We start from the raw sequence: 57,671 nt of genomic DNA, 5'->3' as shown, positions 1-57,671 counted from the left end.
GGCCGGCGGCGCGCCGCCGGACGCCGTCGTATTCGTGGATGCGGATTGCCGGGTCGCGCCCGGCGCGATCGCGCGCCTTGCCGCGCTGGCCTGCGCGAGCGGGCGGCCCGTCCAGGCGAAATACCTGCTGCGCGCACCGGCGGGGGCCGGGCTCGGGACGCGGTTCTCCGAATTCGCGGTGCGCCTGAAGAACGATATCCGGCCGCGCGGCGGCCGGCATCTCGGCGCGCCGTGCCAGCTCGCCGGAAGCGGCATGGCGCTGCCGTGGCCGCTCGTTGCTTCGGTTACGCTCGGCACCGCGAACCTCGTGGAGGATCTCGCGCTGGGCATCGACCTGACGCTGGCCGGCCGCCCCCCCGTCTATTGTGGCGAAGCGCTCGTCACGAGCGAACTGCCGACGGCGGCATCGAGCCACCGCGTGCAGCGTCAGCGCTGGGAGCAGGGGCATCTGCGGATGATCGGCCACATGGCGCCGCGGCTCCTGCTGGCCGCCGTCCGTCTCCGGTCGTGGGCGTGCCTCGCGGCGGCGCTCGACCTGCTGGTATTGCCGCTGACGCTGCTCGTGTTCTGCCAGGTACTGTTGGTGGCGGTGTGTGCGGTCGCGTACCGGATGGGCGCGAGCGGCGTGCCGCTGCTGATCCAGTCGGCCGCGGCGGGCATGGTGGCGAGCGCGGTGGCGCTGGCGTGGCTGACAGGCGGCAGGGATCTGATCGGCTGGCGCGACTGGCTCCACGTCGGGTTCTACATGGTGCGCAAGGTGCCGATGTACGTCGGCATGGCGCTCGGGCGGCGCACCGGCTGGATCCGGACCGACCGCGAGTAAGCGGGAACGATTGCGAACGAATGCGGATGCGCGCGGCGAGCCGAGCCGCCGCGTCTATTCGGTGGCAGCGAGTTCCCGCCTGAGCCGGTTCGACGCGGCCACCCGAATCGTATAGGCGGCAAAGCGCGCGCCGCCGAGCAGGTAGCGGCGCCACAGGCGACGCGGTTCGAGGATCAGGCGAAACAGCCATTCGATGCGCAACTGCCGCCACAGCCGTGGCGCGCGCGGGAAACGCCTGGCCATGAAGTCGAGGATCGCGCCGCCGTTGAGTATCACGCACGGCGTGTCGAGCGCGTCGCGCAGCATCATGGCGACGCGCTCCTGCTTCGGCATCCCCATTCCGAGAATCACGAGGTCCGCACGCGTCGCGGTGGCGCATTGCACGTACGCATGCGGTTCCTGGAATCCGTCCAGCGTCGCCACGACGCGCCCGCCGAGCTGCGCGACCGCGTCCGCTGCGCGGGACAGGTACGGCTCGGACGTGCCGAACAGGGCAATCGATTTGCCGTCGAACCAGCGAACGATCTGCGGAATCAGGTCGGTGCCGTTCATGTTTGCGCCGGGGTTCGCTCCGATCATTTTCAGCAGGACGGACACGCCGACACCGTCACGCAGGATCAGGTCCGAGCCGTGCAGGTCGTCGAGGAACGACGGCGCGGACTTCGCCGTGACGATCGCGTGCGCATTGAGCCACGATACGACGAACGGGCGTTCGACCGTCGCGAGGCGCACGGCGAGTTCGTCCATGAAGCGTTGCGTGTCGCCGACCCACGTCGCTGCCGCGAGCAGTGCGATGGTTTGTCTGTTGAACTGATTGTCCGGAGCGGGGGTCATGATGGCGTGTCGGTGGCGATCGATGGGAATGACCAGGAGGGCGGCGCGCGGGTGGCCGGCGGGCGTCAGTGCGCGAGCACCGGGGCCGGGCGCCACGGCGACGCGTACAGCGTCGTGTCGTCGGGGATGCCGTCGGCATACGCGCGCCGCGAATCGCCGAACGGCGACGCCGATGCGTTCGCCGCTGTCGCGTCTGCGGATGACCGCCGCGCCATCGCCTGGGCTCGCAGGCGTTGCGACAGGCCGTCGGCGCGCGTGCCTGGGCGAGACGGCGGCGGAGCCGCGTCGAAACGCGACGATCCGGACGCGCCGGACGAGCCATAGCGATGCGGATCGCGGCGGCGCGCGCTGCCCGCCGGTCCGGCCGTTTGCCCGTTCGATGCGAGCGCTCCCGTGCGCGGCTGGCGTCGCGTCCCATCGGTTGCATAGAGCGACAGCAACGATCCGCTGCGCGCGTTCGACGAGCGACCCGAGATGGACGACAGCGATGCGTCGGCATCTTCCGGCGCGCCGCGCAGATGAGCGGGCGGGAGCAGCCTCGCGTACTGCGTGGCATAGGGGTCGTATGCCGGCGGCGTCGAATCGATCTGCCGATCGGCGGCGCGCTGCGCGTGCGCGGCCGGAAATAGCATCGACGCGGCGATGACGATGGCAGCGTGAAGGAGGGGGCGCGCAAGCGGCCGCCGGCGCACACCGTTCGATGGCTCGGCGCCGCCGAATGTGTGCTCGCGGGGCGCTTCGGCCTGTCGTTCCTGCTGCGCATACTGCACGGGCTGCGCGTGCCGAAGCGCGCCCGGCGCGCATCGATCCGCGTTCCGAAGGCCGATGCCAGGCATCGGGCGCGCGGTGCCCGGATCGGGAATGCTGTCCCGCCAAGCCATCGCGCGTTCGCGCGTTGAACCCATGGTGTGTTTCCCCGGTGCCGCAGTGGTCTGGTGTTGTCGTATTGGCTGTTTGTCGTGCGTCGCGCGTGCGTGCCGCCGCGCTGCGTTCGTGGCCGGATCGGGCTTGCGCCGTGCGCCGCTTCGTGGGCATGCGCGGGCCGTGAACCATCGTTGTTCAGCAATTCGCATGCCACGGTGGATTGGGTTCGCGGTCGGCCGGAATCCTGCGCGTTGCGCGCAATTCGGACGGTTTTGCCTGAAATTCGCGAGGGTGCCGGCGCAGCGTTCGGCGTATCGGCAGCGGGGCGTGTGGCTGTTACGGCGCGGGTAACGTTACGTGTTACGAACGAAGTAACGTGTCGTGGCTTCGGCGATGCGATGCGGTGCGCGTTTGCCCGCCGACGAGCGTCGGCGGGCAGGGAAGCTGGGCGTGCGGCAGTCGTTCAGCGCGAGCCGACGCGCTCGTCGTAGATCTGCTCGAGCGTCCTCGTGCACCTGTCGATATCGAACTGGCTGCGCATGAAGCCGCTGGCCGCGCGCCCCATCCGCGACAACGCGGCGTCATCGACGAGCAGCCGCGCGAGTATGCGGGCAGCAGCTTCCGCATCATGCGACGGGAGCGCGCAGCCCGTTTCGTTGTCGCGGATGCCCTCCAGCGACCCGCCCGAGACGGACGTGACGACCGGCACGCCGCAGGCCTGCGCTTCGAGGATCGCGATCGGCAGGCCCTCGGCGTCGCCGTTGCCGGCCGTCAGGCTGGGCAGGCAGAAGATGCGGGCCTCGTGCAGTTGGGCGAGCACCTCGTCCGAGCTGCGGGAGCCGAGAAACTGCACGGGCGCACCCAGCGCGTCGGCAAGCAGCCTGGCTTCCTGCAGCAGCGGGCCGTCGCCGATCATCGCGAGTTCGGCGTCGTGCACGTGCTCGCGCACGCGCGCGAATGCGCGGATCATCGTCAGCGGCGCCTTCTTCTCGACCATGCGTCCGACGAACAGGATGCGCCGCGGCCGCTGCGCGAGCGGGAGCCCGGCCGGCCTGAAGCGCTCGACATCCACGCCGATGTACGCGACGGCGACTTTCGACGGCGGGATGCCGTAGTCGATCGCGCGCCGCCGGATGGCGTCCGACACGGCGATGAACGATACCGCGGGGTCCCGCGCCATCTTCAGCAGGCGCTGCGGATAGGCGCGGTGGTGGCGCCCGCCGTGGCCGCTTTCCCACCATTCGCGGTGGATGTTGATGTCGTAGCCGTGCAGCGTGACGATCATCGGCAGGCCGGCGGCGCGCACGCTTGGCCAGATGTCGGTGGCGTCCGTGCCGAAGTGGGCGTGAACGAGCGCGACGTCCTGTTCCCGCAGCAATTGCACGAGCCGCGCGTGCGGTCGCCACGCCCAGGTGCGCAGGGCCCGCAGGATCCGGCTGCGCTCGGGCGGCACGAGATGGCGTGCGATGCCGGGTGTCGCGAGGCATACGGGGGCCTCCTCGAAGCCGACCAGGAGCGGTTGCCACGCGCGGATTGCGCAGGCCTGGTTGCGGATGAACGTCTCCGAGATCGAGAGGACCTTCGTGCGAAAGATGGCGACGCGGCGCAGGCGCGCGGCGTCGCCGGTTCGACAGCCCGGTGCGGTCGCGTCGGGCACGGGTGGGCTGGCGTCGGTATCGGCAGGCCGCGGCGGGGGGGCGGTGCTGGGCGTCATGGTGGAAGAAGTCGCTTCGGTCGTGTCCGGAATGTCACGGATGGTTCGGTTGCGCAGGCGGCGCGAACGACAGGGATTCGTCGACATCCGCGCGTATCGCGGCCGACACGCGCAGGGCGCCGCCGGTCGACAGGTGCTGCTGATCAATGTACAGCATCTGGTTGTCGGCGAAGAAACGGCACCGATGCGCATCGCACAGGGTCTTGACCGGATCGGCGAGCACGGTCGACGTTTGCGTGGCGACGGTGTCGAGCACCCGGTTGCCGCGCGTATCGAGATCGGTCTGGTCCACCGCGATGCTCGAACACGCGAGCGGATCGCGCGACAGGCCGTTCACGCGCTGGCGAATCCCGTTCAGGCAGCCCGCGAGCCTCTTGATCGGCGGGACGTTGATGAACGGTACGTCGCGCACGATCACGACCGACTTGCCGGCCTCCCTGAGCCGCGTGACCGCATTGCCGAGCCCGAACGCGAGCAACCGCGCGCGGTCTGCCGACGGTTGGCCGAGCGCCGTATAGGCGCCGTCGTCGCGCAACCCGGCCTCCCAGTATCCGGCGATGACGACGGTCCGGATGCGTGGATCGCCCGCAACCTGCGCGAGTGCCGCCGTGTTGAACGCCGCGCACTCGCCGACATTGCGCGGTGCGATGTCGACGCGGCGGCTCACGCCGATGAGGAACGGGCACGACGATTTCGTCAGTTGTACGAAGCCGAAGCCGCGTTCGGCGGCGATCCGGCGCAGGCCGGGTGCCAGCGCAGCCGCGTGGCTGTCGCCGACGAGTGCGATATCGATGCCCGTCGTGCCGGCGCTCGCGCAGCGGGCCGAGCGGTTCGGGCGGGTGACGCCGTACGGCACGAGGCAGGGGTCAGGCGCCGGAACGGACTGCGCTTCGGCCGCGACGAACCGCTCGGGCCACCGTTGCGGATAACCGTGCGCGAATACGGACGATGCGAAGACGAGCGCGCCCGCCGTCATCACGCCCGCATAGCGGACGAGCACCGTGCGTTCGCGTTGCGGCCGGGAGGCGCGAAACGGCGTTTCCACGTACGCGAGGCTCAGCCGGGCGAGCGCGATCGACAGCAACAGCAACGCACCGCGCACGGCTGCCGACGGCTCCGTTTCGCTGACGAGGCGCGCGATGCTGATCACCGGCCAATGCCACAAGTACAGCGAGTAGGAGAGCAGTCCAAACCATCGGGCCAGCGGATGACCGAGCAGCACCCGGTTCACGAACGCGCGTGGGGACGCGAGCAGGAACACGGTACCGGCGACCGGCGCGATGGCGGCCGCGCCGGGAAACGGTGTCGCGGCATCGTAGCGGAGCAGCGGGACGGCGATGCACGCGAGTCCGGCGAGCGACAGCACGTTCTGGGCCGTGGCACGGTCGGCCGGGCTGTCAGGCGAGGCACGATGCGCGTTCAGCACCGCGAGCAGCGTGCCGGCTGCGAGCTCCCAGGCCCGGAACGGGATCAGGTAGAACGCCGTGGACGGATGGCGCGTCATCTCGACGATCGACGCGGCCAGCGACAGCAGGATCAGGAGTACGAGCGCGCCGATCAGCCGGCGCGGCGCCAGCTTCGAGAGCAGTGCGATGATGGCGGGCGCCGCGATATAGAACTGTTCCTCGATGCCCAGCGACCATGTCATGAGGAGCGGGTTGTATTGCGAGACCGGCCGGAAATAGTCGATCGATTGCCAGAGCGTGACGTTCGACACCGACAGCACGCTGGCCACGGCGTCGCGGCCGAACGCCGCGAGTTCCCGCGGGGTCGCAACCAGCAGCATCGCGACGAACGTGCAGGCGAGCACCGCGAGCAGTGCCGGCACGATGCGTTTCGCCCGCCGCACGTAGAAGCGCCGGTAGGAGAACGTGCCGTCGCGTGCCGCGTCGTAGATCTGGCCGCCCACCAGGAAGCCGGAGATCACGAAGAAGATGTCGACGCCGATGAACCCGCCGTCGAGCGCGAACCCGTAATGGAAGACCACGACGCTGAGCACCGCGAGCGCCCGAAGGCCATCGATGTCGGGCCGGTAGCCCGGCGGGCGGTGAGCGTTGTGTATCGGGGTTCCTGTCATGGCGTATCCGCGCGATCGTGACGGCCGTTCATGCCGCGGTGCCGCGCCCGATGCCGTGGTATTCGATGCCGCTGCCGATGAACGCCCCGGATGCGTACAGATTGCGGCCGTCGAAGATGGCACGTGCCGCGAGTTTCCCGGCGATCAGCGCGAAGTCGGGGCTCTTGTAGGATTTCCACTCGGTCAGGATCACGAGCGCATCGCTTTGCTCGAGCACGGCGTTCTGGCTGTCGGAGAACGACAGTCGCGACAGCGCGGCGGGGTCGTGCGCGAGGTCGCGTTCGAACACCCGCTTCGCCTCGTCGATTGCGACCGGATCATGCGCACGCACCGTCGCGCCGTGCCGGAGCAGCGACGCGATGATCGTCCGGCTCGGCGCTTCCCGCATGTCGTCGGTGTTCGGCTTGAACGCGAGGCCCCAGACGGCGAACGTCCGGCCCGACAGGTTGCGGCCGAAGCGGCCGAAGATTTTCTCGAGGAAGGTCGTGCGCTGGTCGTCGTTGACTTGCCCGACGGCTTCCAGGATCCGCATCGGGTAGCCGTGGGCGCGCGCGGCGTGCCGCAACGCATGGATGTCCTTCGGAAAGCAGGAGCCGCCGTAACCGACGCCTGCGTACAGGAAGTGATAGCCGATGCGCGGATCGGAGCCGATGCCGCGGCGGACTTCCTCGATGTCGGCGCCGATCCGGTCCGCGAGGTTCGCGAGTTCGTTCATGAACGAGATGCGCGTCGCGAGCATCGCATTGGCCGCGTACTTGGTGAACTCCGCCGAACGCACGTCCATGTAAAGCGTGCGCTCGTGATTCCGGTTGAACGGCAGGTACAGCTCGCGCATCATCGCTTTCGCGCGCTGCCCGGCTGCGTCGCTCGCGCTGCCGATGATGATTCGGTCCGGACGCATGAAGTCCTCGACCGCCGCGCCCTCCTTCAGGAACTCCGGGTTCGACACCACCGAAAAGCCGCACGCCACGCCGCGCGTCGTCAGTTCGCCCTGAACGATCTCGGCCACGAGCGACGCCGTGCCGACGGGGACGGTAGATTTGTCGACGATGGTCTTGAAGCCCGTCATGTAGCGGCCGATCGAGCGCGCGGCGCTCGCGACATGCGAGAGATCGGCCGAACCGTCTTCATCGGGCGGCGTGCCGACGGCGATGAACTGCAGGTCGCCATGCGCGACCCCGGCTTCCAGGTCTGTCGTGAACGCGAGGCGCCCGGCGGCGCGGTTCCGGTCGATGATTTCCTTCAGGCCCGGTTCGTAGATGGGCACGCCACCGGAAAGCAGGATGTCGATCTTGCGCACGTCGACGTCCACGCATACGACGTCGTTGCCGATATCGGCGAGACAGGCGCCCGTAACGAGGCCGACGTAACCGGTTCCTATGATCGTGACTTTCATGAGGTGTTCAGATGGGCTGCGAGTGAAGTGTCCGTCGCTGGCGCAATGGCGTGCCGGCTGCGTTGTCTATATGCCCGATCCCGCAAGCCGCAGACCCTATGAGCCGCGAGGTCGGGACGGGCTACTCCGCCGGCATCGTGCCGGCCGCCTATAGCTAAAAGCAATCGACGTGCCAGCCGGCTTGAGCGCCGCGTGCGTGCTACTGCCGCGTTCGGTATCCATCTTCGTGCAACGTGACGGGAGCCAGCGGTCGCCGCGCGATCTGTTACGTGACGGTTGGCCGGGGCGGCACGTAACGTAGAGGCCAGGTGAGGCTGTCCCGGTACGGTCTACCGTTACGAGTCGGTCGCGCGGGATCGAAGCGCGCTGGAGAGGTGCACCAAGGAGATCACGGAAGTGCGGGTGCGTGACGGTGCGCCTCGCGTGTACGTGATGCCTCGCCGAGAAGGCGGGCGAGATAACCGTAAACGCGTCGAACGCGTGTATCGCGAACTCGGGCTTTCGTTGCGTCACAAGCGACCTCGACGCAGCAAGTCGGACCGACGCGGGCAGCCCAAACAGTCCATCGGTGCGGTCAATGAAGTCTGGACGAAGCGCCGGAATTTTCCAATCGAGACCGGGACGGAAATTGGGCCAGCCTCATTTGAGCGGCGCTACGCGCTAAACGGCTCGTGAGTGTCGATGAAACGTTGGCCGACACATGTCGCTACCGCGGCCACATTATCTATCTGGCATCCAATTGGTACGTTTCGTGTCAGGGTGCCTGTTACGGAGTGTCGTTACGTAACGGCTGCGAACGAGACAGGCGCAAACGTTCAACCATACAAACGTCGATTTATTCATATCTTTATGGATTGGCTTATAGGCCTTTGTTTTGTCGGGATTTTTAGCGCCTCGGAAACGAAATGGACGTATATGGTATGAATTGTGCTGGAAGCGTGGCGTATCAAAGTAGTGAATACCATGACGTTAGACCAATCATGCATTACATCAAGACTCCGATATCCGGACGCGACACGGTGCCACGCAGACGATTCCGGGTGTTCAATCGATAAATTGCTTCCAGATACCAATCCACTGGCGGAACTGAACCGGATCGTGCCGGAGCTTCCGCAACTGCGTGACTGGATACATGCGGCGTTGCCGCGAGTAAAGGGGGCGTCGAATAGAAACCTGAGCTAAGTGGTCCATACGATCAGGCCTTCGTGCGCCCGAATTTCCTCATTCTCCGCATTCGCCGCGGCGCTGCATGACGCACGTGCGGTCGAGCCGCGGTTTGTTGAGTCTCTCCGGAATGTGTCAAATGAAGCGTCCCACTATTCGCGAGCTGCAACAGCAGCTCGGTCAATTGAACCTGATCGTCGAAGAGGTCAGGCAGAAAGAGAAGCAGGCCAGGCTCAAGGAGATTGCCGAGCACGTCAGGCAGTTCGGCATCACCGAAATCGAATTGCTGCGGGCGGCAGGCTTCATCAAGGCCAGGCCGCAGAAGGCGCCGGCGAAATACTACGATCCGGACACCGGCCGATCCTGGTCCGGCAAAGGTGCGCGTCCCGGGTGGCTGGTCGGCAAGAACCCGGACGACTATCTGATTCGGGAAACGCCGCAGCCATGGTGGCCGGAAACACGCTGATTGCCGGGCGGGCGCCTGCTTCCGGCGTGACTCAAATGAGCTGAATTCCAGAGGCATCGTTTCACATGCGGAATCCAAACGAAGATCCGGACGATCCCGACCATTCGGGTCTCAAGAAAAAAGCGAATTATCGTGCGCCGGCGCTCGAGAAGGGCCTCGATATTCTCGAGTTGCTCATCGATCGCCAGTTTGGCATGGCGCAGGCGGACATTTGCCGCGCGTTGAAGCGCAGCCGGAGCGAACTGTATCGCATGATGCAGGTGCTCGAGGATCGCGGTTACATCTACAGGGTGGATCGTTACGACCGTTACGCGCTGACCATGAAGCTTTATTTTCTCGGGCAACATCATGCGCCAACACGATCGCTCGGCGCGCTTGTCACGCCGCTCCTGCAGCAGTTCGCATTGCAGACTGTCCAGTCGTGTTACCTGACGGTATTCGATGGCGACACGATGGTTGTCGTCGCAACGGCCGGCGCTGAAACGGAATGGAACCTGGCGGTCCGGGTCGGCACGCGCGTTCCGCTGCACGGCAGCGCCGCGGGGGAGATGTACCTGGCATTTCAGGACGAAGACGTGCGAACCCGCTTGCTCCGGAACATCGGGCACGATGTCGCGTCGTGGAACCCGCCACGCAGCGATGAAGCATTGCCGACCCATCAGGTAGACGGCTATATCTGCCGCCCGAACGAGCGCATTCCCGGCATCACGGATATCGCAACGCCGATCGTCGACAAGTCGGGCTTCGCAATCGCCATCCTCGCTTGCCCATACCTGGCGCTCTCGGAAGAAGCCGCAGTGATGTCGATCAAGCAGATCGGCGTCGCGCTGTGCGAAACGGCACAGCGCATCTCCGCGACGGTCGATCAGCGGTTTATGCAATCCGCTGTCGAGATGCCGTCGCGTGAGCCGGCGCGGAGTGCGCGTCGGGCGGGGTGAAGAAATTCCGCGGATGCGTACGACAATGCGCCTGTGCGTGATAGCGCGCCAGGTGGGGCGGGCCGATTCAGGTTTCTCGCGTTCTGAATGCGTTGAGGCAATGCACTGCAGCGGAGCGTGGGGGTGACGCAGCGATTTTTAGTGTTCGTGACGTGGAGTACGTTCTGCTTGGCAATGCACGAGCCAACCTGGCGACGATATCAATGGAGGGCGATCATGGGGGCGCTGACGGTCAGGCAAATCGAAGCCGCGAAACCGACCGGAAAGCGGTCGCAATGTTGGGGCCGCCCAGCAAATGATTTGGTGGGGCGAGCGTAACCCGTTGCGGAAGCGCCTGTTGATCGATTGCAATGGACTCGCGCTTGCGAAAGAGGATGTCGTGCAGGGGGATGACGTCCGACGCGTGACAACGAACGTGACCGGACGCTTGCGGAAGACGACATTCGCGCGCTCGGTCGACTCATTCCGCCTGCACGCGTTCCGCATTCCATTGAGTCGGCAATATGAGTAAAACGAGACGATATCGGCTCTGTTATTGCGCGGACGGTAACGTCAAATCGGGTCCAACGGACACGCTGACGAGTCGACGGGGATGTTGAAGTAACGCAGCTTCAACGCAGATGTAAAGTGTTGCAAGGAAAGTGGAAGTTGGTTTATAAACACAAACGATTCGTATTTCCTTCCCGCCTGCAGCCATTGATGTTGAAGGGGTTGTGACATGACCGTCACGCAGTCCGCCGTGCATCAGCATGTCCCTGTTCTTTATCGTGACCATCAAGGTTGGCTGCAAAGCTGGCTACGTCGGCGGTTGGGAGATGCCGCCGACGCTGCTGACCTTGTCCACGACACATTGCTGCGCCTGATTGTCAAACCAGCACGCAAGGATTTCGGGAGCGACGCTGAAGCGCGGGCTTATCTGCGTGCGATTGCGCAGGGGATGTGCATCGACCTATGGCGCCGTCGCGAAGTCGAGCAGGCATGGCTGAACGCGTTGTCGGATCAGCCCGAGGCTGGTGAACCGTCTGCGGAACACCGTGTCATCGTCATCGAAACGCTGGTCGAGATCGGCGAACTCATCAACCGCTTGCCGGATAAGGCGAGGCGAGCCTTCATCATGGCGCAGATCCACGCGTTGCCCACTCGGGAGATCGCTGCTGCACTCGCTGTTTCAGCGCGGATGGTGCAGAAGTATCTCGCACCGGCCTGTTGCATCTGGCGTGGATCGACGCCGGTCTCGTTTGCTGACGCATGCCGGTGATCCTTCCCGCGTCTGGTTCGGAGAGCGATGTTCGAGCTGATCGCCAACGCGGCGATCTGAGGCGGTAGGCGCGGCTCCCGTCTGCGAAGTGTGTTGCGCGGAGCAATTATCGCCAGGAATATTTCGTTTAACGAATTAATTGGCGAATTGAGTCGCCATCGGTATGGCGACATCGGCGTCGACTCGCGGGTCGCGGGAATCACGGCGGTCGGCCGCTTGCCAATAGGCAGTCCGGACCAGACGCTCGCGATACTCGGGCACGGGCTGCCAATCAGGGTAACGCGAATACATCCGTGGCGGACCGGGATCGACGCCAGGTGACGTGCAAGGCCAGGCGCACCGCCGGATTCCGCGTGGTCGACTGATCCGCGAAAAAAATTATCCGGATTCGGTTCGCGTTTCTGGTCCTCATCCGGTTAACAGAGGAAAGGGAATCATTCGCGATGGGTTCATACGCTGAATGACGGCGTGGTGATCCAGCGTGAAAGTGGGTGACGATCGCGCCCGCTGCCATCACGGAGTGCCCGCCTGACACGCGGGAGCGCGGCCGTTGTCCGGTAAGCCGCGTAGATGTTGATTGGATAGCTGAAGGGCATCGTTTTTCTTGGCATGTCGATTTCAAAGGATCAAGACCTTGCCAGACGGGCACGTTTGTCTTGTCCGCGGAGATCGGCATGCAAGGAATGCCATCAGCCCCACCAAAACGATATTGAGAGACGACGGACCGCAATGCGCCACGGAGCAAAGCGGTCGTCGACGACGAAAGCTCGGGCATTCGCCGCACCACAGGTGCGTGATTGCCCGATTTCACACGAGGGAAATGTATGAATCTTTCCGAAGGCATCGATCCATCCGGCCTGCGGCCGGTTTCGAAGTCGCTCGCTATCTATGAATTGCGCGACGACGAGGTGGCCCGACTTGCCGACATTGCGCAGGAGTTGATCGCTCAATACGACAGTGTCGAGAGTGTCGCGTTCGCAAGCGATTGCATGCTGGCCGCGCAGGAATTGCCGCGCTCGCTGCGTTCGCTGGCGCATCGCTATCGACAACTGGAACTACCGTGCAGTGTGCTTCTGTTGCGCGGAATGCCGGTGGACGACACCCGCATCGGCCCGTCGCCGTCGCACTGGGACGCGCCATGGCGCAACCCGCGATCGCTGAATGAAGAAGTCATGCAATGCCTGATGACGTCGCTGCTGGGTGACATGTTCGGTTGGCGCACGCAGGAAAACGGTCGCTTCCTGCGTCACATCGTGCCGATCAGGAATGACCATGCCGAGCAACTCGGCGGCGGCAGCAGTGTGACGCTCGTGTGGCACAACGAGGAGGCGTTCCACGAGCATCGAGCCGATTTCCTTTCGATTCTTTGCTACCGCAACGACGAGCGGGCAGAAACGATTTTCTGCGGGATCGAGGAAATCGGGATTCCAGACGACATGTGGCGGGTATTGAGCGCCCAACGCTTCATGATTCTTCCGGACAAGTCGCACTTGCCCGAGCAGAACGTCAGCGAACACTGGCGACTTGACGATCATGTATTCGAGCACATCCGCCGCATGCACGAGAGCCCGGAGCCGGTGTCGGCCCTGTCCGGGCTGCGCGCGAAGCCGTGGTTGCGGGTGGACGAGGCATTCATGGCCGCGCTGCCTGGCGACGAGGAGGCGCAGCGTGCGTTGCGCTGGCTGATCGACGCCTGCTATACGCATCGCACGAGCGTTGTGATGCACCCGGGCGACATGGTCTGGGTTGATAACAAGCGCGCCGTCCACGGACGCACCATCTACCGCCCCAACTATGGACCGCGCCAGCGCTGGTTGCGGCGTGTCAACGTCCACGTCAACCTGCGCGAGACGTTGCCGTTCCGGCAGGCCCCTTCGATGCGCGAAATACTGTGAGACACGAATGAATACGATGACACTAGAGATGCCCGGTGCGACCCAACCCGACGCGGACGTACGACCGCGGCTTGCGACGCAACCGTCAAGGTTGCTTGTGCTTGGCAAGCACACGATCGACGAACTCGACTACGACCCATCGATGGTGCTCGAGGCGGTCGAGGGTGCATACCTTGGCCTTGCTTCCGGCGAATCGGAGAATCCGCGCAAGCTGATGAGCCAGCCGGCCGACAAGCATTCGGTTGCATATTCGATGCTGGGCCGAGACGGTGGGCGTAAAACCGTCGGATTCAAGACGTCGTATAAATACGACCCCGAACACAACCGCGAACTACAGAAGTACTACACGACATTGCTGCTGTTCGACGATGAAACCGGCCTGCCCGTTGCACTGATGGACGGCAGCCTGGTCGGGTCGCTGCGTACGCCGGCCGTGTCGGCCTTGATCGCGCGTGTCGCCGCGCCGCATGCCAGAACGGCACTTGTCGTCGGAACCGGAACGCAGGGGCGCATGGCGGCGCCGTTCCTGCTGACCGCCCTGCCGGACATCGAGCGGGTGATCGTACACGGCCACTATGAATCGGGAATCGATGCCGTGCGCAGCACGCTGAAGCGCTTTCACCCCGACCGTGACATTGAGGTGTCGACGGATCTCGCCGCGTCGGCGAGTGAGGCGGACATCGTGCTGGGTGTGGCCGGCGCCGGCGTACCGGAGACGGTGCGTCACGCGGCGCTGAAGCCGGGCTCTCTTGCACTTCTGGTCGGATACGGGATTCACGCCGACGCGCTGCATCGTGCCGACTACCGGATCGCGACAAGCGAGGCACAGATGTTGGTGACCGGCGCCGATCTCGTTGACGAAACCGGCAAGCTTCCTGCTGTCGATGCGGAGCTGCCGGACATACTGGTCGGTCGCAAGCCGGCACGGCGCAATGATGGCGACATCGTCTACGCGTTCAACAGCGGAATGATCGTGACCGACATTGCGCTCGGGCGCGTGTTGGCCGACGCGGCTCGGGTGAAAGGGCTCGGCGAGGAAGTCGAACTATGGTGAGCGACATCCCCCGACTGCCCGCGTTGTGGGACCCTGCATTGCGCGATTTCGTGGACGGGCATCACGCAATGATCCGCGATCTGGCGGACGGCTTCGACGCGCCTGTCCATTTCCTGTTTCCAGAGCGATTTGCCCGCAATGTCGCGGCGTTCCAGCGCGTGCTCGACGCATATCGGGTTCCGGGGCGCGTGTACTACGCGAAGAAGGCGAACAAGGCGCGCTGCTTCGCGCACGGAGCGGCAGAAGCAGGGATCGGCGTCGATGTCGCGAGTGCGGGCGAGTTCGCCGACGCGCTGGCCGCAGGGGTGTGCGGCGCCGACATCGGCGTATCCGGTCCCGCAAAGGCGAGTGCGCTGCTACGGCTCGCCATCCTGCACGATGCGTTGATTGCCGTCGACAGTATCGACGAACTCGATCGTCTGGCCGCGATTGCGCAGCAATCGAATCGCGTCGCACGTGTTCTGCTGCGCATGGCGCCAGATGTGCAAAATGGGAGTCGATTCGGCTTGAGCGCCGAGGCGCTCCGCCTGGCGCTGTCGGCGTGTGCCGCGATGCGGTCGTCGGTCGTCCTTGAAGGGTTCTCGTTCCATCTGTCCGGTTACAGTGCAACGGCCCGCTGCAATCAGGCGGGGATCGCGCTGCGCGCGTGCATCGCCGCTCGAGCGCTCGGTCTTGTGCCACACACGATCAATATCGGCGGTGGCTTTGCGATGTCGTACGTCAGCGAGGGCGACTGGCTCGCATTCCAGGGCGCACACCGCGCCGGCGATTACCATGCAAACAAGGTATTCGACGGCTTCTATCCGTATTACTCGGCGTGCGGCGGTGCGCAGATGCTCGATGCAATCCTGGCCGGCATCCCCGATGCAGAATCAACGTCGCTCGCCGAACTGGTACGTGAGCACGGCCTGCAGGTCATGCTGGAACCGGGGCGCGCGCTGCTGGATCAGGCGGGATTCACGGTGTTCGCCGTGCAAGGCGTGAAGGATTGCGGCGACTATGGCATGGCGACCGTCAACGGCACGAGCTTCAGTGTGTCCGAGCAATGGTTTTCCAGCGAATTCCTGCCCGATCCAGAGTTGCTGACGCCCGTGCGCGAATCGTCGCAATCTCTGCGTGCGGCAGGCCCTTATCGCGCGTGTGTCGGCGGCGCGAGCTGCCTCGATTCCGACATGCTGACCTGGCGCAAGATCGCGTTCAAGCAACGCCCCGAACCTGGCGATCTCCTGATCTACCCAAACACGGCCGGCTATCAGATGGATTCCAACGAGTCTCCATTTCACGAATTACCGCTCCCGCCAAAGCTTGTCTTAACGCTCGACGGTGCGCGGCCGCGTTGGCGCGTCGATCGCCATTCCCAGATCTCCGGAGCCTGACAATGAATGTACGTTTTCTCGGTGAACAAGCCACGATTACCCTGCCCGCGATCGTGTCGAAAGTATCGGATCTTGTCGGCCGCACGCCGCTGTTCGAATTGATTCGCGGTGCCAACGGAGCGCGCATCCTGCTCAAGCTGGAATCGACGAATCCGACCGGCAGCGCAAAGATTCGGATGGCAAGGCAGATGCTCGACGAAGCGGAGCAGGACGGAAGCCTGCGGCCGGCCGGACGCGTGATCGAATCGACCTCCGGCAACACGGGTATGGGCCTGGCGCTGTTGTCGGCCGAGCGCGGTTACCGATTTACCGCAGTCGTGGACTGCCACGCGTCGAAAGACAAGCTGCGCGCGATGCAGGCATTCGGCGCGGAACTCGTCTACGTGAGTGAGGGCGAAGCACTCGCGACGGTGGACCGGGAGGCGCTTGCCGAGCGAATGGCAGCCGACGACCCGGACAGTATCTGGACCGAGCAGCATAACAATCCTGCGAATGGCAACGGCTATCGCGAGCTGGCACACGAGTTGCGCGAAATTCTCGGCGACCGAATCGACTTCCTGGTCGGTTCGGTCGGCACGGGCGGCTCGCTTTTCGGCACTGCGCGCGAACTGCTCGCGACGGGCTCCGCGCCACGTGTCGTCGGTGTCGAACCGGTCGGCTCGATCGCATTCGGCGGCGAAGGTGGATCCTATTATCAGTCCGGCACCGGGACACCGCCTGGAGCCGAGATTGGTGCATTGGTCGACTACGCACTACTCGACGAAGGGGTCAAGGTGACGGACGCGGCCGCATTCAATACCGCCCGCTACATCGCACGCAAGAGATCGCTGCTCGTCGGCGGCTCGGCAGGCGGCGTTATCTGGCATGCATTGAAGATGCTCGATTCGTTGCCGGCCGATTCGACGCTTGTCGTCCTGGTATGTGACGGCGGCGAGAAGTATCTCGACACGGTGTTCAACGACGAGTGGATGCGCGAGCGAAATCTGCTCGACGAGTCCATCGCCCGCGAACTCGAACCTATCTTCTCCCGCGCCGTATGAAACTTCATCGACAAGTCTGGCTCGATGTCAGGAAAATCGGCTTGCTCGCTGCCCCCCTTGTTCTCACGCAGCTCGCCCAGGTGGCGCTAACGACGACCGACATTGTAATGATGGGAATGCTTGGACCCCGCGAGATTGCCGCCGGTGGTCTCGCACTGACGATCTTCAATCAGTTTCGGACGATGGGGACCGGGCTCGTGACGGGCACCGGCAATCTGGTCGCGTTCGCCAACGGCCGGCAAGCTCACGCGGAAATCCTGCGGCTGGGGCGCGCCGGTTTTGCGCTATCGACGCTTGCGGCACTGGTGTTTTCGCTACTGATGCTGTGTATCGAAATGCCGCTCGTCTGGCTCGGGCAAGATCCTGATGTTGCAAGGCAAGCGTCGTTCTATCTTGCGGCTGCCGCACCCGGTATATTGCCGTGCCTGTGGTTCCAGGCGCTTCGGCAATATACCGTCGGCTTGCGCAAGCCGGGGCCGCTACTGGTGATCACGATCGTTTCGATTGTTGTCAACGCAGCGCTCGACTACGCATTGATGTTCGGCCGGTTCGGATTCCCCAAGCTCGGTTTGATTGGCATTGCCTGCGCAACCAGCAGTGTGTACCTGCTCTCGTTCATTGCGTTTCTCACGATCGTAAAGCGCCGGCCGGAACTGGCCGAGAACCTGTCGCTTGCCGTCTGGCGCACGGACGCCGAAGCATTGGCGCGAACGTGGCGAATGGGGCTTCCGATCGCGGCCACGTATGGGTCGGAAGCGGCGTTCTTCACTGTCCTGACGCTCGTGATCGGAACGCTCGGCACCGATGCGCTCGCCGCCCAGACGATCGTCAATCAGGTGATTTACATCGTGTTCATGATTTCGGTCGGGTTGTCTCATGCATCATCGATCAGCATCAGCCACGCGTGCGCGCAGCACGACTATCGCGGCGCCCGGCGGCTCGGTTATACCGGACTCGGGCTTGGCGTCGGGGCCATGCTGATCGTTGCGCTGCCGTATCTCGTCACACCGACCCGCGTGCTTGCGCCATTCCTCGACAACAGCGTTGCCGCGAGTGCGGAAGTCCTGCGACTCGCAGCAGGACTGCTGACGATCGCGGCGCTGCTGCAGATCTTCGATTGCAGCCAGAACATCGGTGTCGGCATTTTGCGGGGCCTCGGCGACGTGACAAGCTCGTTCCGTATCTCGATCGTCGGGTACTGGATGATCGGTCTGCCCGTCGCATGGGCGGCCGGTGTGCTGCTGGGGTATGGCATCTACGGCATCTGGAGCGGACTCGCGATCGGGCTTGCCGCAACGGCGTCGATGCTGCTTCACAAGTTCGAGGGCCGCCTTCGAGTGCTGACGAAACAGGCTCGCACGGGGCATTCGTGAACAAGCTGAATGGTCCCGATGTGCAAGCAGGTGACGCGTCGATACGCGAATGCTCGTAGTACCGCGCAGTATCGAACGCATCGATCGCCGGACTGCGCCGATCGTGCCCAAGCATCGGTGCCCGGCGGTGATGGTCCAACACCATCGACTGTCGACCGCAGGGCGTTTGTCGCTGCTGCGAGTGCCGCGCCTGCTGCCCGGTTACGTACAGGTATGCGTCGCGAGACGACCTCCGGGTTTCTAGATGGATGGCGTGCGGGCCGTTAAGCGCTTGATGGCCCGCATGCCCTGTCCACCAAAGACGACAACGCAGTTTTTTTGCAACCGCTACCGGTATGCAAAGCAAATACGTCGTCATGCTCTCGGTGACGTAGCCACTGACGAGATTTACAAGTCATTACAGTGACCGCCAGCGATCGCTCGAATGGATTCCCGATTAAATACGTCGATTGCCTGTCAGTTTTGACAGTCTGCCGGGACATACAAGAACAAGGAAATATGGCTGTATCAAAACGGTGGGATTCCCTTCGACATCGTTGTCCTCGCTTGACCGTCGCGATGATCGAATGTCGCTGATTCTGACGGTGTGAATAATTGATAGCACTATGCGAATGAGTGAAATTGAAATTCTAACAAGTGGAAAGTTTTACGAATTCGCCGGGCTGCAGATTTGTCGAAATGACGAGTGCCATCAATTTTTTCGAAATTTCGTGCGCCAAAGCGGCGGATTGTTGATATGACGTGCTTTGTTTTTGTGTAATGTGAAAGAAAGCTTCATTACATATTTTTTTGCGATGAGTAATGTTCCTGCCATCTGTACTCCGATATACTTGCGCAACGTCAAATTTAAAGCGTGGAATCCAAGCGTGGAGGTTAATCGGGGGGTGTCCCGGTGACCGCCGGCTCGGATGTTGGAACTGAATGAATAAAATATGACGCGACGCAAGTGGGTGAAATCGATCTGTCATCGGATCTGATGCGCAACGCTGTTAATAATTAACAGTTTAATATTGCAGATGTTAACGGTCTGAAGGGACGAGTGTTGTCTGCATTCGCTGTTAAATTATTCATTCGAAAAACTTGTTTATGAATGGCGATCGATTTTACGATGCCATTGCTCGCTGTCGCGGTGATGGCGCGCCGAATGAAAATTGTGGTTGATCGGTAGCCCGTTATGGTATTGACACTTCAGGAAATCGAAAGTCGATTGCCAGGGCATGCCAATGCATACGAATCTTGTCTTTTCAATAAGGGCCCGGCAAATTGGAGACCTTTTCTCGCATCATCGGCGAGATTCTTCGCCCCAACGGCTTGACCGACGGGATCGATCAACTCGCGGAAAAAATTGGACGAGTGATTCCGTTCGACAAGTGTTTGATCTTGCATGTCGGAAGCGGCGAGACAGCTTCTCATGGTCTGATCTATCGGTACGGTGCGGCGAATGACGTCGCCGGAACCCGGCGAGGCTTGACTCTGTTTGGTGCCACGATTGACATTGACCAATATTTGAGTTGCTTCACGTTGTCTAACCGTCAGGACCATACATTTCATTGGCACGATCTCGATGCCGGATTGCCGCCGTGCGATGCGTTTGTCAATGACCTTGCGTTATCTATGCGGGGAAAGGGCATTGTCGCCTGTATCGGAGCGCCACCGGGCGATTCGACCGCGACCCGGACCGTTCTGCAGCTGAAGTGTGAAGACGCGACATTGCACTCGGCGCTTCTTCTGACCTTCATTGCCATGCATTTGCATACCGCGTTGATTCAAAAGATCGCGGGCCAGAACCATCGGGATGCGGAACTACGCGCGGCGGATCTTGGCCGGAAACCCTGCGAGGACTCGAAGGGAATTCAGTTTACGAGAAAGGAATCCGACGTAATCAAATGGGTAGTCGAAGGCAAGACTGCCTGGGAAATTGGCCGGATACTTTCCATGTCGGAAAGGACGGTCAAGTTCCATCTGACCAACGTATACGAAAAACTGCGTGTTTCGAACCGGGCACAAGCGGTGGCGAAAGTCAGCCGTCTGGGATTGATCTAGAGGAGTTCAGGAATGTCTTTCAAGGAAAAGGTCAAGGCGTTTGTCGCGCGTCACGGATTTACGTACAAAGCATATATTCTGTCGATTCTCTTTTTGCCACCGGCGGCGGTTTACATCGCGTGGAAGCGTCCAGGCCTGCCGCCTTTCGGCCGCGTTGTGCTCTGCGTCACCGGTGTACTTGCGCCCCCATTGGTCGGCGTGGCCACGGCGTTGATCCTGAAAAGCGCGTTCGATCTGATCCGGACGGTCGTTTCCGTTTAGTTCGCCTGCTTGTGTCCGGATACGTTCCCAGTTTCCTGAGCCTTGTTTCAGCCCGCTTCACCATTCGCTCCATAGACTCCAATGAATGCCCGACTGCCAACCGTACTTTTGTTCGATTGTGTTCGGGCAATAGCGGGAATACATGAGCCTTCACGCAACATTCCGTATAACTACACGTCGTTTTCCGATCGCGAGATCGTGATCCGCCTGCTCGGCGCAGACGCGTGGTTGGTGCTCGACGCACTGCGTGCCGAGCGCCACACGGGCCGCTCGGCGCGGCTGCTGTGCGAAGTGCTGGGTGACATCTGGGCCGTGCGCCGCAATCCGTACCTGCAGGATGACCTGCTCGACAACCCGAAGCGTCGCGCGTTCTTGATCGGCACGCTGCACGACCGGCTGACCGAGATCGCAAGGCGTCGCCGTGTGCGTGTGGATGGCCAGTATGGTGGCGCCGGCCGCGAGCGCGCGTTGCGCGTCGAGATGCTCGAAGCCGCCGCGCAGCGTGCGGTCGACGAGTTCGCGGACGAATTCGAAAAAATGGCCGACCTGCGCCGCCGTGCGACCAAGGCGCTCGGCCGCTGCACGCAGAAGGACAACATCCGCTTCGACGGGCTGTCGCGCGTGTCGCACGTCACCGACGCGACCGACTGGCGCGTCGAATACCCGTTCGTCGTGCTGACGCCCGATAGCGAAGCCGAGATCGCCGCACTGATCAAGGCCTGCTTCGAGCTCGGCCTGACCGTGATCCCGCGCGGCGGCGGCACCGGCTACACGGGCGGCGCGGTGCCGCTCACGCCGTTCTCCGCGGTGATCAACACCGAGAAGCTCGAACAGCTCGGCGCGGTCGAGTTGACCGAGCTGCCGGGCGTCGCGCACAAGGTGCCGACGATCTTCTCCGGCGCGGGTGTGGTGACGCGCCGCGTGACCGAGGCGGCCGAGGCGGCCGGCTACGTGTTCGCGGTCGATCCGACGTCGCTCGACGCATCGTGCATCGGCGGCAACGTCGCGATGAACGCGGGCGGCAAGAAGGCCGTGCTGTGGGGCACCGCGCTCGACAACCTGGCCTGGTGGCGGATGGTCGACCCGGACGGCAACTGGCTCGAAGTCACGCGCCACGAGCACAACCAGGGCAAGATCCACGACATTCCGGTCGCGCGTTTCGAACTGAAGTGGTTCGACGGCGCATACGCGCCGGGCGAGAAGCTGCTGCGCACCGAGATGCTCGAGATCGAAGGCCGCCGGTTCCGCAAGGAAGGGCTCGGCAAGGACGTGACCGACAAGTTCCTCGCCGGCCTGCCGGGCGTGCAGAAGGAAGGCTGCGACGGGCTCATCACGTCCGCGCGCTGGGTGCTGCACAAGATGCCCGCGCATACGCGCACCGTCTGCCTCGAATTCTTCGGCCAGGCGCGCGAGGCGATCCCGAGCATCGTCGAGATCAAGGACTACCTGTTCGAAACGTCGAAGCAGGGCGGCGCGATCCTCGCGGGCCTCGAGCACCTCGACGAGCGCTACCTGCGCGCGGTCGGCTACGCGACCAAGAGCAAGCGCAATTCATTCCCGAAGATGGTGCTGATCGGCGACATCGTCGGCGACGATGCGGACGCCGTGGCGCACGCGACGTCCGAAGTGATCCGGATGGCGAACGGCAAGAGCGGCGAGGGTTTCGTCGCGGTCAGCGCGGAGGCGCGCAAGCGCTTCTGGCTCGACCGCAGCCGCACGGCCGCGATTGCGAAGCACACGAACGCGTTCAAGATCAACGAGGACGTCGTCATCCCGCTGAACCGGATGGGCGAGTACACCGACGGCATCGAGCGGATCAACATCGAGCTGTCGCTGAAGAACAAGCTGCAGCTCGTCGACGCGCTCGAAGCGTTCTTCCGCGCCGGCAACCTGCCGCTCGGCAAGACCGACGACGCGAACGAGATCCCGAGCGCCGAGCTGCTCGAAGACCGCGTCCAGCAGGCGCTGGAGCTGCTCAAGCGCGTGCGCGCGCGCTGGGAATTCGTGCGCGACCGGCTCGACCAGCCGCTGCGCGAAGCGCAGCACTACCTCGTGCAGCTCGGCTACGAGGCGCTGGCCGAGAAGTTCGCGGATCGCGCGGACGAGCAGCCGGGCGCGACCGTGTTCCACATCACGCAGGACCGCACGGTCCGCATCTCGTGGAAGCAGGAGATCCGCGCGGAGCTGCGCGCGATCTTCAACGGCGGCGCGTTCAAGCAGATCCTCGACGAGGCGCAGGCGATCCACAAGCAGGTGCTGCGCGGCCGCGTGTTCGTCGCGCTGCACATGCACGCGGGCGACGGCAACGTCCACACGAACATCCCGGTCAACTCCGACAACTACGAGATGCTGCAGGACGCGCACGCGTCGGTTGCACGCATCATGAAGCTCGCGCGCTCGCTCGACGGCGTGATCTCCGGCGAGCACGGGATCGGCATCACGAAGCTCGAGTTCCTGACCGACGACGAGATCGCCGAGTTCCGCGCGTACAAGCAGCGTGTCGACCCGAACGGTCGCTTCAACAAGGGCAAGCTGCTCGACGGCGCCGATCTTCGCAACGCATACACGCCGAGCTTCGGGCTGATGGGCTACGAGTCGCTGATCATGCAGCAGTCCGACATCGGCGCGATCGCCGATTCGGTGAAGGACTGCCTGCGCTGCGGCAAGTGCAAGCCGGTGTGCGCGACGCACGTGCCGCGCGCGAACCTGCTGTACAGCCCGCGCAACAAGATCCTCGCGACGTCGCTGCTGGTCGAGGCGTTCCTGTACGAGGAACAGACGCGCCGCGGCGTGTCGATCAAGCACTGGGACGAGTTCAACGACGTGGCCGACCACTGCACGGTATGCCACAAGTGCGCGACGCCGTGCCCGGTGAAGATCGACTTCGGCGACGTCACGATGAACATGCGCAACCTGTTGCGCAAGATGGGCAAGAAGAAGTTCAACCCGGGCCAGGCCGCGGGCATGTTCTTCCTGAACGCGACCAATCCGCAGACGATCAACGCCGCGCGCAGCGTGATGATGGGCGTCGGCTACAAGGTGCAGCGCTTCGCGAACGACATGCTGAAGAAGGTCGTGACGAAGCAGACGCAGCACCCGCCGGCGACCGTCGGCAAGCCGCCGGTGGTCGAGCAGGTGATCCACTTCGTCAACAAGAAGATGCCGGGCAACCTGCCGAAGAAGACGGCGCGCGCGCTGCTCGACATCGAGGACAACAAGATCGTGCCGATCATCCGCAACCCGAAGTCGACGACCGTCGATTCGGAAGCGGTGTTCTACTTCCCGGGCTGCGGCTCCGAGCGCCTGTTCTCGCAGGTCGGGCTCGCGACGCAGGCGATGCTGTGGGAAGCCGGCGTGCAGACGGTGCTGCCGCCGGGCTACCTGTGCTGCGGCTATCCGCAGCGCGGCGCGGGGCAGTACGACAAGGCCGAGAAGATCGTCACCGACAACCGCGTGCTGTTCCACCGGGTCGCGAACACGCTGAACTACCTCGACATCAAGACGGTGGTCGTGTCGTGCGGCACCTGCTACGACCAGCTGGCCGGGTATGAATTCGACAAGATCTTCCCGGGCTGCCGGATCATCGACATCCACGAGTTCCTGCTCGAGAAGGGGATGAAGCTCGACGGCGTGACGGGCACGCGCTACATGTATCACGACCCGTGCCACACGCCGATCAAGACGATGGACCCGGTGAAGCTCGTCAACGAACTGATGGGCACGGAGAAGGACGGCTACAGGATCGAGAAGAACGACCGGTGCTGCGGCGAATCGGGCACGCTCGCGGTCACGCGCCCGGACGTGTCGACGCAGGTCCGCTTCCGCAAGGAAGAGGAGATCCGCAAGGGCGCGGCGAAGCTGCGCGGCATCCCGGTCGTGGCCGGCGAGGCGAGCGCACCGGCGCCGGCCGCAGCGGCCGCGAACGGCCCGGACGTGAAGATCCTGACGAGCTGCCCGTCGTGCCTGCAGGGCCTGTCGCGCTACAACGAGGATGCGAACATCGAGGCCGACTACATCGTGGTCGAGATCGCGCGCCAGGTGCTCGGCGAGAACTGGATGGCCGATTATGTCGCACGCGCGAACCATGGCGGGATCGAGCGCGTGATGCTATGAGCGGCGGACCTCGTCAAAACAATGCAGACGCGGCCGGTTTTCGGGATCGAGCCTATGCGCCGGCGGTCAACGTCGCCACAACATGATCCTGAAGCTCGCGTTCTCGTGCATGGATAAAGAAGTGATCGCCGTCGAACCGATGAAGTGCGAACGGCCCGTCGCTGTAGCGACGCCATTCGCGCAGCGCGTCGATATCGACATGCGGATCGCGCAGGCCGCCGAACACGGTCAGCCCGCACGGCAACGTGAAAGGCGTATCGGGGCAATATCCTTCTGCGAGCGCCAGATCGGCTCGTAGCGCTCGCAGGAAGTGCCGAAGCCAGTCGGGCTCCGACAGCAGGGCGGCTGGCGTTCCGCCCATCGTCTTCAGCCAACGGATCAGGTCCGGTTCGGGCAATCGATGAATCGATAACGGACGAGGTGCAACATGCGGAGCACGGTGTGCGGCACAGAACGCGTGGATGGGCTCAGGAAGCCCTCGGCGGCCGAGCTCCCTCAGCCATTCGATACCGACGACACTGCCGAAACTGTAACCGAACGTGCTGAATGGCTTGTCAAGGAGCCCGCTCGCAGCCTTTGCCAGTGCATCTACCATTGCGTCGAGCGATGCCGGTGGCGCTTCCGCGAAGCGTGTTTGGCGTCCCGGTAGTTCGACCGCAACGACTTCGATCCAGCTGGGCAGGTCAAGCGCCCAGCGTCGATAGAGCAGCGAGCCCGCTCCAGCGTACGGGAAGCAGAACAGCCGATGAGTCGCGGCGGGTTGCGGGCGATGCAGGATGAACCAGGGTGTGATCTTGACTGGCATGCCGATTCAGAACGGAAGTCGTGAGGAGTCTCGGCCGCGACCCGGCGCGGCGCTCCGATGCCGGCACAGCGTAATCGGAAGGGCGGGTGACGTGTGCCGTCCGACGGTACAGGTTGACGATCCAACCCGGTCGTGATGGCTCACGAAATCCGGAAGGGACACCACTTCGCGGCATCGGGGCCGCCCCTGGGCGCTGCCCCAACGAACAGGTTTTTCCGTACACGCAAGTTGGTATTCTGCGCTGCGCGATCGTCCCTGCGCGTTGCTGTCGCGGGCCGCCAACTTCGTACATCGAGACCATGAACGCCGTAATACTCGAAGCCGTTGAGAAGTCGTACCTGATGGGTTCCGTCAACGTGACCGCGCTGCACGACGTCACGCTTGATATCCGCGATGGAAGACTGACTGTCATCGCCGGTGCGTCCGGCAGCGGGAAGTCGACGTTGCTGAATCTCGTCGGTTGTGTAGACCGACCGGATCGCGGCCGCATCGTCGTTGCAGGCGAGGAGGTCGGCCGCTTGTCGGACGACGCACTGTCCGACTTTCGAGCTCGCCGGCTCGGCTTCGTCTTCCAGAACTTCAATCTGCTGCCGGTGCTCACCGCACACGAGAACGTCGAATATCCGCTGCTGCTCGCGGGTTCGCGACTGACCGAGTCCGAGCGCGCGCTTCGCGTGCGGGACATGCTCGATGCGGTCGGCCTTGCGGACAAGGCGCATCACCGGCCAGGGCAGATGTCCGGCGGTCAGCGACAGCGGGTCGCGATCGCCCGCGCACTCGTCGGGGCGCCGACCCTCGTATTGGCAGACGAGCCGACCGCCAACCTGGACAGCAAGACCGGACAGCAGATCATCGCGCTGATGCGGCGACTGCAACAGGAGCGGCGCGTGTCGTTCGTGATTTCGTCGCATGATCCGCAGGTGCTCGCGGCGGGTGATGACGTCGTCCACATTGCCGACGGCAGCGTGTCCACCGTGACACGCACCGATGCACAGGAGGCGTTCGCATGAAGACATTGTCGCTCGCGCTGCGCAACCTGCTGCGCAACCGTCGCCGTTCGATCACGACCTTGCTCGCGATGATCGTCGGCGCCCACGCGGTGCTGCTGTTCGGCGGCTATACGCGCAACATCACGTATGGTCTGCAAACCGATTACGTGAAGTACGGCGGCCACCTGCAGATCGAACGCAAGGGGTTCTACGAGTTCGGGAGCGGGAATCCTTCCGAGTACGGGATCGAGAATTACGAGGCGATCATCGATGCGGTGAAAGCCGACCCGGTACTGGCGCCCATGGTGCTCGTCGCGACACCCACGCTGCAGTTGCAGGGGATTGCGGGCAACTTCGATGCCGGGTTGTCGCGCACCGCACTCGCGCTCGGCGTGCGTGTCGACGACCAGAACCGGATGCGCGACTGGAACGACTATCACTTTCCGGTGACGATTCCACCGATGGCGCTCACCGGAACGGCAGGCGACGCAGCCGTGATCGGTACGGGCCTCGCGCGCGTACTCGAACTGTGCGGACCGCTCAAGGTACCCGACTGCAAGCCGCCCAAGAAGCCCGCAGACACGGCGAAGACCTCGCCGCTGCCGGCCGACATCGCGGCGCTCGCCGACGGGTTGCGCGACGCGCCGTCTGCCGCGACGGACGGGCGTCGGATCGAACTGCTCGCAGCGACCGCGCGCGGTGCGCCGAACGTCGCGGAACTGCAGGTGGTGAAGGCGGAACGGCAGGGGATCAAGGAATACGACGACATGTACGTGGGCTTGCATCTTGCGCAAGCGCAACGGCTCGTCTACGGCAACGAGCGGCCGAAGGCGACGGCGGTCGTCGTGCAATTGCGCCACACCGCGGATTTACCCGCCGCGAAGGCCCGACTCGAGACGCTGCTCAACACCAAATTCGCCGGTACCGATACGGAAGTGGTCGATTACACCGTGCTGAATCCGTTCTACGGCCAGGCGCTTGCGATGTTCACGACACTGTTCGGTTTTGTCGCGCTGCTGATCGCTGCGATCGTGCTGTTCACTGTCGGCAATACGATGAGCACGGCGGTGTTCGAGCGCACGGTCGAAATCGGCACGCTGCGCGCGATGGGATTACGCCGCGCCGGCGTGCGTCGCCTGTTCCTGTGCGAAGGGTTGCTGCTCGGCGTGATCGGCGCGGTGCTCGGCGTCGTCAGCGCAGCGATGCTCGCTGGCGTCATCAACGTCAGCGGTCTTACGTGGACACCGCCGGGTCGCTCGCCGGTGCCGCTGATCATTCGCGTGTGGGGCGAGAACGATCTGATCGTCGGTACCGCGATCGGCCTGCTCGTGGTGTCGATGCTTTCCGCGTTGCTGCCCGCGCGCCGCGCGTCCCGAATGGAGATCGTCGATGCGCTCCGCTACGCGTGATCGAACGACCGGATCTTGCACGATTGAAATGATTGCGAAATCGATTCGTCGGCGGTTTGTCATGTTAGCCTTCGCCGGGAGCTGCGCCGCATGGCTCGGTGCATGTGGCGCACCCACCGAGCAGTCGGTTCCCGCGGGGCTGAATCTGTCGCTGACGCAATCGACTGCGGCAGGCGCATACGTCGTGACGCTCGTGCCGCCCACGACGCCGCCGCCACTGAACCGGATCCATGCATGGACCGTCACCGTGAACCGTGCGTCGGGCGAGCCCGTGCGCGGTGCGCGCATCGACGTGAGCGGCGGGATGCCTCAGCACGGGCACGGTCTGCCGACGCGCCCTCGAGTCGTCCCGGACGACGGTAGCGGCGTGTATCGGCTGCAAGGGATGAAGTTCAGCATGCCCGGGTGGTGGACGATCACGCTGAAGGTACGGGAGGCGCAGGGCGGCGGCGACGTGACGTTCAACGTCGTGTTGCCGCCCGCGGCGGCGTCGTGACGATCGAAACGGGCGCCATGCCTGTTTACTGGATGAATTCCATTCACGGAGAAGCTTCAATGCGAAGAGTCATGCTGTACTGGATGATGTTGCTGCTCGCGCCGTTTGCATCGGGTCTCGCGAGTATTGCCCATGCGGGGCCGGCGAACGAAGCATCGGCACCCGCCGCGCCCGTTGCCGCTCGCGCCGACCGGCTGCCCGCCTATCAGCCGCGCTTCGGACGCACGCGCCCGCTCGTCGCCGTCGTTGGCGAGAACTACTATACCGAGCTGACCGATTACGTCGTCCCGTATGGGATCGTCGCCGAATCGGGCGCCGCGGATCTCGTTGCGCTAGCAACGAAATCGGGTCCCATCCGGATGTTCCCGGCACCGATGAACGTCATTCCGGACGAAACGACCGCGCAGTTCGACCAGCGCGTGCCCGAAGGCGCGGACTATGTGATCGTGCCGGCCGTGCATCGCGACAGTGATCCGGCGCTGCTTGCATGGGTCGCCGAGCAGGCGAAGAAGGGGGCGACGATCATCGGCGTGTGCGACGGCGTCTGGGTCGTCGCACGCGCGGGTCTGCTGGAAGGCCGCCGCGCAACGGGGCACTGGTACTCGATGAATGACCTGCGCAAGAAGTTTGCCGATACGCGCTGGGTCGATGGCAAGCGCTACGTTGCCGATGGCAAGGTCGTCACGACGACCGGCGTCACCGCGACGATTCCGGTGTCGCTTGCGCTCGTCGAAGCGCTCGCCGGTCGCGAACGGGCGCTGCAGGTCGCCGAGCGACTCGGACGCCCCGCGTGGTCATCCGAGATCGCAAGCGATCGCTTCAACCTCGGATTGCCGGCGATGGCGACGATCGCGACCAACTACGTGTCGTTCTGGTCGCATGAGGATTTCGGCATTCCGATCGCACCGGGTGTCGACGAAATTGCGCTCGTGCTCGAAGCCGACGCGTATTCGACCACGTTCCGCTCGACGGCCTACACGGTTGCCGCGAACCGCGAACCGGTGCGCACCCGGCGTGGACTGACCATCGTTCCCGACCGCGTTGCCGGCGTTGACGCGCCGACGCGTATGTTGTCCGCCCCGATTACGCGCTACCCGTTGCATGCGCTCGACGCGTCGCTGAAGGCGATCTCGTCGGAATTCGGCAAGCGCACGGCCGCATGGGTTGCACTGCAGATGCAATATCCGGGCTACTGAGCAGCGCACCGCCGCTTCGACTTATTCATCCCCGGTCGTGCCGGTTTTCCACCCGTTCCGGGTGGAGAGCCGCGCTCGTCCCTGTCATTCCGTATTTGCTCCGGAGATTCCGATGCAGACGCATTCGATGGCGCGCCTGTGCGCTGCCGTGATCCTGGCACTTGCCTGCAGTGCCGCACAAGCCGCGCCAGATCCACAGCGGATCCTCGCCGCGAGCGATGCCGTGCGCAACCCGAGCGAACCGTTCACGCTGAACGTCACGCTGACGCAATACACCGACGGCAAGCAAACGGATACGAACGCACTGACCGCCTATTCGCGGATCAATCCGGCGAGCGGCCAGTTTCGCAGCCTGATCCGGTTCGCTGCGCCAGCACGCGACGCGAACAAGCTGATGCTCAAGAGCGGCAACGACCTGTGGTTTTTCGATCCCGCGAGCAAAGCGACGATCCGCATTTCGCCGCAGCAACGGTTGCTCGGGCAGGCGTCGAACGGCGACGTGGTCACGGTCAATTTCGCGCAGGGCTATCGCGCGCAGATCGAGGGCGAGGAGGACGTGCAGGACGGTGAGCGCCAGACGCGCCGTGCATACCGGTTGAAGCTCGTTCAGAGCGTGTCCGACATGACCTATCACTCGATCGAAATGTGGATCGACGCGGCGGACTCGCGTCCGGTGAAGGCACGTTTCTTCAGCGAAAGCGGCAAGCTCCTCAAGACCGCATTCTATCGACGTTATCAGCAACAGCTCGGCGCGTTGCGGCCGACCGAGATCGTGATCATCGACGGGCTCAATCCGAATCTCGTGACCGTGATGCGATATGCGGACTATGTCGCGCGCGAGATTCCGGACGCCTGGTTCCAGTCCGATTTCATGGCACGTTTCCAACCGGAATGATGAAGCGACTCAGCATCGTCTGCATTGCGTTGGCCGGCGCGGCAAGCGCGTGCCATGCGAGTGACGCGGAAGAGGCGGGCCTGGCGCTCGCCGACGCGACGCCGGTGCAGACGGTCGACGACGGCAAGTACCAGTTCAGCATCGAACCGGGCCTGCGCTTCGCGACCCTGCGGCCCGGCGGCACGCGGATGGCCACGCGCCTGTCGCTCGACCTGACCGCGCGCCATGCGTTCTCGAGCGGCTGGGGCATCAATCTCGCCGATCGACTCGACCTGAATGGTCCACTGCGCTTCGATGACGACTCCGGTGCGATCAACACGCTGAAGGAACTGTACGTGGACGGTCGGGTGGGCGGTGGCAAGACCCTGCTGCAGGCCGGCCGCGTCAACGTGAGGCTCGGTGTCGCCACCGGCTACAACCCGACCGACTTCTTTCGCGACAACGCGGTCCGCTCCGTGACATCGGTGGATCCCGCGAGCCTGCGAGAGAACCGGCTCGGCACCGTGATGTTGCGCGGTCAGCAATTGTGGGCAGACGGTTCCATCAGCGCGCTGGTCGCGCCGCGCGTCGCGGATCATGCAACCGACGCGTCGTTTTCGCCGGACTTCGGCGCAACGAATCAGCGCACGCGCTGGATGCTTCAGTTCAGCCAGCACGTGGTATCGGATCTGTCACCGCAGATCGTGATCTATGACGACGGAAAGCCGGGCAGTTCGCCGCAATTTGGCGTCAACCTGGTCCATCTCGTGAACAATGCGTGCGTCGGATACGCGGAATGGTCCGGAGGGCGAGGGCCGTCGACGCTCGCTCGCGCGCTCGGACGCCCGTATAGCGATGTCGCGTTTCGCTGGAAGCTCGCAACAGGCGTGACGTGCACGACGTCTCGCAATCTGTCCGTCACGCTGGAGTATGACCGGGATGGCGCGGCACTCGATCGTGCAGGGTGGCAGGCGCTGCGCAACGGCCCCCCGGCCAGCTACGCCGCGTATCGGACGCTGGCGGCCGCACAGCAAGACCCCGTCACGCGTGACGGGCTGTTCGCGATGGTCAGATGGCAGGATGCATGGTTCCAGCGTCTCGATCTGTCCGGTTTCGTCAGGTTGAACCTCGCGGATCGCAGCAGGCTCACCTGGCTCGAAGCGCGCTATCGCTTCGCCCGTACCGACGTCGCACTGCAATGGCAGATCAATGCGGGTGCGTCGTCAACCGAATTCGGCGCACTGCCGCAGTCGAATCTTTGGCAGCTGCTCGTCAAGCACTACTTGTGACACGAGGCATGTGCGCATGTTTCGCGCGACGCGTGGCGCCGCACACATCGAGGAGCAATTCATGAAAAGCTACGTTACGTCGGGTAACGGACTGCCGCAATGGCCATCGCCGATCAGTCATGCGGTCGTTGCAAACGACACCTGCTACCTGAGCGGTCAACTTTCATTGGACGCCGATGGTTGCTATGTGCCCGGTACACCCGCGGAAGAGGCCAGACGCGCGTTCGCGAACCTGTTCAGCGCACTCGATGCGGCAGGCTTCGACCCTCGGGATCTGGTATTCGTCGACATCGCGTTCGTCGACATCGGTGCGCTTGCGGAGGTGAACGAGGTATACGCGGATTTGTTCCCCGCCGATCGTCGCCCCGCGCGAACCGTATACCAGGCGGCCGCGTTGCCGTTCGGCGGCCAGGTGAAGGTGATGGGCGTAGCCGTTCGCGACGCCTCCCGTTGATGTAACACGGGAGTGGGCCGGTCAGCGCTCGACGATGGGGCCGGAGAAGGCGCCGAGCAGCGCGACGAGCTGTCGTTGTTCTTCGTCCGACAACGCGATTTTCTTCAGTTCGCTATGCCCGATCGCAGCCGCCGGCGCGTCCGCGTAGTGCCGCATCACGGCTTCAAGGGACGCGAATTGTCCCGCATGCATATACGGCGGTCGCAGTGCGACGTTACGCAGGCTCGGCGTTTTGAACGCGGCAAGCATCTGTGGGTCGTCGGTCGAGATGAACTGCAGCTCCTCGCACTGCTCGGGCTTCGCGTCGCTGAACGGTCCCATGCAATTGAATTCGTCGTGCAGAACCTTGTCGACCGCCGCCGCGCGGCCGGTATCGGAGGCCGCTCCGCTGCGCGGCGGTACGCCGATGTTGTGGAACTGACGATCGCTCAGCATCGGCCCGGTGTGGCACGTCACGCATTGACCCTTGCTCATGAATACGCGCAGCCCCGCCTTTTCGACCGCGCTGAGCATCGCGAGCTTGCGCGGGTCGCCAGTCAGGACACCGTCGACGTAAGTATCGAAGTTCGACGGCCCGTATTGCAGTGTCGCTTCGTACGCCGCGATCGCCTTGCCGAGATTCGCGAACACGCGCGACACGTCGGTGCGCGTGCGTTCGTCGAGTGCCCGCCACGCCGCCTTTTCGACGTCGGTGCCGAGCGGACCCGCGTCGCGCGGCAAGGCGCTCAGGTCGGGTAATGGTCCGAACAACGACTCGTATTCGCCGCGATAGTGCTCGGCCAGCACATGTGCGGCGCGCAGCCGGGTGCCGGCGTGTTCGTTGTGATCCTCGATCGGCCCGATCGCTTGCGACCACACACTGTCCTTGCGGCCGTCCCAGAATAACCATGGAGAGCCGGCCACGCCGACCACGGGCATCGTGCGGCGTACGCCGGTGCCCAGGCCGATCGCGAGCGGTCGCCCGTCCTCGAACTGGCGGTCGACGGCGTGGCAGCTGGCGCAAGCGATTGCACCGTTGCGGCTGAACCGCGGGTCGGCGAACAGCCGTTTGCCGAGCCGCGCCGCGTTCGCGGACGTCGCGACCCGATTCGAAGGATCGGCCTTTGCGGGCGTGCTGGACGGCACGCGCATCGATTTGAGCAGCGCCAGCTCGTCGGTGCTCCAGCGATCCGACGTGTCGGCAGTGTCGGTCGCCGCGTCGGACGTGTGCGCGGGCCATGCACTCCAGACAAGCGTCGCGGCGACCACCGCGGCGGTCGCCAGCCCGTAATGCGTGCGGGACGGCCGGCGCACGCGCCGGCCCGGGTCACGCGATCGCATCGATCGTGCGCGGTGCCGGCAGCAGCGCGTGCGTGTTGCCGGACATCAACCACTTGCGTTGCACCGGCGCGACCGCCGCCAGCGGACCATTGGGGGCCAGAAACTGTTCCATCACCTTGCGATGGCCCCCGGAATTGCGAAAGACCGGCCAGTCGGTGCCGAACAGGATCTTGTGATTGATGTTCATGCGGAACAGCTCCGCGAGGGCGGTCGACCAACCCTGAGGATGCTGGGAACCGAGAAACGCGCTGATGTCGAGATACACATTCGGTCGATACGCGCACTGTCGCACGCACGCGTCGACGTGATGGACGGCGCCGTGCGCGAGGATGAAGTTCACGTCGGGAAAATCGAACGCCGCGCGGTCGAGCAGATCGGGGTGCGAGTACGCGAATTCGAGCGTCGGGCTGGTCGGACCCACGTGCAGCAGAACCGGCAGTCGGTGTGCGCGACAGATTTCATACAGCGGGTAGAGGATCTTGTCGCTCGGGCTGTAGCCGCAGGGCGGATAGAGTTTCAGTCCGGAGAAGCCGTACTCGACCACGCCTTTCTCGAACAAGGCGACAGCGTCGGCACCCCAACGCGGATCGACGCCGCCGAACACGTGGAAGCGCTCGCCGTGGCGCTGCAGAATCGCATGATGCTCGGCGTACATCTCGGCGATCGTCAGCTCGCTCTTCATCACGTACGTGAAGTCGGGCAGCAGCAGGACGGCCTGTTCGATGCCGGCCGACGCCATGTCGGCTGCCAGTGCGTCGCCGAAGTGGTCCTGGCTCTGCGCGAGGTAAGTATCCAGGAGTTCCGAGCGGGATTTCCGAACACCGTTTGCGACGAGCCGCACATGAACGTTGGCACACAAGCCCTCGAGGAACGCGCTCGGGATAAAGCGCGTCGACGCGATGTGGCAGTGCGAGTCGATGATCGGGCCGCTGTAGATCGGATCACTCATACCGATGCTTTGGCTGCGACAGCGCGGTCGGCCTCGCGGCCGCGGAGCATGCCGAGTGCACGTTCCTTGAGGTCTCCGACGCGCTGCATCATGAAGTGGCCCGCGTGAACCTTCCCGTCTGCGCGCGCGTAATCCGGCAAGGTGCCCCAGGTCTGGAAGCCGTAATGTTCCCAGACCCGATGCGCGGGCGTGCCGTCGCGCACGTCGAGCGTCACCAGTTCGACTTGGTCCAGATCGCATTGCAGTGCGATTTCGACGAATGCGGCGGGCAGCACACCGCCGCCTCGATAGGCATCATGGATCATGCCTTTCGCGAGATCCGTGATGTGGCGATTGTTCGGGTTCAGGTTGCGGCGCAACGTGCACAGGCCGATCAGCTGTCCCGTGCTGGCGAAGATCGTCAGCAGACGTACCTTCTCCGCGGCGAGATTCGAGCGCAGTTCATCGAGGTAGCGGATCGCTTCCGCATCCGTGATCGTTTCGGCGAAACCGATGATCGGTGCGCTTTCGCTCGTGCGTCGCATCAGCTCGATGACCTGCGCACCCAGTGCATCGTCGATGGTGTTCGCCCAACGATACGTGACATGCGTGACGTCGGCCTTCGGCAACACGATCGGGTACTGTGCGCCGTCGGCAAGCTGGGTACGGATGGAGTCTTTCATGGGTGTCCCTGGATCAGATGGTTTCGAGGGCCACGGCGCTTTCGGCGCGTGGCGGCGTCGCGGTGTCGCAAAGGTCGTCGAGCACCGCCTGGAGGCCATGATCGATGAGCCATTGATCGTCGTAAATCGTGTCCAGATACTTGGTGCCGCTGTCCGGGAGCACCAGCACGATGTTGGCCGGGCCCTGCAAGGTCGCGATGTAGCGGCGCGCGGCCTGCGCGATCGCGCCGGATGAGCCGCCGAGCAACAACCCTTCGTCGAGCGCGAGACGGCGGCAACCGACGAATGCGTCGCGATCTTCGATGCGCATCGTGTCGTCGACGAGATGGATCAGGATGTTGCCGGGCTGGAAACTGAGGCCTGCGCCATTCTGCAAATGCGGTCGGTACGTGCCGCCGAACACGACCGAGCCGGCGGGTTCGACGCCGATCACGCGGGTCGACGGATCACGCTCCTTCACATAGCGCGCGATTCCGCTCAGGTGGCTACCGGTGCTGGCGGACACGATCACGGCGTCGAGCCGATCGGCCAGCTGGGAAACGATCTCCGGCCCGGTGGAGTAGTAATGGGCGTCGATGGCGGCCGGATTGTTGTACTGATCGAGGTTGACGCAGTTCGGCACGCTTGCGGCGAGCGCTTTCGCGACGGCAATTCGCTTCTTCTGGAAACTGCCGGTCTCGTCCGGTTGTTCGACCATCTCCACCTCTCCACCGAATGCCCGCACGAGGTTCGCATTCGTCTTCGGTGTCTTCGGGTCGAGCACGCAAATGAAGCGATATCCGCGTGTTGCGCACAGCATGGCGAGCGCATGCCCCATGTTGCCGGACGTCGATTCGACGATCGACCAGCCCGGTTTGAGGCCATGATCGCGCTCTGCCTGGCGCAGAAGCTGGAGGGCGCTCCGGTCCTTGACGCTGTTGCCGGGGTTGTAGCACTCGAGCTTCCCGTACACGCGGATTCGCCGGTGCTCGTTCGACAGGCTCTTCAGATAAAGCAGCGGCGTATCGCCGATCAGTTCGACAAGACTGTTTGCGTACATTCGAAATCTCCGACCAGCTGGTTGACGGTGGCTTGTGCGTCGTTCGCGAGTTGCGCGACGCGATCGGACGCGTGTGATCTGGACTGCTGTCACAGCGCGACTTTAGTGATCGAGGCCCTGGGTCTGTAACTGTCCGAACGGGCATCGGACCGGGCGGCCGTCACAGTTCGCCCGACTCCATGTCGCCGGACCCGGCATCCGCGAGGAATCGCAGTCGCGGATGCGGAAGTGCGTCGGGCGCGAGAATCGGGTTGTCGACGAACGTGCCGACGAGTCGCGCCAGGAGCGCCGCGTTCTGGTGAACCATGTGATGACTGCCGCCCAGCATTTCGATCTGGATCGGACGAAGCAGCGCGGAGGCAATGGCCCGCGCGCGCGTCGCGCAGGTCATTTCGTCGTATTCGCCGGTCACGAGCATGGCCGGGATGTCCGCGATCGAACCGTCGCGCTCGGCCTCGATTCGATGCGCGCGGAAGTTCAGCAACTGCTGGCTGTAATCGATCATGTTCGTCGCGGACATGAAAGGCGCGTGCAGCCAGTGGCGCGTCGACGCATCGGACAGCGCGAACATCGATGCATGCCCGCCTCCGCCAGCATCGCTTCGTTCTCGCTTCTCCAGCAGCGCCATCATCGATTTCGCCATGCTGTCCGCAGCCTTCGGCATACGGGCGACGAGCGAACACATCGTGTTGAGATTGTTTTCGTAGGCGCTGTCCGCGCCGTCGTAGTCCTGCGCGCCGGCAAACGACGGTGCGATCAGGCTCATCGATGCGATACGGCCGGGCAGCGCGCGCGCCAATGCAAGCGCATAGCGTGCCCCTCCGCACCAGCTCGCGACGTGAATCGCGTCGATCCGCTCGACGTCGAGCAACTCGGCCACGCTGCGTGCATAGCGGCCAGGGGCATCGGGATCGGAATAATACGCACGTGTCAGTCCTGCTTCGGCAGGCGTGTCATCTGCTTCGTCCACCAAATAGATGGAAAAATGCGGCGCCAATCCGGCAGCGAAATCATGCCAGACGTCGTGCGGGATGCCGAAGGCGTTGATGAGCAGCAAGGCCCGGGAACCCCTTCCGCAATTCAGATAGACATGCCCGGTTCCGGTCGTGATGCGCCGCGCGGACGGCACGTCGACCAACCGGGGCGCGACGCGTCGCTCATGCGCTGCGGCGTGAGCGGCGACGCGCGAGGCGATCCGATCGCTCCAGTCGACGTTGTCGCAGGACAGCCGGTGCACCCGGACGTCGGTCGGGAACTCGCGTGCGTCGTCGCGGCATCCAAGCGTATGCGCGGCGTGCCGCAGGTTCGTATCGAGCAGGTCGAGCACGGCGTCCGGGCCATCTTGCGCGGAGCGGGTTCGCGTCGGAACCTGCGCGAATCCGGCGACGCTCGCAGAGAGCGCGTGCCACGTGATGCGCAAGTCGCCGTACACGACGTGAAGGCCGGCCGTCGCTTCGGCCGCAAGCCAGGCCAGCAGGGCTTCGGCCGTCAACAGGCGAGCCGCGCCGGCCGATTCGCCGGGCAATGCCAGCGGTTCATGCTGAAAGTAGGTATCGGCGCGCCGGCGCACCTCGAACACGGTATCGGCGACCGCATCGGCGAGCGTATCGAGCGGTGGTAACGACAGGGTATTCGCGTCGTCGACGATATCCGTGCCGTTCGCGAGCGCGTCGCCGAGCACGACGATGCATGCGTCGGTCATGGACGCCGCGTCGACGCCGAGCGCGGCCGGGATCGTCCGTGGCAAGGACGCGAATTCGCGCGTACGCCGCAGCTCGGGATCGTCGATAACGATCGCGATCCGCTGCGTGTCGGGGGCGCTCAGCGTAGCGCGAAGTCTCGCAACGCGCGCGTTCGTCTTCGGTTCCACCGCGGTGTGGGCGGCCGATGCCGCGTCGCTGGCGCCGAACGCGACGCGCATTGCGTCGAGGTCGCCGGCAAGCAGCCAATGGATGCTGCCGTAGCCGCCGGCGGAAGATGCCGTGCGCGCGTCGAGCGGTTGACCGTTCAACGGAAATCGATCGTTCATCGCCATCTCGCTACGCTTTCACGGACAACAGCATTTCAACGAGATCAACCGCGTCGCCGATGGTTTCGAGATTCGCGACCTGTTCCGTGTGCGATGCAAAGCTGACGCCAAGGCGATCCTCCGTCAGCGCCATCAGGGACAGCAGCGAAATCGAATCGAGCATCAGATCCGACGTCAGCGACGTTTCTCGAGTCAGCATCTCCGGCGCGATATCGAGCGCGGCAATCTGTGGAATCAGTTCGGTAAGCGTAGCGAATACATTCGCGTGGTCGTCCATCGGATGCTCCAAGTGCCGTAGGGGTTCCGCTTTATAGCGTCAAGCCGCCGCACTGCCTACCTGCACTGACGTACAGGATTGGCGTACCGGTGAAACACTCGCCCGAACGGACAGGTTTCAGTCTTGAAAGCCGCCATTACATTGCCGGTTACCTTACCGACAGGGAACGACCATGACCCTCGCAAACGAAGCCGTGCTGATGGACAAAGCGACTTTCTCGCGCACGCTGCGCGAAACGCTGGACGAACAACTGACCCTCGATCATTCGATCTTCGCGGAGTTGTTTACGCCGCAGAAAAACTGGCGGTTGCTGAAGATCATCTCGCTTGAGGGATACCAGATCACCCGGTACTTTCTCGAATACATCGAGAATCTTTACTTCCGTTGCCCGTTTCCCGACCACAAGCGCCGGCTGCTGTACAACCTGTTCGAGGAGGAGACGGGACGTTTCTCGAAGACGAAGAACCATGTCGAGCTCATGGAGGACTTCATTCGGGCGCAACGGATCAGTGACGAGGAGCGCGATGCGTGGTCGCCGTCCGCCGCGACCCGCGAGTTGATCGAGTATCGGCTCGAGAATTGCAAGGGGGAGGGCACCTACCATATCGGTGCTGCCGCGGTGATGATCGCCAGCGAAGGGCAGAGTCTGGAAACCCGCGCAGGCGAAGCACGCCACGCCATTCTGGCGAAGTGCTACGGACTGACCGAGGAAGACACGCGCTTCTTCTCGGTTCACCAGAAGGAAGACGTCGCGCACGTGGCCGAGGGCATCTCGCTCGTGACCGATCTGTGCACGACCGTGGAGATGCAGCAGGAAGCACTGTTCGCGGTGCGCCACACGTGCAAGCTGTTCTGGAACATGTATGAAAGCGCGGCACAAAAGTACTACGCGTCCGCGGAGGGCGTCGCGCACGCGTGACGAGACAACGCCGATGATGACCTTCGATGATCTCGTCGCCCGTCTGCGCGACAGCAGTCATACCTTGACCTTTGTCGACGACAAGGGAGCCGAAACTGTCCGGACTTTTCACGAACTGTTCGAGGATGTGCTCGCGACGGTGGAGCGCGGCAAGGCGATCGGCCTCGTGCCAGGGGCACGCGTCGGCATCGCGGCACCGAACGGCTACCCGTGGATCGTGTGGGACCTTGCGTGCATGGAGCTCGGCTGCGTATCGGTCGCTTTCCCGAACGATCGCCTGCCCGACACGTGCGACGCATTGATCGAGCGCTACCGGCTGAGCATCCTTGCGGTGGATGCACGGTGGCTCGATTCCGCCGAGTCGATCGCCGGCCGGGTCATCGATATCGATCCGGCCGACGCGCGCGGTTCGGACACGCGTATCGAGCCGGTGCGCGTCGAGCATCGGCCGGATACGCATTCGCTCGTGTTCAGCTCCGGCACGACCGGCAAGAACAAGGGGCTCGTGATGAGCCGGCGCGGTACCGCGCACCTGCTCGATCTGTATCGCGACGCGTTCGGCGTCGCGCCAGGCGAGCGCTTCCTGACGTTTCTGCCGTTCGCGAATTATCAGCAGCGGATGACGTATTACTTCTGCCTGTATCACGGTGTCGATCTCGTTTCCGTGCCGTTCCACGGACTCTTCCCGGGTCTGAAACGGCATCGCCCGACGTTCGTGATCGCGCCGCCCGTCCTGTACGAAACGCTGCATACCGTGGCGCGAGCGGCCGCCGGTCCTGCCGGCGACGCGTCGACGCTCGCGGAGCGCCTGATCGCGCTGACGGGCGGCAACATCCGTTACATGATCACGGGAATGGCGCCGATCAAGCGCGCCGCACTCGATTTCTTCTGGGACTGCGGGATCGAGTTGTACGAGGCATTCGGGATCACCGAGGCAGGGATGGTGGCCTGGAACAAGCCCGGACGCGTGCGAGTCGGCACGGTCGGTCAACCGGCGGAGCCCGGCAGCGTGTCGTTGTCGGAAGACGGGGAAGTGATCGTTACGCGCGGCGCACTGCTTTCGCTGGGCTATTTCGAGGCGCCGGAAGAAGACATCCGCGCGACGTTCGTCGCTCCGAACGCGGTGGCGACGGGCGACATCGCCGAGTTCGACAGCGATGGCTTCCTGCGCGTTGTCGGTCGCAAGAAAGACGCAATCATCACGAGCAACGGCGAGAAGTTCCATCCCGAGCCCATCGAGGCGCTGTTGTATCGCGATCCGCGTGTCGAGGTGGCGGTCGTGATGGCCGGCTCGCATGCGGGGCTGAGCGTCGTCATCGCCACGCGCCGGCCGGACGATGCCGAAGTAACGGACGCGTTGCGCGAGCTCGTCCGGGCAGTCAATGGCACGCTTCCTGCGCAACGGCAATTGACGAAGATCATTTTCACCGACCGCGCATTCGACGTCGAAGGCGGCCTGCGCACCCGTAACCTCAAGCTCAATCGCCGCGCGATCGCGGACGCGTTCCTGCGCGACGCATGAGATCACGCTCTTGCGCGAGCCTCCGCGTCTGCGCGGCGGCTCGCGCCGACCTCATCCTGGACACACCATGACGACGCATCCCAACTCGAATCCGAACGTGTTTACGATGGATGTCGAACCGACGTCCATCATCGAGACGCTCGCGCACCACACCGAGCGGGACCCTGATCGCATCGCGCTGACGATCTTGCGCGACGGCGAAGCGATCGAAAGCGAAAGCACTTTCGGCGATCTGTATGCCGGCATGATGCGCGTCGCGCGCGGCCTCGCACACCTGACCGAGCCAGGGGCTCGCGTGCTGTTGCTGCTGCCGACCAGCGCCGAGTTCGTCTGCACGTTCTACGGGTGCCTTGCATCGGGCCGCGTCGCCGTTCCGGCCTATCATCCGCAGCAGGTACGCAAGGTCGCGCAATGGTTGAAGCTGCAGGCCATTGCCGACAATTGCGGCGCGACGCTGATCGTCGCGCCTGCGACATCGATCGACACGCTCGCGACCTTGTGCGAATCGCAGCAATTGTTTGCCGGCTGCAAGCTCGTCACGTACGAAGCGCTCGTCGATGCAGGGATGCCGGACGAGTCGGGGCTGCCGCACATGCCCGATGCGGGCGATCTGGCGTTCCTTCAATACACGTCCGGGTCGACGGGCACACCGAAGGGTGTGATGATCACGCACGGCAACATCATCGACAACCAGCGGGCGATCGCGACGTTGATGCAGCACGACCGCGACACGCGCATGTTGTCGTGGCTGCCGTTGTATCACGACATGGGACTGTCGATGCCGCTGCAGCTGGCGTCGATCGGGCTGTCGGTCGTCCTGATGTCGCCCGTTGCGTTCGTCCAGCAGCCGGGCCGATGGTTGCGTGCGATCTCGGCGCACCGGGCAACGACGTCCGGCGGGCCCAATTTCGCGTATGCGCTCGCGGCAGCTGCGCTGAACGCAAGCGATGCCGGAGATACGCTCGATCTGTCGAGCTGGCGCGTGGCGTTCTGCGGCGCCGAGCCGATTCATCGCCAGACGGTCACCGACTTTATCGACGCTGCGCAGCCACACGGTTTTGCGCCCGGGTCGTTCTACCCGTGCTACGGGATGGCCGAAGCGACCCTGATCGTATCGGGCGTCCGGTGCGGTGAAGGCGCCTTCTATCTGGACGTCGATAACGTGAAGCTCGCCGCGGGTGTCGTCGAGCCTGTCCAGCCCGGCGACGCGAATGTAAAGAGTCTCGTTTCGTGCGGCGGCACGGCGCCCGGCACCGAGATCCGGATCGCGGGCGCCGACGGTCGCCCGGTTGCCGATCCGAACGGTGTCGGAGAGATCTGGGTCCGCGGCGGCGCGATCGGCGTCGGTTACTACGGCAACCCGGACGCCACGCAGTCGACGTTCGGTGCGCGAGTCGAGGCCGATCCGGACGCGCGTCCGTTCATGCGAACCGGCGATCTGGGCGCAATCGTCGATGGCCGCCTGTACGTGACCGGCCGCGTGAAGGACATGCTGATCGTCCGCGGGCGCAATCTGTATCCGCAGGATATCGAGGCGTGCGTGCAGGATGCGGTGCCGGCGTTGCGCCGCGGCTGCGGCGCCGCTGTGTCGGTGCACGTGGATGGAGAAGAGAAGCTCGTGATCATCCAGGAGGTCGGCCGCACCGCGCGCCGCACGATGGACCTGGACGCAACGCTGCGGGCGATGGTGTTGGCGGTTGGCGAGGACTTCGGCGTCACGCCGCACGCAATCGTGCTGGTCGAGCCGGCGACCATCGAGAAGACATCGAGCGGCAAGATCGCGCGCGCGCTGTGTCGTCGCGCGTATCTTCAAGGGGAACTGCGCGCCGTCGCCAACTGGACCGATGGCGCCTATGCAAGTGGCGCCGGCGCATCGCCGGACCTGACGGCCGCGCCGGTAGTCGCACCGGTGCCGCCGGACGTCGATTCAGGCGCGACGCTGATCGAGCGGGAGATCGCCGCCCGGATCGTACGGGTCGTCGCGGAACGACTGAAGATATCCGAAGCGCAGGTGTCTCGCACGGCCGCGTGGGTCGAGATGGGTTTCGATTCCATGAGCGCACTGCAATTCTCGTTGAAGGTGCAACACGCGATCGGGCTGACGTTCGACGCGGCCGTGCTGTGGGATTGCGCGAATGTCGAGCAACTCGCCGCGCATCTGGCCCGGATGCGCGGCGCCGCGGACGCGCTGCGGTCGAGCGATGCGCCCGCACCGGCTCCGGCGCGTGCTTCGGCCGATGAAGACGCGCAGGCGGCACGGTCCCCCGAGCAGCTCGCGGCGCTCTCCGATGCGGACGCCGAAGCGCTGCTGCTGAAAGAGCTGCAGCGTTGAGCCGCACCCCGGCAGTGCCGTCCCGCGAACGTCTGGAGTTGTACACATGAATGAGTCTAATCAGGCGCCCTCGGCGTCCCTCACGCCCGTGAAGCAAGCGTTGCTGAAGATCGACGCGTTGCGACGCGAGCTGGCCGACGCGCGTGACGCGATGAACGAGCCGATCGCGATCGTCGGCATGGGCTGCCGTCTTCCCGGCGGCGCGGATTCCGCCGACACGCTCTGGTCCATGCTCGCGGCAGGGACCGACGCCGTGGGCCCCGTGCCGGCCGATCGCTGGACGGATGCCGTCTACGACCCTCGGCCGGGCCGCCGCGACACGAGCTACAGCCGGCACGGCGGTTTCATCGGCGACGTCGATCGTTTCGACGCGGCGTTCTTCGGCGTGTCGGACCGCGAAGCGCCGCACATCGATCCGCAACAGCGTCTGCTGCTCGAATGCACGTGGCGAGCGCTCGAGGACGCCGGCTTTTCACGAGAAACGATCGCACCGTACCGAACCGGCGTGTTTGTCGGCTCGTCGGTCGACGACTATGCACGGGTCAGCGAAGGCCTGCCTGACGCTGCGCTCAGCTACGCGCAAACCTCGCTGGGCACCGCGCGCCCCTTCGCGGCCGGCCGCATTTCCTACCTGTTCGGCTTTCACGGCCCGGCGTTGCATCTCGACACCGCCTGTTCGTCGTCGCTCGTCGCCGTCCATCTGGCCTGCCACAGCTTGCGCACCCGCGAGTCCGACGTCGCATTCGCCGGCGGTGTGAACCTGATGCTGTCGCCGGAGATGACGATCGCGCTGAGCGAGCTTCAGGCACTCTCGCCAAGCGGGCGCTGCCGGACGTTCGATGCGGCCGCCGACGGCTACGTGCGCGGCGAGGGCTGCGGTGTCGTCGCGCTGATGCGCCTGTCCGACGCTCGCGAGCAGGGCAGATCGATCCATGCGGTGATCCGCGGCTCCGCGGTCAATCACGACGGTCGCAGCAACGGGATGACCGCGCCGAACGGCCGGGCGCAACGGGACGTGATCCGCGAGGCGCTCGAGCGCGCCGGCGTGTCGCCGGCTGACGTCGATTACGTCGAGGCGCATGGCACGGGTACGCCGCTGGGCGATCCGATCGAGCTTCGTGCGCTCGAGGACGTGTATTGCCGCGAGTCGAGTCGCACCCGGGATTTGTACGTCGGCAGCATCAAGACGAATATCGGTCACCTCGAGTCAGCGGCTGCGGTCGCCGGTTTGATGAAGGTCGTTTGCGCGCTGCAGAAGGGTGAACTGCCGCGACACCTGCATTTCGACACGCCAACCGCACACGTCGACTGGCAGACCAATGGCATTCGCGTCGCGTCCGAACATGCGGCATGGCCGTCGTCACGACCGGGCCGAAGGGTCGCGGCGATCAGCTCGTTCGGCATGAGCGGCACGAACGCGCACCTGATCGTCGAAGCGTGGCAGGGCGAACACACGTCGCATTCGGAGCCGAGTGTCGCGCTCCCCGGGCACGCGCGCTTCGACATCTGGCCGGTGTCTGCCCACACGGCGCCGATGCTGAAGCAGGCGATCGGAGACTGCGCGGCGCATGTGCGCGCCGACGCATCGCTTGCACCGGATGCCGTCGCGAGCGCGCTGCGCATCGGGCGCGACAGCCATCGGCACCGTGTCGCGATCGTCGCGGATTCGCGCGATGCGCTGCTCGACGCATTTTCGACAGCGGAGCGGGCAACTTCCCTGCGACTCGTGCCGCCCGGGGGCGTCCGGGACCGGCTCGCGTTCCTGTTCACCGGGCAGGGCGCGCAGCGTGCGGGCATGGCTCGACAACTGTATCGGGACTTCGGGCCGTTTCGCGACGTATTCGACGCATGCGACGCACACGTCGAAGCGCAAGGCGAGCTGTCGCTCGTCGACGTGCTGTGGGGCGATCATCAGGACAGGATCCACGAAACGCGCCATACGCAGCCTGCGATGTTCGCGCTCGAGGTTGCCCTTGCGCGCTTGTGGATGCACTGGGGCGTCGTGCCTGACGTCGTGATGGGCCATAGCATCGGCGAGTACGCCGCTGCATGTATCGCCGGCGTGTTTTCGATCGAGGACGGCTGTCGCCTCGTGACGGCGCGCGGTCGGTTGATGGATACGCTCACCGCGCCCGGCCGGGCGCTCGCGGTGTTCGCGAACGTGAGCCAGGTCGCCGACGCCGTGCGCGACTTCCCGGGACGGGCCGCGATCGCCGCGGACAACGCGCCGGAGAGCGTGCTCGTGTCTGGCGATCCGGACGCAATCGAATCGCTCGAGCGGCTGTTTGCAGCGCGCGGAATCGCGACGAAGGCGCTGGCGGCGTCGCGCGCATTCCATTCGCCGCTGATGGAACCGATGCTTGCCGAATTCGGCTCGATCGCTGCGACCGTGCAGTATCGGGCGCCTGCCATTCCGATCGTATCCAATGTAACCGGCCGGTTCGAAACCGAACGTTTGTGCGATCCGGCGTATTGGGTCGAGCACGTCCGCGCAACGGTTGCCTTCCGCGCGGGTGTCGACACGTTGCTCGATGACAAGGTGACGACGGTCGTCGAGATCGGGCCCGGCAAGACGCTTTCAAGCCTCGTCGCCGCATGCGCCGGGGCCCGGGCCGGCAATGGCGATGTTGTCGCGTTGCCGTCGATCCATGGCGACGGGCGCGAGACCGAGCCGTTGTTGCGCGCATTGGCGCATGTCTATATGGGTGGCCGTCGCGTCGACTGGCACGCCTACGAGCGTTCTCGAGCCGTGACGTCCTCGGCGAATCCCGCTCGCCGCGGCGTGCTGCCGCCGTACCCGCTCGAAGCCAGCCGTTATTGGGTGGGTTGCCGGGAGCCGGCGCAGCGGGCGAGACTGCTGGCGAGCGCGCTCGCGGCAGGCAAGCAGGCAAGTCACGGCGTGCTCGGTCGTCTCCTCCCGATACCTGCATCGGACGATCATCGCTATGAGAGCGAGGTGTCCGATCAGCATCTGCCGTTCCTGAGCGGACACGTTCTGCATGGAGAGCTCGTTTTCCCGGCGGCAGGATTCGCCGAGGTCATGCTCGATGCCGCATCGCGGCGGAATGCCATCGCACCGGACCCCACGACCGACCGCTGGCAAGTCGCGAGCGCGGTGTCGTTCGACAACGCGCTCATGCTGGAATCGGGGAAAGCGGTCACGTTCGGTACGGTCGTGCACGGAACCGGTGCTGCGCATACGAGCGACGAAGGGGCCCGGATCGAGATTCACGCGTGTCACGACACGGCGGCGCCCGAACCTGAATGGATCCTGCAATGCGCGGGGCGGATCGGCTCGATGCACGGTGTACCCGAAGCGCCGCCGCTTGACGACTGGCGCGCGCAATGCCGTGACGCCGTGTCCGTCGACGGGTTCTATGAGCGCTTGCATGCCACCGGGCTCGAATATGGCGGTGCGTTTCGTTCGATTCGCGCGCTGTCGCGCGGCGGCGATGCTGCGCTGGCCCGAATCGAGATCGGAGCGGACTGCACCGACGATACCGAGCGCTTCGTCCATCCGGCGCTGCTCGACAACGCGTTTCAGGCCGTTGCCGGCGCGCTGTGGGACGCGGAGCTGAACACCGCGTTCGTACCGATCGGCATCGAACGGATCGCGTGCATGCCGATGCGGGGCGTGCGGACCGTGTGGTGCGCCGTGCGCGCACGGGTGCAGCGCAGTCTCGCTACGGCCGATCTCTGGCTGTATGACGACGACGGTCGCTGCATCGCAATCGTCTCCGAACTGCGGTTGCTCGCGGTCGACCCGCGCCGATTCAAGCGTGCTGCACCGCCGGCTGCAGTGCACCGGCACGTATGGCGGCCGCTGGTACCCGCACACGAAGCGGCCGGCGCTCACGTGGATGTCGTGCTGATCGGCAACGATTCGGCGTCGGACGCGGTGCTGTCGCAAGCGTGCGAAGCGGCCGGAGGCGCGTGTGCAGTCGCGGAAATGCAGGCCGATGACATGTTCGACGGCGACGCCGGCGCACAGCGCATTCGTCTTGCGCTGAGCGACGCGCTTGCATGCGTGGACGCACGACGAACCGTACTGCTCTATACGTGGCCGTCGTCCGACAGTGCAACTTCGGACGACGAACTGGCTCGAGTCGGCGCCGCTTACCGTCGCTTCGCCAGCGTTTGGCGCGAAGTGCAGAATACCCATTGGCCGGCAGGCGCACCCGCCTTATGCATCGTTACACAGGCGGCACAGCGCGTACCCGGTGTCGACCACGGCGTGTCGCCTTTTCAGGCAGCCGCATGGGGTCTCGCGCGCAGCCTCATGCACGAAAGCGGTGAAATTCCGGTGTTCGCGGTCGATCTGCCCGGGCCGGATTCCGCGTCTTGCGCGAGCGCGCTGGCTGCGCTGGCGGGAGCCACGGTGACGGGCGAGACGCAGTTTGTGTCGCGGGGCGATGTCGTGTACATCCCGCGGCTCGTCAAACGCGACGTCGGCGCGGCGCAACCACTCGCGCGCGGCGCGTATCTGGTGACGGGCGGGCGAGGTGCGATCGGCACGCAAGTGATCGAGCGGCTGATCCGGAATGGCGTACCGAAAGTCGTGTCCGCAAGCCGCCAGTTGCCTGGGGACAGCGAGCGCGCACGGCTTGCCTCCATCGCCGACTCGCACGGCTCGATCATCGAATTTGTGGCCGCGGATGTCGCCGCGGCGGCTGACGTGGACGCGCTCGTCCATGCGCTCGAAGCCGACGCGAAGCATCCGCTCGTCGGTGTCCTGCATGCGGCGGGCACGCTCGACGACGGCTTGCTCGCGACCCAGCCGATGTCCGACGTGATGAGGGTACTTGCACCGAAAATCGCCGGAACGTTGAACCTGCATCGCGCGACCGCGCATCTGTCGCTGCGACACTTCGTGTCGTTCTCGTCGATCGTGGCCTGTATCGGCTCTCCCGGGCAATGTGCATACGCTGCGGCAAATGCCTACGTGGACGCGCTGACGGCCTCGCGCAATGACGACGGCCTGCCTGGGCACACCATGAACTGGGGGCTGTGGGGAGGCAACGGGATGGTCGATCAGCTTGACGCGCACCAGTTGCGCCGTATCGCCTCGTTCGGCCTCAACCCGCTCGAGCCGGACGTCGCACTGGGCATGCTCGATGCGCTGATCGCCGAACCGGACGGGCAGACGCAGATCTGGAGCGTCGAGGTCGATACGCTGATCAAACGTAGCCCGAGTCGGGCGATGGCGGCGTTGTTGTCGGAACTTGCGACACCGTCGGGTCCGGCGAACCGCACCTCCGGTGCCGGCCCGCGATTGCGCGAGCGCCTGGACGGCTTGTCCGCCGACGAACGCATGCAACGGCTGCGCGAACACATGACCGACGCAATCGCGACGACATTACACACGTCCAGCGTGCGAATCGCACCTGATATCCCGTTGATCGAGCTTGGGCTCGATTCGCTGATGGCCGCGGAATTCCGCACGGCGTTGCGCACCGAACTGGGTGTCGATGTTCCGTTCGGGCGGTTGCTGGAAGGCGCGACCATCGACGACGTCGTGCGCACCATCGCGGCGATGCTCGATCGCGATGCGTTGCAGGCACCCGGGGTGACGCAGCCGTCGCGCGCTGCCGACCGGATTGACGTGGTGTCGCGCGAAGCGACGTTCGGCCTGGAATTGGAAGGGGGGGAGCTGTGAGCTCGATCGAATTCATCAATGAACTGGCCGGGCGGGGAATCGAGCTCTGGGCCCAGGATGGCAAGCTGCAGTACAAGGCGCCGAAGGGCGCCGTCACGCCGTCGCTCGTCGACGAGTTGAGGACCCATAAAGCGACGCTCGTCGCGCTGCTTGAACAGTTTGCCGGCACCGCAGGCACCTATCCGCTGTCATTTGCGCAAAAGTCGCTCTGGTCGCTGCATCAGCTCAATCCCGACAGCGCGGCGTACAACGTCACGTACGCGACCCGGATCGACGACGATGTCGAGGTGGCGACACTGCGTCGCTGCGTCGACTATCTGATCGCCCGTCACCCGATTTTGCGCACCGCGTACCGTGTGATCGATGGCGAGCCGCGACAGCAGGTCGGTTCGGACGCGCGCGCGCAGTTCACTGTCGATCGCGTGTTTGCGGCGGATGAAGCCGCCATCCGTCGGTGGATCGACGACGAGTCGAACCGCCCGTTCGACCTGACGCAGTCGCCGATCCGGCTCAAGCTGCTCCTGAACGAACATGACGGTGCAAACGCGATTCGCGTCGTTCTGCTGTTGAACGTACACCATATTGCTGCCGATTTCTGGTCGCTCGAAATCCTGCTCGGCGAGCTTCGCGCGCTGTACCGGCTCGCGCGCGCGGGCGAGCCGCTGAAGCTGCCGCGTCTATCGTTGCAGTACAAGGATTGCGTCGAGCACGAGCGCGCGCGGCTCGACGGGAGCGACGGCGAGCATCTCGCCGCGTTCTGGCGCCGGGAGCTGGCGCAAGGATTTCCGGTGCTGAATCTTGCGACCGACAGGTTGCGTCCACCGCGCAAGACGGAGCACGGTCGCGTATACGACTGGCCGCTCGGTGCGACGCTGTCGCAGCAGGTACGCGACACGGCCAGGCTGCTGCGCGTGACGCCGTACATGTTGCTGCTCGCGGTCTACCAATTGCATCTGCACCTCCATACCGGGCAGGAGCGGTTGATGATCGGCGCACCGACTTCCGGGCGCAACGTGCCGGGCAGTGAAGGCGTGGTCGGTCATTTCGTGAACACCGTCGTGCTCGCATGCGAGGTGCAACCCGACGATTCGTTCGACGACCTGCTGCGACGCACGCGCGAGATGATGCTGCGCGTGCTCGATCATCAAGACTACCCGTTCCCGATGCTGGTCGACGCGCTGCGTCCGGCGCGCGATCCAAGCCGATCGCCGATCTACCAGGTGATGTACAACTGGAACCAGGCACGCGGCGATTTCGCCGCGCAAAACGCTGCCGACGTGCCGTTCTATCGGGAGCGCCTTGCCGCGTCGAGCACGGGTACGCGCGGCGCGACGCACGACCTGACGCTCAACGTCCAGGATCTCGGCGACGAATATTCGACCGCGTGGACGTTCAATACGGATCTGTTCGACGACACGACAATCGATCGGTTCGCGAACCAGTACCAACACCTCGTCGAACAGGTGGTGGTGGACGCGACCCGACGCCTGACCCAATACAGACTCGCGGTTGCACCGGCCGACGATGCGCAAGGCCGTATCGCCGCTGCACACGCGTTCGCACGCCAGGCGACAGTCGCCGATTTCGATACGCTGCGGGATACATCGCGCGGGGCATGGGCATTCGACGACCGGACGATCTCCTACGGTGACGTGTACGGCGCGGTACGCGCTGTGCGTGCGCAATTCGACGCGCTCGGGATCGGTGTCGGCAAGTGCGTGGCACTTCGCTTGAAAAGCGTCGCCGAGCGTGCAGTCGTGCTGCTTGCGATCCGTGCCGTCGGCGCTCGCTACGTCGTATCGGGCGACACCACCGACGGAAATGCCGACGCGGTGTGCCGGGGGCACGGTGACGAGTGGTCCGGCTGGAACATTGGCGCGATCGACGTGGTGCGCGTACATCACGCCACCGCGCCAGACGATCGCATTGCCGTGGACGAGGCGGCGGCGGTCGAACCGCTGCTCGATTACGTCGGCCAGTTGCTGCATCTGGATGCCGGCACGACTGCGCTGGTCCTGCATGGTACTCAGGACGTGCTCGCGGCAGCGACGCTCGCTCAAGTCGTGCTTGCGGGCGGCATGGCACGCTTGTCCGAGCGGGCTTCGATCGGTGCGCTCGCCTCCGACGATCCCGTGGACACGGAAATCGCGCGTGCCGAGCTCGACCATTTGCTCGCAGACGGCCCCGCGTTGATCATGCCGTCTCTTCTGTTACGGCACGCCGACGCCGCCGGCGTTGTGCGGGCACGCGCGCTTGTCGCTTACGGTGAGCATCCGCATGCGTTGACAGCGCTCGTCAACACGGATCGTGCCCCGGTGGCGGCAACCTTCGTGCCGCTGCGCTGCGCGGAAATCTTTCCGGCGATGTGCGCGTTCGTTGCGGCGCGAAATGGCTGGCGGCTTCTGGCGCCATCGTACCCGGGACGCGTCGCGCTCGTGCTCGGATCGTCGCGAAGCTTTGCCGACGATCGACAGGCCGGGAAACTGCATTTCCTTGACGGCACGTCGGCCCGCACGTCGGACGCGCCGATTCCGCTCGAGACAGCATACCGGGACAGGATGCTCATATCGACCGGCGTTGCAGTCGTGCGCCGTGACGGCGATGTGCTGTGTGCGGACCCCTCGTTGCGCGTCGCTCGTCACCGGCCCGTACCGATCGAGATCGGCACGGTCGAGCAGACCATCTCGGCCGTTCCCGGTGTTGCCGCCGCGGTATGTGCGTGCGTCGTCCGGGACACGCAGGACCTGCTGGTCGCCTACGTCGTCGCGGATGGCAGCGACCTGGACGCAGGTGTACTCGAGCATGCCGTTCGTTCGGCGTTGAAGCAGGCGTTACCCGACTCGATGCACCCGGACGCGATCATGGTGCTCGATCGCCTGCCGCTCGACGCATGGGGTGCACTCGACGCGGACCGGCTCCCGCTGCCACGCGCAAGCGAGACGGCCGTACGGTTTGCGTCGACCGACATCGAACGCAAACTCGCCGCTATCTGGGCCGATGTTCTCGGCCAACCGTCCGTCGGCGTCGACCACGATTTTTTCGAACTGGGCGGCGATTCGATTCTCGCTGCAGTCATCGTATCTCGCGCGGCGCTCGACGGGATGTATCTGAAGCCGCAGGACATCTTCCAGCATACGACCGTGGCCAGCCTGTCGACGGTGGTGCGCGAGACACCGGGCCTCGATGTCGATCAGGGGGCGGTGCACGGCGAGGCGGCACTCGGTCCCGCGGCACAGTGGTTCGTCGAGCGGGTCGAAGTGGATCGTTCGCACTTCAACCAGGCGTTGCTCGTTCCGCTCGGCGAGGCGCCCGACGCGAACATCATGGCCGAGGCGATCCGTGTCGTCGCGCGCCATCACGACGTGCTGCGTTCCCGCTTCGTTGTGCGCGACGACGGAATGCATCACCTGTTTGCGGGTGACGACGGGTCGGACGAGGCTGATTTCTCGGTCGTCCGATGTGTCGATCCGGACGGCCGGCATGGCGAACGCGCCTGGCGCGACGCGATCGACGCGGCGCAGGGCAGTCTCGACATCGAAAGCGGCAGGCTGATGGCAATCAGGTGGCTCGAGAGCACCAGCGTGTCGAGCAGCCGGCTACTGATCGTCGTCCATCACATGGCGATCGACGGCGTATCGTGGAGCATCCTGCTGCAGGATCTGGCGGATTGCTATCTGCGCTTGCGCGACCGCACGGCGGCGGCGTTGCCACTGAAGACCAGTTCCGTGAAGGCATGGGTCGACCAGTGGATCGCGCTTGCGCGGAGCGACGCGCTCGATGACGATCGCAACTATTGGCGGAGTGTGAACGCACAGGTGCGCGACGTGTTGAGCGGGCCGAAGCGGGTCGCGCTGATGCGCCACGGGCTTGCCCCGATCGTTCAGCATGCCTATCAGGAGTCGTCGCTCAGTTGCGCGATTACGCTCGACGCCGATCTGACTCACGCGTTTCGAACCACGGCGCCGCGCGCCTATGGAACCGACGCGAATGACCTGCTCATTGCAGCACTCCACGCTGGTTTTCGTGCGTGGAGCGGTTGCGATGCGTTGCTGCTGGACGTCGAGGGGCACGGTCGCGACGCGCTCGGTGATTCGATCGACCTGAGCCGCAGCGTCGGCTGGTTCACGTCGATCTACCCGGTGCTGGTTGACGTGCCGGCTGCCGCGTCGGACCCGTCGGCGCTCATCAAGTCGGTCAAGGCGCGACTGCGCGAGGTACCGCGGAAGGGCGCGAGCTATGGCGTGCTGCGCTATCTCGACCCGACGCCCCGGGCCGGCGACGACTCGCTCGTTTCGTTTCCGCAGGCGCCGATCCTGTTCACCTACCTCGGTCAACTGGAGCAATTGTCAGGGCCGTCGTCGCTTTATGGCGGGCCGCCCGAACCCGCGCCGGGCATTCGAAGCCCGCGCCAGCGGCGCACGCACCTGTTGGACATCGTCGCGTACGTCTCGCGCGGCAGATTGACCGTGGAGTCCAGCTTCTTCGGGGTGCCGGGCGTCGACGAAAGCATCGGCTGCCTCATGTGTCGCGTCGAAGAAGCGCTGACGATGCTCATTCGCCATTGCAGCGCGGACGGGGTCGGCGGATTGACACCTGACGACGTTCCGCAACTCGATGTCGACCAGCACGCGCTGGACGCGCTGCTGGATGAAATCGACGCACTCGAGCGCTGAACGAGGCGACGCGCCGTACGGCGCGTTCGTCGAGCATGACCGTACCAGGAATTCAGGATGACCCGAAACGTCGACACCATTTACTATCTCACGCCGCTTCAGCGAGGCATGCTCCACCATTCACGGCTCGATCCGGCATCCGGCATCTACGTCGAGCAATTTTCCTGCGTGCTGGAGGGTTCGCTCGACATCGAGCGATTCCGGGGCGCTTGGGAAACCGTCGTGCACCGCCATGACACGCTCAAGACGTTGTTCATCCGCCTGCATGAGGAGAAGCCGTTGCAGGCTGTCCGGCATACGGTCGGATTGCCGTTCGACGTGATCGACTGGCGTGACCAGGCGGCCGATGAACAAGCGAGTCGCTTCGATCTTCTGCTGGCCAGCGATCGCACGCGAGGCTTCGATTTTGGCGTGGCCCCGCTGATGCGCGTCACGCTGATCGTGCTCGGTAACGAGCGATATCGATTCCTCTGGACCTATCATCACGCCATCCTCGACGGTTGGTCGATGCCCTTGCTGCTCGGTGAGGTTTTTCAGCGCTATGCGCGTCCGGACGTGCCGCTGCCCCCCGTAACAAAGGATTTTCGCGACTATGTTGCGTGGTTGCGTACGCACGACAGCGCGCGTTCGCTCGATTATTGGCGCGACAGGCTGCGCGGCTATCGCACCCCGGCGGGATTCGCACCGTCGGTCGTCCCTTCGGCGGCAACACGTCCCACGGTCGACCTGGAGGCACGTCGCACGCTCGCGGTATCGACCGGAACGATGCCGAAGGAGTGGATGGAGGCTGCTGCCCGCGCGTGCCGCCGCGATCGGGTGACGCTCAATACGCTATGCCAGGGCGCGTGGGCGGCGCTCCTCGCGCGTTATGCCGGTTGCAACGACATCGTGAGCGGAATCGTCGTATCGGGGCGTACGGCGGATGTGGACGGCATCGAGCGGATGGCCGGCTTGTTTATCAACACGCTGCCGTGGCGTGCAAAACTCGACGGCGAGCTCGATACGGCGACATGGTTGCGAGGCTTGCAGGCGGACACGCAGGCGCTGGAGCAGCATGCGCAGAGCGCCCTCGCGGATGTGCTGAATTGCAGCGAGGTGTCACGCCAGAAATCGCTCTTCGATACGCTTTACGTGTTCGAAAACTACCCGGGCAGGGACGCGTTCGACCGGCTCGCGGCGAGTTGCGGGCTGCGGATCGACGACCCGCGTGCGGTCGAGGAAACGAGTTATGCGCTGGCGCTCATCGTATTGCCGACGGATACGCTGACGTTTCAATTGACGTATGACACGGCGCGATTCGACGCCGCGTTCATCGAACGCGTCGCCGGGCAATACCGTCGGCTGCTCCAGGTCCTGATCGACGCTACGCCTCGTCAAGTTCGCGATCTCGTACTCGACGTGCCGCCGCCGATCATTGCAGGGCCGACCCGAGAGAAGCCTGCGCAATCGGCGATCGGCGACGCGACGTTGTACGCACCTATCGCCCGACACGCAACGCGAATGCCGGATCGAACCGCGTTCTCGTCGCTGGATGACCGTCAGTCGCCGGGCGATGCGCGCGGTGTCACGTACGGCGTGCTCGCAGATCGCGTGCAGCGCGCCGTTTATCAATGGCGGAATTTCGGCTATCGGCCGGGCGAACGCGTACTGGTCGCGTGCGATGACCCTGTCTCCGGGCTGGTGCTGCTGCTGTCCGGACTGATGTACGGCGTCGATTGCGTGATCGCCGACCCCGATCTGCCATCGTCCGCGTTCGACGCCGTTACCGACGTCAGCTGGTGTCCGGAGCCGCTGCGAAGCTGCGTGACCACCGTCCGGCATACGCCGTTGACGGGTGTCGTCTGCTACGTGTTCGACGAGCGAGACCCGATGTATGGTCAGATCGACGGCACGATGGAAGACCATGGGGATCCTGCGCAGGGGGCCTGTTCGCTGCTGCGGCGCGACGCCTCCGGTGACTGGCGGGTCCTGCGTTACACCCATGCTCAACTCGTCGAAGCGGCGCGCGTGTTCTCGGCGACGTTTCCCGCGGGTGCGTCGCAGGATGTCGCCTTTGGCGAAGGGCCGTTGTCGCACACGGCGTTGTGGACGGTACTGGGGGCACTGAGTGCTGGATTGTCGCTCCGCCAGATTGCGAGCGCCGGTGATCCGGCGTTTCTGCAGCGGGCGGCTTCCGCGGATACGCACTGGCACAGCGTCGTCTTGAGTCCGGAGGCAACGCGCCACATCGCGATCGCATCCACCGACCTGTCGGGAGACGGGATCCGTGCAGACTGGGTGATAGCCGATGCGCGCTCGTTGACGCGACATGGCGCGCTCAGGCTCGCCGAACTCGCGCCGCACGCGCAGCGCATCCGACGTCTGTGCTGGCCGGCGTGGTCGATTCCGCATGCTGTCTTGTCGGCCGACGTGTCCGACGGATTCGAAACGGGTGCGGTATCTGCCGGCAGCACGGTATTCGTGGCGGACACGCATCTGAACCCGGCGGGCGTGGACGCACTCGGCAAGCTCGTCGTAACGGGACATTCCGTGCCGGACCTGATGCTGCGCAACGGCAAGGCGGACCGGGACAACCTGATCGTCACGCGCAACGGTGCGTGTCTGCACACGACGCTGGACGCGTGGCACACGGAACGTGGCTGCCATACGCAGTTGCCCGACACCGGCGCGTTCGCGGAACTGATGACGGTAGGCTGGCTCGATCTGGAAGTCGACGTCGCGCGCATCGCGGGCATCGACGAGGTCGCGCTCGTGGAGCGGATCTCCGATGGCGGCGACTGGGAGGTTGTACTGTTCCACTGCAGCGCTGACGTCGGCGCGGCGGATATCGCGCGCCGGCTCGTCGGCCGGCGCGGCGTGCCGGAACTGTCTCCCGGCGCGATCCTCGCCCTTGCGGTTTTGCCGCGCGCCCCGAACGGCGCCATCGACCGTGTGAGGTTACTGGCCGGTGACGTCGAGATCCGCAGGGATGACCGTCATGTGGCGCCTCGGGACGTGGTCGAAACGGCGATTCACGAGATCTGGCGCATCCTGCTGAAGCAGCCGCGGATCGGCATTCACGACAATTACTTCGATCTCGGTGGGGACTCGCTTCAGGCAACCGTGATGCTGTATCAGATCAACGAGCGGCTGCAGCACCAGATCGACATGGACACGCTGCTCGCCGCGCCGACTATTGCCGGCTTGGCCGCCAGTATCGCGAATGGCAGTATGCGTCGCGATATGCCGCCCGTCGATCTGCGTGGGGAAGCGCGGCTCGATCCGGCGATCGAGACACGGCAGCCGTATTCCCCGCGACCGTATCGCACCGTGCTGCTCACCGGTGCCACGGGATTCCTTGGCGCGCACCTGCTCCACACGCTGCTCGCGACGACCGACGCTCGCGTGATGTGCGTTGTCCGTGCCGACGATCCGGTCGCCGGCGTACGGCGCATCGAGGCCGCGATGCAGTCGCATGGCTTGTGGGAAGCGCGGCACGCGCATCGGATCGTTGCCGTGCCGGGTGATCTTGGTGAACCGAACCTGGGTTTGTCGACGGCAGCATTCGACGCACTCGCAAGTGAAATCGATGCGATCTACCACAATGGGGCGCTGGTCAACTTCGTCTATCCGTACGCGACGCTGAAGCAGGTCAACGTGCTGGCAACCCAGGACATCATCAGACTGGCGAGCCTGCATCGGGTCACGCCGATTCACTACGTGTCGACGGTCGGTACGCTCGATCGCTATTCGGATGCATTGCCGGAAGCGCTTGCCGTGCCGTTCCACGAACACCTGACGAGCGGCTATGAAGAGAGCAAGTGGGTCGCCGAGCAACTGCTCGTTCAGGCGCACGCGCGCGGCGTTCCCGTCACCGTGTATCGTCCGGCGCGGATCGTGGGACATTCGGAGAGCGGACGAATGAACCTGGACGATCTGTTTTGCCGGTTGATCAAGGGAATCATCGTGTTCGGAAAGGCACCTCGGGACGTCGGGTTCGACAACATCCTTCCTGTCGACGTCGTCAGCCGGATCATCGTGAGCGCGTCGCTCGAGCCGACTGCCGCGGGGCAGGGGGTGCACGTGATCAATCCGCGCTGGAACTCGCTGGAT

38 protein-coding genes and 1 pseudogene (2 of these 39 only partly in view) are annotated in these 57,671 nt (G+C 64.4%); 27 read left to right on the top strand and 12 right to left on the bottom strand.

Going from position 1 to position 57,671, the window contains the following annotated elements:
* Positions 1-823 carry the 3' portion of a glycosyltransferase family 2 protein gene (locus R9B84_RS20465; protein WP_423760186.1) on the top strand. It extends 416 nt beyond the left edge of the window, so 823 of the gene's 1,239 nt are visible here — the last part of the coding sequence; the start codon falls outside the window, past its left edge; it ends in the stop codon at positions 821-823.
* 54 nt (positions 824-877) lie between these two features.
* Here R9B84_RS20465 and R9B84_RS20460 read toward each other — a convergent pair whose 3' ends face one another.
* The 5 genes from R9B84_RS20460 to R9B84_RS20440 all read right to left on the bottom strand — a co-directional run bounded on the left by R9B84_RS20460 (position 878) and on the right by R9B84_RS20440 (position 7,708).
* On the bottom strand, positions 878-1,657 hold the full coding sequence (locus R9B84_RS20460; RefSeq protein WP_423760185.1) for a WecB/TagA/CpsF family glycosyltransferase: 780 nt from the start codon (positions 1,655-1,657) through the stop codon (positions 878-880).
* Between the two features lie 65 nt (positions 1,658-1,722).
* The gene (locus R9B84_RS20455) at positions 1,723-2,562 is read right to left on the bottom strand and encodes a hypothetical protein (protein WP_423760184.1); all 840 of its coding nucleotides are present in this window, start codon (positions 2,560-2,562) and stop codon (positions 1,723-1,725) included.
* A gap of 422 nt (positions 2,563-2,984) precedes the next feature.
* Positions 2,985-4,235, bottom strand: coding sequence for a glycosyltransferase (locus tag R9B84_RS20450; RefSeq protein WP_423760183.1), 1,251 nt, complete (start codon positions 4,233-4,235; stop codon positions 2,985-2,987).
* A 34-nt stretch (positions 4,236-4,269) separates the two neighbouring features.
* Complete coding sequence (locus R9B84_RS20445) at positions 4,270-6,312, bottom strand: acyltransferase family protein (RefSeq protein ID WP_423760182.1); 2,043 nt, start codon at positions 6,310-6,312, stop codon at positions 4,270-4,272.
* Positions 6,313-6,340: 28 nt separating this feature from the next.
* Positions 6,341-7,708, bottom strand: a complete 1,368-nt coding sequence (locus R9B84_RS20440) for a UDP-glucose dehydrogenase family protein (RefSeq protein ID WP_423760181.1) — start codon at positions 7,706-7,708, stop codon at positions 6,341-6,343.
* A gap of 324 nt (positions 7,709-8,032) precedes the next feature.
* Here R9B84_RS20440 and R9B84_RS20435 point away from each other — a divergent pair.
* From R9B84_RS20435 to R9B84_RS20380, 12 genes and pseudogenes are all read left to right on the top strand, one after another.
* A pseudogene (locus tag R9B84_RS20435) lies at positions 8,033-8,299 on the top strand (IS3 family transposase); the annotation flags it as partial.
* A 712-nt stretch (positions 8,300-9,011) separates the two neighbouring features.
* The gene (locus R9B84_RS20430) at positions 9,012-9,338 is read left to right on the top strand and encodes an H-NS family nucleoid-associated regulatory protein (protein ID WP_423760180.1); all 327 of its coding nucleotides are present in this window, start codon (positions 9,012-9,014) and stop codon (positions 9,336-9,338) included.
* A 65-nt stretch (positions 9,339-9,403) separates the two neighbouring features.
* A complete protein-coding gene (locus tag R9B84_RS20425) occupies positions 9,404-10,276 on the top strand; it encodes an IclR family transcriptional regulator (protein ID WP_423760179.1) in 873 nt (290 codons plus the stop codon).
* Positions 10,277-10,994: 718 nt separating this feature from the next.
* Positions 10,995-11,534, top strand: a complete 540-nt coding sequence (locus R9B84_RS20420; protein ID WP_423760178.1) for a sigma-70 family RNA polymerase sigma factor — start codon at positions 10,995-10,997, stop codon at positions 11,532-11,534.
* Positions 11,535-12,358: 824 nt separating this feature from the next.
* Entirely contained in the window at positions 12,359-13,429 is a 1,071-nt protein-coding gene (locus R9B84_RS20415; protein WP_423760177.1) for a TauD/TfdA family dioxygenase, read from the top strand.
* Positions 13,430-13,436: 7 nt separating this feature from the next.
* The gene (locus R9B84_RS20410; protein ID WP_423760176.1) at positions 13,437-14,483 is read left to right on the top strand and encodes an ornithine cyclodeaminase family protein; all 1,047 of its coding nucleotides are present in this window, start codon (positions 13,437-13,439) and stop codon (positions 14,481-14,483) included.
* Positions 14,477-15,859, top strand: coding sequence for an alanine racemase (locus R9B84_RS20405; protein WP_423760175.1), 1,383 nt, complete (start codon positions 14,477-14,479; stop codon positions 15,857-15,859). Before R9B84_RS20410 ends, R9B84_RS20405 begins: the two co-directional genes overlap by 7 nt.
* Before the next feature lie 2 nt (positions 15,860-15,861).
* On the top strand, positions 15,862-16,899 hold the full coding sequence (locus R9B84_RS20400; RefSeq protein WP_423760174.1) for a cysteine synthase family protein: 1,038 nt from the start codon (positions 15,862-15,864) through the stop codon (positions 16,897-16,899).
* Positions 16,900-16,940: 41 nt separating this feature from the next.
* Positions 16,941-18,272, top strand: a complete 1,332-nt coding sequence (locus R9B84_RS20395) for an MATE family efflux transporter (RefSeq protein WP_423760173.1) — start codon at positions 16,941-16,943, stop codon at positions 18,270-18,272.
* 1,263 nt (positions 18,273-19,535) lie between these two features.
* The gene (locus R9B84_RS20390; RefSeq protein ID WP_423760172.1) at positions 19,536-20,315 is read left to right on the top strand and encodes a helix-turn-helix domain-containing protein; all 780 of its coding nucleotides are present in this window, start codon (positions 19,536-19,538) and stop codon (positions 20,313-20,315) included.
* A gap of 12 nt (positions 20,316-20,327) precedes the next feature.
* A complete protein-coding gene (locus R9B84_RS20385; protein ID WP_423760171.1) occupies positions 20,328-20,576 on the top strand; it encodes a hypothetical protein in 249 nt (82 codons plus the stop codon).
* Between the two features lie 81 nt (positions 20,577-20,657).
* On the top strand, positions 20,658-24,689 hold the full coding sequence (locus R9B84_RS20380; RefSeq protein WP_423760170.1) for a DUF3683 domain-containing protein: 4,032 nt from the start codon (positions 20,658-20,660) through the stop codon (positions 24,687-24,689).
* Between the two features lie 52 nt (positions 24,690-24,741).
* On the opposite strand, the gene R9B84_RS20375 is transcribed toward R9B84_RS20380, so the two are convergent.
* Positions 24,742-25,494, bottom strand: coding sequence for a thioesterase II family protein (locus R9B84_RS20375; protein ID WP_423760169.1), 753 nt, complete (start codon positions 25,492-25,494; stop codon positions 24,742-24,744).
* A gap of 299 nt (positions 25,495-25,793) precedes the next feature.
* On the opposite strand from R9B84_RS20375, the gene R9B84_RS20370 reads away from it, so the two are divergent.
* The 7 genes from R9B84_RS20370 (at position 25,794) to R9B84_RS20340 (ending at position 32,201) form a co-directional block, all read left to right on the top strand.
* Positions 25,794-26,504 carry an ABC transporter ATP-binding protein gene (locus R9B84_RS20370; protein ID WP_423761003.1) on the top strand — a complete coding sequence of 237 codons (711 nt, stop codon included), beginning with the start codon at positions 25,794-25,796 and terminating at the stop codon, positions 26,502-26,504.
* Entirely contained in the window at positions 26,501-27,892 is a 1,392-nt protein-coding gene (locus tag R9B84_RS20365) for an ABC transporter permease (protein ID WP_423760168.1), read from the top strand. Before R9B84_RS20370 ends, R9B84_RS20365 begins: the two co-directional genes overlap by 4 nt.
* Positions 27,893-27,953: 61 nt before the next feature.
* Positions 27,954-28,388, top strand: a complete 435-nt coding sequence (locus R9B84_RS20360) for a FixH family protein (RefSeq protein ID WP_423760167.1) — start codon at positions 27,954-27,956, stop codon at positions 28,386-28,388.
* 59 nt (positions 28,389-28,447) lie between these two features.
* Positions 28,448-29,584, top strand: a complete 1,137-nt coding sequence (locus tag R9B84_RS20355; RefSeq protein WP_423760166.1) for a DJ-1/PfpI family protein — start codon at positions 28,448-28,450, stop codon at positions 29,582-29,584.
* Positions 29,585-29,696: 112 nt separating this feature from the next.
* Entirely contained in the window at positions 29,697-30,479 is a 783-nt protein-coding gene (locus R9B84_RS20350; RefSeq protein WP_423760165.1) for an outer membrane lipoprotein-sorting protein, read from the top strand.
* The gene (locus tag R9B84_RS20345) at positions 30,476-31,747 is read left to right on the top strand and encodes a hypothetical protein (RefSeq protein ID WP_423760164.1); all 1,272 of its coding nucleotides are present in this window, start codon (positions 30,476-30,478) and stop codon (positions 31,745-31,747) included. Before R9B84_RS20350 ends, R9B84_RS20345 begins: the two co-directional genes overlap by 4 nt.
* 61 nt (positions 31,748-31,808) lie before the next feature.
* The gene (locus R9B84_RS20340; RefSeq protein ID WP_423760163.1) at positions 31,809-32,201 is read left to right on the top strand and encodes a RidA family protein; all 393 of its coding nucleotides are present in this window, start codon (positions 31,809-31,811) and stop codon (positions 32,199-32,201) included.
* Between the two features lie 21 nt (positions 32,202-32,222).
* Here R9B84_RS20340 and R9B84_RS20335 read toward each other — a convergent pair whose 3' ends face one another.
* From R9B84_RS20335 to R9B84_RS20315, 5 genes are all read right to left on the bottom strand, one after another.
* Positions 32,223-33,521: a cytochrome-c peroxidase gene (locus R9B84_RS20335; protein WP_423760162.1), complete on the bottom strand. Its 1,299-nt coding sequence runs from the start codon at positions 33,519-33,521 to the stop codon at positions 32,223-32,225.
* Entirely contained in the window at positions 33,508-34,470 is a 963-nt protein-coding gene (locus R9B84_RS20330) for an amidohydrolase family protein (RefSeq protein ID WP_423760161.1), read from the bottom strand. Before R9B84_RS20330 ends, R9B84_RS20335 begins: the two co-directional genes overlap by 14 nt.
* Positions 34,467-35,132 carry a GNAT family N-acetyltransferase gene (locus tag R9B84_RS20325; RefSeq protein ID WP_423760160.1) on the bottom strand — a complete coding sequence of 222 codons (666 nt, stop codon included), beginning with the start codon at positions 35,130-35,132 and terminating at the stop codon, positions 34,467-34,469. Before R9B84_RS20325 ends, R9B84_RS20330 begins: the two co-directional genes overlap by 4 nt.
* A gap of 13 nt (positions 35,133-35,145) precedes the next feature.
* A complete protein-coding gene (locus R9B84_RS20320) occupies positions 35,146-36,171 on the bottom strand; it encodes a PLP-dependent cysteine synthase family protein (protein WP_423760159.1) in 1,026 nt (341 codons plus the stop codon).
* A gap of 160 nt (positions 36,172-36,331) precedes the next feature.
* On the bottom strand, positions 36,332-37,741 hold the full coding sequence (locus R9B84_RS20315) for a hypothetical protein (RefSeq protein ID WP_423760158.1): 1,410 nt from the start codon (positions 37,739-37,741) through the stop codon (positions 36,332-36,334).
* A gap of 82 nt (positions 37,742-37,823) precedes the next feature.
* Here R9B84_RS20315 and R9B84_RS20310 point away from each other — a divergent pair, with 82 nt between their 5' ends.
* Positions 37,824-38,135 carry a hypothetical protein gene (locus R9B84_RS20310; RefSeq protein ID WP_423760157.1) on the top strand — a complete coding sequence of 104 codons (312 nt, stop codon included), beginning with the start codon at positions 37,824-37,826 and terminating at the stop codon, positions 38,133-38,135.
* 75 nt (positions 38,136-38,210) lie between these two features.
* Here the strand turns inward: R9B84_RS20310 and R9B84_RS20305 are convergent, their stop codons facing one another.
* On the bottom strand, positions 38,211-38,477 hold the full coding sequence (locus R9B84_RS20305) for an acyl carrier protein (RefSeq protein ID WP_423760156.1): 267 nt from the start codon (positions 38,475-38,477) through the stop codon (positions 38,211-38,213).
* Positions 38,478-38,649: 172 nt separating this feature from the next.
* On the opposite strand from R9B84_RS20305, the gene R9B84_RS20300 reads away from it, so the two are divergent.
* From R9B84_RS20300 to R9B84_RS20275, 6 genes are all read left to right on the top strand, one after another.
* Positions 38,650-39,396 (top strand): TenA family transcriptional regulator, encoded by a 747-nt coding sequence (locus tag R9B84_RS20300; RefSeq protein ID WP_423760155.1) that lies wholly within the window; start codon positions 38,650-38,652, stop codon positions 39,394-39,396.
* 13 nt (positions 39,397-39,409) lie between these two features.
* Positions 39,410-40,918: an AMP-binding protein gene (locus R9B84_RS20295; RefSeq protein ID WP_423760154.1), complete on the top strand. Its 1,509-nt coding sequence runs from the start codon at positions 39,410-39,412 to the stop codon at positions 40,916-40,918.
* A gap of 67 nt (positions 40,919-40,985) precedes the next feature.
* Positions 40,986-43,250, top strand: a complete 2,265-nt coding sequence (locus tag R9B84_RS20290) for an AMP-binding protein (protein ID WP_423760153.1) — start codon at positions 40,986-40,988, stop codon at positions 43,248-43,250.
* 46 nt (positions 43,251-43,296) lie between these two features.
* Complete coding sequence (locus R9B84_RS20285; protein WP_423760152.1) at positions 43,297-48,906, top strand: SDR family NAD(P)-dependent oxidoreductase; 5,610 nt, start codon at positions 43,297-43,299, stop codon at positions 48,904-48,906.
* On the top strand, positions 48,903-53,579 hold the full coding sequence (locus R9B84_RS20280; protein ID WP_423760151.1) for a condensation domain-containing protein: 4,677 nt from the start codon (positions 48,903-48,905) through the stop codon (positions 53,577-53,579). The genes R9B84_RS20285 and R9B84_RS20280 overlap by 4 nt, the downstream gene beginning before the upstream one ends.
* A 57-nt stretch (positions 53,580-53,636) precedes the next feature.
* Positions 53,637-57,671: the 5' portion of a thioester reductase domain-containing protein gene (locus R9B84_RS20275; protein WP_423760150.1), read on the top strand. 327 nt of this gene lie beyond the right edge of the window; the window shows 4,035 of its 4,362 coding nt (coding positions 1-4,035); it begins with the start codon at positions 53,637-53,639; its stop codon lies off the right edge, out of view.

The organism is Burkholderia sp. NLJ2, assembly GCF_049487195.1.
Taxonomy (GTDB): Bacteria; Pseudomonadota; Gammaproteobacteria; order Burkholderiales; family Burkholderiaceae; genus Burkholderia; species Burkholderia pyrrocinia.
The sequence above is the reverse complement of the archived record's forward strand: the minus strand, read 5'-3'. Positions and strand labels throughout refer to the sequence as shown.

Excerpts from the sequence above, each read along its gene's own strand:
- R9B84_RS20320 (WP_423760159.1), bottom strand. The coding sequence starts at position 36,171 with ATGTACGCAAACAGTCTTGTCGAACTGATCGGCGATACGCCGCTGCTT.
- R9B84_RS20285 (WP_423760152.1), top strand. The coding sequence starts at position 43,297 with ATGAATGAGTCTAATCAGGCGCCCTCGGCGTCCCTCACGCCCGTGAAG.
- R9B84_RS20385 (WP_423760171.1), top strand. The coding sequence starts at position 20,328 with ATGTCTTTCAAGGAAAAGGTCAAGGCGTTTGTCGCGCGTCACGGATTT.
- R9B84_RS20410 (WP_423760176.1), top strand. The coding sequence starts at position 13,437 with ATGAATACGATGACACTAGAGATGCCCGGTGCGACCCAACCCGACGCG.
- R9B84_RS20300 (WP_423760155.1), top strand. The coding sequence starts at position 38,650 with ATGACCCTCGCAAACGAAGCCGTGCTGATGGACAAAGCGACTTTCTCG.
- R9B84_RS20290 (WP_423760153.1), top strand. The coding sequence starts at position 40,986 with ATGACGACGCATCCCAACTCGAATCCGAACGTGTTTACGATGGATGTC.
- R9B84_RS20440 (WP_423760181.1), bottom strand. The coding sequence starts at position 7,708 with ATGAAAGTCACGATCATAGGAACCGGTTACGTCGGCCTCGTTACGGGC.
- R9B84_RS20420 (WP_423760178.1), top strand. The coding sequence starts at position 10,995 with ATGACCGTCACGCAGTCCGCCGTGCATCAGCATGTCCCTGTTCTTTAT.
- R9B84_RS20325 (WP_423760160.1), bottom strand. The coding sequence starts at position 35,132 with ATGAAAGACTCCATCCGTACCCAGCTTGCCGACGGCGCACAGTACCCG.
- R9B84_RS20415 (WP_423760177.1), top strand. The coding sequence starts at position 12,359 with ATGAATCTTTCCGAAGGCATCGATCCATCCGGCCTGCGGCCGGTTTCG.
- R9B84_RS20335 (WP_423760162.1), bottom strand. The coding sequence starts at position 33,521 with ATGCGATCGCGTGACCCGGGCCGGCGCGTGCGCCGGCCGTCCCGCACG.
- R9B84_RS20445 (WP_423760182.1), bottom strand. The coding sequence starts at position 6,312 with ATGACAGGAACCCCGATACACAACGCTCACCGCCCGCCGGGCTACCGG.
- R9B84_RS20430 (WP_423760180.1), top strand. The coding sequence starts at position 9,012 with ATGAAGCGTCCCACTATTCGCGAGCTGCAACAGCAGCTCGGTCAATTG.
- R9B84_RS20455 (WP_423760184.1), bottom strand. The coding sequence starts at position 2,562 with ATGGGTTCAACGCGCGAACGCGCGATGGCTTGGCGGGACAGCATTCCC.
- R9B84_RS20345 (WP_423760164.1), top strand. The coding sequence starts at position 30,476 with ATGATGAAGCGACTCAGCATCGTCTGCATTGCGTTGGCCGGCGCGGCA.
- R9B84_RS20460 (WP_423760185.1), bottom strand. The coding sequence starts at position 1,657 with ATGACCCCCGCTCCGGACAATCAGTTCAACAGACAAACCATCGCACTG.
- R9B84_RS20380 (WP_423760170.1), top strand. The coding sequence starts at position 20,658 with ATGAATGCCCGACTGCCAACCGTACTTTTGTTCGATTGTGTTCGGGCA.
- R9B84_RS20330 (WP_423760161.1), bottom strand. The coding sequence starts at position 34,470 with ATGAGTGATCCGATCTACAGCGGCCCGATCATCGACTCGCACTGCCAC.
- R9B84_RS20370 (WP_423761003.1), top strand. The coding sequence starts at position 25,794 with ATGAACGCCGTAATACTCGAAGCCGTTGAGAAGTCGTACCTGATGGGT.
- R9B84_RS20295 (WP_423760154.1), top strand. The coding sequence starts at position 39,410 with ATGATGACCTTCGATGATCTCGTCGCCCGTCTGCGCGACAGCAGTCAT.
- R9B84_RS20340 (WP_423760163.1), top strand. The coding sequence starts at position 31,809 with ATGAAAAGCTACGTTACGTCGGGTAACGGACTGCCGCAATGGCCATCG.
- R9B84_RS20375 (WP_423760169.1), bottom strand. The coding sequence starts at position 25,494 with ATGCCAGTCAAGATCACACCCTGGTTCATCCTGCATCGCCCGCAACCC.
- R9B84_RS20350 (WP_423760165.1), top strand. The coding sequence starts at position 29,697 with ATGCAGACGCATTCGATGGCGCGCCTGTGCGCTGCCGTGATCCTGGCA.
- R9B84_RS20360 (WP_423760167.1), top strand. The coding sequence starts at position 27,954 with ATGTTAGCCTTCGCCGGGAGCTGCGCCGCATGGCTCGGTGCATGTGGC.
- R9B84_RS20365 (WP_423760168.1), top strand. The coding sequence starts at position 26,501 with ATGAAGACATTGTCGCTCGCGCTGCGCAACCTGCTGCGCAACCGTCGC.
- R9B84_RS20305 (WP_423760156.1), bottom strand. The coding sequence starts at position 38,477 with ATGGACGACCACGCGAATGTATTCGCTACGCTTACCGAACTGATTCCA.
- R9B84_RS20400 (WP_423760174.1), top strand. The coding sequence starts at position 15,862 with ATGAATGTACGTTTTCTCGGTGAACAAGCCACGATTACCCTGCCCGCG.
- R9B84_RS20405 (WP_423760175.1), top strand. The coding sequence starts at position 14,477 with ATGGTGAGCGACATCCCCCGACTGCCCGCGTTGTGGGACCCTGCATTG.
- R9B84_RS20355 (WP_423760166.1), top strand. The coding sequence starts at position 28,448 with ATGCGAAGAGTCATGCTGTACTGGATGATGTTGCTGCTCGCGCCGTTT.
- R9B84_RS20425 (WP_423760179.1), top strand. The coding sequence starts at position 9,404 with ATGCGGAATCCAAACGAAGATCCGGACGATCCCGACCATTCGGGTCTC.
- R9B84_RS20450 (WP_423760183.1), bottom strand. The coding sequence starts at position 4,235 with ATGACGCCCAGCACCGCCCCCCCGCCGCGGCCTGCCGATACCGACGCC.